Raw genomic sequence first — 57,285 nt, 5'->3', positions numbered from 1 at the left:
TCTCGTCGTGCGCCACGCCCGCTGGCTGGCGCTGCTCGGCGATGTCGGCTATCGCGCGGCGCTTGCCTCCAACATCTGGCTCAACTGGATCCGTAGCCGGTTCGGGTTTGCCTATTGGTCGTTCTCGTCCTGGGCGAAGCTGCGGGTCAAGAATGCGGTCAATCACATCGGCCGCTTCGAGGAGGTGCTGTCGTCGGAAGCAGCGCGCCACGATGCGCAGGGCGTGATCTGCGGCCACATCCACCACGCGGCGATGCATGACGAGTTCGGTATTCGCTACATCAACACCGGCGACTGGGTGGAATCCTGCACCGGCGTCGTGGAGCACCATGACGGCCGGTTCGAGATCATCCGCTGGGCCGAGGCGCGGCCGCAGCAGATGTCGAGCGTGGTGCCGTTCGCACGGGCGGTCGCATGATGCGCGTGCTGGTGGCAACTGACGCCTGGCGCCCACAGGTCAACGGCGTGGTGCGCTCGCTCGAATATCTCGCCCGCGAAGCGCCGTCGTTCGGCGCCGATATCGGCTTCCTCACGCCGGACGATTTTCGCTCGGTGCCGCTGCCTGGCTACCGGGAGATCCGCCTTGCGCTGCCCTCGGTGGGACGGGTCGAACGCGCGATCAAAAGCATCGGCCCGGATTCCGTCCACATCGCGACCGAGGGGCCGATCGGGTGGATCACGCGCTATGTCTGCCAGACCCGCGGCTATCCGTTCACGACGAGCTACCACACCCGCTTTCCCGAATATCTGGCGGCGCGGCTGCCGGTGCCGCTGAGGTGGAGCTATGCGGCGTTGCGCCGTTTCCACAACGGCGGCGATGGCACCATGGTCGGCTCGCCGATGCTGGAGCAGGCGTTGAAGGCGCACGGCTTCCGCAACCTGATGCCGTGGTCGCGCGGCGTCGATGCCGAGCTGTTTCGTCCCCGCAGCGTGCGGCCGCTCGCCTTTCCGGGGCCGGTGTTCCTGTATGTCGGCCGCATCGCGGTCGAGAAGAACCTCGAAGCCTTCCTGGCTCTGGACCTGCCGGGCTCGAAGGTCGTGGTCGGGGATGGGCCGTTGCGGGCCAGCCTGCAGGCGCGGTTTCCGCAGGTCGATTTTCTGGGCATGCGGACCGGGCAAGCGCTCGCCGACGTCTACGCGTCGGCCGATGTCTTCGTCTTTCCGAGCCTGACCGATACGTTCGGGATGGTGATCTTGGAAGCGCTGGCGTGTGGCCTGCCGGTCGCGGCCTTCCCGGTGATGGGGCCGCTCGACGTGATCGGCAGGTCCGGCTGCGGCTGTCTCGACGCCGACCTGCGCCGCGCGGCACTCGCCGCCTTGCAGGTGCCGCGCGAAAAATGCCGGACCTATGCCTTGACCTTCACATGGCGGGAAAGCGTGCGGCAGTTTCTCGACAACGTCAAACGGGCGCATGGCATGCCGGCGGACGCCGCGCTCCATCCGGGCTACGTCCTCACGTCAGCACCTTCACCCCGCCAAACGACGTCACCCGCCCCTGCTTCAGCATCACGATCTGCGTCGCCAGTTGCCGCAACTCCGCGACGTCGTGGCTGACATAGACCATGGGAACGTTGGCCTCGTCGCGCAGACGGACCAGATAGGGCAAGATCTCGAGCTTGCGGCCCTCGTCGAGCGCGCCAAGCGGCTCGTCGAGCAGCAGCAGGCGCGGCTTCGACAGCAGCGCGCGTCCAAGCGCGACGCGCTGGCGTTCGCCGCCGGAGAGTTTTCCGGGGCGGCGATCGAGGAGTGCGCCGATGTCGAGCAGCTCGACGACGCGCTTGTGCTGGGCCGGATCGGACGCAAGGCTGTTCATCCGCCTTCCGTAGTCGAGGTTCTGCGCGACATTGAGATGCGGAAACAGCCGCGCGTCCTGAAAGACATAGCCGATGCGGCGACGATATGTCGGCACGTGAATGCCGGCCGCGGTGTCGTCGACGGTCTCGCCGTCGATCACGATGGTGCCGCGGTCGGGCCGCAGCAGGCCGGCGATCATGTTGACCAGCGAGCTCTTGCCGGCTCCGGAGGCGCCGAACAGGCCGATGACGCGGCCTTCGCTGCTGAAGGACGCGTGGAGCGAGAATTCGCCGAGCTGTTTTTCGATGTCGACGCGCAGCATGGTCAGTTCCCGTGCAGGCGTTGCGTGGCGCGGCGGGCGAACCATTCGGCGGCGATCAGCGCGCCGATCGCCAGCACGATCGAGACGATCACCAGCCGCCCCGCAGCCCTGTCGCCATCGGGCGTCTGGATCAGCGAATAGATCGCGGAAGAAATCGTCTGGGTCTCGCCGGGGATGTTGGAGACGAACGTGATGGTGGCGCCGAACTCGCCGATTGCCTTGGCAAAGCCCAGCACCATGCCGGCGAGCACGCCGGGCAGCGCCAGTGGCAGCGTCACCGTGAAGAAGACCTTCCACGGGGCGGCACCGAGCGTTTCGGCGGCCTGTTCGAGCCGCCGGTCGATCGCCTCGATCGAGAGCCGCATCGGGCGCACCAGCAGCGGAAACGACATGATGCCGCAGGCGAGCGCAGCGCCGGTCCAGCGGAACGCGAAGACGATGCCGAGATGATCGGCGAGGAAGGCGCCGACGAGGCCGCGGCGGCCGAAGGTGAGCAGCAGGAGATAGCCGGTGACGACCGGCGGCAGCACCAGCGGCAGGTGCACGACGGCGTCGAGCATCGACTTGCCCCAAAAATCCTTGCGGGCGAGCAGCCACGCCAGCGCAATGCCGAACGGCGTTGCGACCAGCGTGGCAATGACGGCGACCCTGAGCGAGAGCAGGATCGCAGTCCATTCGGCGGGAGAGATGTCGAGCACGAAAGATCGGGTGCAAGAATCAAGTCGATGGGCTGATCAGGAACTTGAAGCCGTATTTTTCCAGAATTGTCTTGGCCGCGGTCGAGCGCAGGAAAGCGAGATAGTCGTTGGTCTCGCCCTTCGCGGTCGTGGTCGCGGCCACGGGATAAATGATCGCGGGATGCGAATCCGCCGGGAACGTGCCGACGATCTTGACGCCGGGCTCGACCTTGGCGTCGGTCGAATAGACGATGCCGAGATTGGCTTCGCCGCGCGCCACCAGCGTCAGTGCGGCGCGCACGCTCTCGGCCATCGCGAATTTCGGCTCCGCGGCGGTCCAGGCGCCCAGCTTCTCCAGCGCAGCCTTGGCGTATTTTCCGACAGGTACCGACTTGACGTCGCCGGTCGCGATCTTGCCGTCGCCGGCGAGCTTTGCGAGGTCGAAACCCTGGGCGATGGTGACGTTGTCGATTTTGGAATCCTTCGGGGCGATCAGCACGATGCTGTTGCCGAGCAGATTGACCCGCGTCGGCTCGTTGATGGTCTTCTTGGAGATCGCGTAGTCCATCCAGTCGGTATCGGCGGAGACGAACACGTCGGCCGGCGCGCCCTGCTCGATCTGTTTTGCCAGAACCGAGCTTGCGGCATAGCTGACGCTGAACTTGATGCCGGTCTTGGCGGTGTAGGCGGCATCGACCTCGTCGAGCGCGTTCTTCATCGACGCTGCTGCGAACACGGTGATGGTCTTGTCCTCGGCCATGGCAGGCGAGAGGCCCGCGCCCGCGAGGATGACGAAGGCGGTGAAAAGTCCGGCGATACGAATCATGGATGCGCTCCGTGCGAGGTCGCGCGCACAAAGGCACGCGCAAATCTGGCGTTGGGTTAAATCAGGTCGCGACGGGCGGAAGCGCTGTTCCACGGGGCCTTGCAGCGGCTTACGGCCGGCAGGGCTATCGCACCTGCGAAGATAGCAGGCCGGGGCCCCAGGTCAAAGGCGACCGTTTGTCTAACCTGATGGGCCTATTGGGCCGGCAGGATCGCAATCGACAGCGAATTGTCCTTGGCGCCGCTGATCTGGAGCACGAAGGGCTGGGCTGACAGCTCGTATTTCATGGTCTTGCGGATGCCGTCGCAATCAGTGGCGCCGCTGAAGGCCACGGGCTTGAGCAAATGCCCGTCCTGGACCACGTCGACCCAGGCCCCCGAAGACAGGCTGACCGTGTAGAGCCCGGCCTTGGGCGCCTTGATGCCAGTGAAGCCGGCAAAAGTGCCGTCCTTCGGCGCCCGCTCCGGCGGCGTCGGCAGCTTTGCCTCCGCCGGTGCGACCAGTCCCAGCGTGATGGCCGACGAGGGTAGGGCCGCCTGCTCGCTCCCCGACGCGAGCTTGGCACGATCCGGCGCCGTGAGCGCAGCGCGCTCGCGCTCGATCGGCCATTTGAACTTGTCGCAGCCGCTCGGCTCTTCGGCGGCGAGAGCGGAGGTCGCACTGAGCAGGAGCGCAGCGAGGAAGGTGAGGACGCGCATGTCAAATCTCATCGTTGGCCACGCGAGGGACGCGGCTTGCGGTCAGGATGTTGAAGGGATGCGCATCCCCAAATGAAGCGGGCTTACGGCCCGGCGGCGAGGCGATCCTAGCGCATTTCAGAGCGCAGCGACCACCCGGTTGACGAACTTGTTACGGCTTCGCGTCGCCCGCATGCAGCACGACTTTGCAGGCCGCCGGCATCTGGGCCAGCGTCATCGGCGGCTTTGGCTTCGGCGGCTCCGGCGGCGGCTTCGGGTGCAGCACGCCGTCGCTGAACCAGTAGGCGAGGTCGGACGGCTTGCAGCCCTCGTCCTCGGATTGCGAGGGCTGTCCCTCGCATTCGCCCGCGCCCGCCGGGCAGCGCATGCGGATGTGGAAGTGATAGTCGTGACCCCACCACGGCCTGATCTTCGACAGCCAGGAGCGGTCGCCCTTGGCCTCGCGGCACAGCGCCTTCTTGATCGCGGCATTGACGAAGATGCGCTGTACCGCCGGCTCCTGCGCGGCATCGCGCAGCACCAGCACATGGCTCGGCGTGAACACTTTCGGGTCGATGTCGAGCCGGTCCTGCCGCACCATCATCACCGCTGACATGTCCTCGCGCTCCTCGCGGGAGAGGCGATGATCCGGCATCGGCGTCAGCCAGATGTCGGCATCGAGTCCGATCTGGTGGCTGGCGTGGCCTGACAGCGCCGGCCCGCCGCGCGGCTGGCCGATGTCGCCGACCAGGATGCCGGGCCAGCCCGCATCCTTGTGCGCCTTGGCCGCGAGCCGCTTGATCAGCGCGATCATGTCGGGATGGCCGTAATTGCGATTGCGCGACAGCCGCATCACCTGCCAATTGTCGCCGTTGAGCGGCATCTGCATGGCGCCGCCGATGCAGCCCTTGGTGTAGGAGCCGATGACATGCGCGGGCCCCGTCGAGGGCAACAGCTTTCGCGCGAACAGCTCCTTCGCACCGATGTGGGGATCGTTGGGGTTGGCAAGCGGCGGCAGCGGCTTTGGGTTCACGCTGCCCTTGTCCTGGGCCAGCGCGTCGCCGGCGGCCAAGAGCGCCATCAGGAGCGTCATGACGAGCAGGACAGGGGCGATGCGGCGGGGACTCATGCTGACAACCTTATAGCCCAACACCGCGTCAGGGTTAAGAATGAGGCGTCCGGCCGCGCGCGATCTCACGGTGTCTTTACGCTGCCGCCCCGCAGCGACAGCGCGCCCGACACGACGGTCCATAGGCCCGACGGGGTCATCCGAAGTCGCAGTTTTCTTGCGTCGACCGGCGCATTCTTAACGGGACGATAACCCTATGTCGCGTTGACCAAAATTGGTGCTCCGCGTGAGCAATCGCCGCCGCCCGCATGCAATCGCCCGCGATCCTGGAACTGATTCAAGCGAACGCGCAATTTTGCGCCATCGCGCCCTCTCATCGCGACGGCGAAACAGGTTTGCTGCGCCCATCGGGGTTCTTGCGCCTCGCAAACAGGCATAAATGCCTGACACACGAGGGCCACGGCGCCGTCCGTCGCGCGACCCGACCGGCGAAGATTACTTTTTTTTCAGACACTTGCCTCAAGACTTCGCTCTCAAGACTTGCGGCCGCCGGGCGCGATTGGGACATGTGAAGTTGAGTTTGGGGTCTCGAAAACCAGGAAAGCGAAAGCGCAACGTGCTTGTTGCGGCTGGCCGCCGGCCGCGCAAGCCGCGATTCGCGCGCGCGCCGCATCCGCCCGTTGACCACGACGGGCTCGTGCAGAGCCGCGCCGAAGCCGAAGCGGCCATCACCGAGGCGCGCAAATCGCATGAGCGGCTGCGCCAGGCCGTCGATTTGCTGCCGCAGGGCATCGTGATCCTCGACCCGGAAGGCCGCTACGTCCTCTGGAACAAGCAATATTCCGAAATCTACAGCAAGACCGCCGATCTGTTCGCCGAAGGCGCGCGGCTGGAAGACACGCTGCGCGTCGGCGTTGCCCGCGGCGATTATCCCGAGGCCGCCGGCCACGAGGAAGAATGGATCGCCCAGCGGCTGAAGAAGCTGCACGAGCCCGGCAAGCGCCACGAGCAGACGCTGTCGGATGGCCGCGTCATCCTGATCGAGGAACGCCGCACCGATGACGGCGGCGTGGTCGGCCTGCGCGTCGACATCACCGAATTGAAGCAGCGCGAGGCCTCGTTCCGCCTGCTGTTCGACGGCAATCCCGTCCCCATGATCGTCTGCGCGCTGGACGACGAACGCATCCTCGGCGTCAACGATGCCGCGATTGCGCATTACGGCTACAGCCGTGCCGAGTTCGAGAAGCTGAAGATCCGCAGCCTTCAGGCCTTCGAGAGCGAGCCACCCTGGACCACGGATCGCTCCAGCGAGGAGCAGGCCGGGCGCACCTGGAAGCACGTCAAGGCCGATGGCGCGCTGATCGATCTTGCGATCTATTCCCGCGAGCTGACCTATGCCGAGCGGCCTGCGGTGCTGCTCGCGCTGATGGACATCACCGAGCGCAAGCGCGCCGAGGCGCGGCTTGCCTTCATGGCCCAGCATGATGGCCTGACCGGCCTGCCGAACCGCAATCTGCTGCGCCAGCAGGTTGACGAGATGCTGCTGCACGGCCGGCGCAGCTCCGACAAGGTCGCGCTGCTGATGCTGGGGCTCGATAATTTCAAGTCGGTCAACGACACGCTGGGACACGCCGTCGGCGACAAGCTCCTGCGTGGCGTCGCCAAGCGGCTGCGCTCGACCTTGCGCGAGGACGACGCGCTGGCGCGGCTCAATTCGGACGAGTTCGCCATCGTGCAGAGCGGCCTGACGCGCCCCGAGGACGCGGTGCTGCTGGCAAAACGCCTGCTGGAAGCCATCGCAGATCCCTATCTGCTCGACGGCCATTCCGTGGTGATCGGCGCCTCCATCGGCATCGCGATGGCGCCGGGCGATGGCGATGATTCCGAAAAGCTGCTCAAGAGCGCCGACATGGCGCTGTCGCGCGCCAAGCTGGATGCGCGCGGCACTTTTGCGTTTTTCGAGGCCGCGCTCGATGCGAAAGCACAGAGCCGGCGCAAGATCGAGGTCGAGCTGCGCGACGCCATTCAGAACGACGTGTTGCGGCCCTATTACCAGCCGCTGGTCGACCTCCAGAGCGGCCGCATCACCGGCTTCGAGGCGCTGGTGCGCTGGCCGCATGCCGAGCGCGGCATGGTCTCGCCGGCCGAGTTCATTCCGGTCGCCGAGGAAACCGGCCTGATCAATCCGCTCGGCGGGCTGATGCTGCGCCGGGCGTGTCTCGACGCCGCGACCTGGCCCGACGACGTCCGCGTCGCCGTCAATCTGTCGCCGCTCCAGTTCCGCAGCGGCAATCTGCTCTCGGTGGTGACCGACGCGCTGAGACATTCCGGCCTGCCGGCGCGGCGGCTCGAGCTCGAGATCACCGAGACGTTGCTGCTGGAGAAGAGCGCCCAGGTGCTGGCGACGCTGCATGCGCTGCGCGCGCTCGGCGTCCGGATCTCGATGGACGATTTCGGCACCGGCTATTCCAGCCTCAGCTATCTCAGAAGCTTCCCGTTCGACAAGATCAAGATCGACCAGTCCTTCGTGCGCGATCTCGGCGCCAACCGCGAGGCCCAGGCGATCATCCGCTCTATCGTCAGCCTCGGCAAAGGCCTCGGCGTCATCATCACCGCCGAGGGCGTCGAGACCGAGGCCGAGCTCAGCTGCCTTCGCGCCGAGGGCTGCGACGAAGGCCAGGGCTTTCTGTTCAGCAAGGCCCGGCCCAATGCCGAGATCATCAGCCTGCTGGCGGCGCAACGCGGGATCGATGCGGACGAAGAAGACGCCGCCTTGGTGGCGTGAGGCTGATTTCGCCGCAGAGGCGGTGCGCTCCCTCGCCCCGTTCTTACGGGCAGAGGTCAAGACACTCTAAGCCGCCCGCAACCCCGCCAAAAACGTGTCCACGCTCTGCCGCAGCGCCGAGGCGTGCTGGCCGAGCTCACCCGAGGCCACCATCACATCGCCTGCCAGCGCCCGCGACTGGTCCGCGGCCTGGCTGGCGCCGGCGACATTAGCCGAGACCTCGGTCGTTCCGGTTGACGCCTGCTGCACGCTGCGGGCGATCTCGCGCGTTGCCGAGCCCTGCTCTTCGACGGCGGCGGCAATCGTGGTGGCGATGCCGCTGATCTCGCGGATGGTGTCGCTGATGCCGGAGATGGCGGTGACGCAATTTCCTGTCGCGGCCTGGATCGCCGAGACCTGGCTCGCGATTTCGTCGGTCGCCTTCGCGGTCTGGCTCGCCAGTCCCTTCACTTCTGCCGCAACCACGGCAAAGCCGCGGCCGGCGTCGCCCGCGCGCGCCGCCTCGATCGTGGCGTTGAGCGCCAGCAGATTGGTCTGGCTCGCGATCTCGCTGATCAAACGCAGCACGTCGCCGATGCGCTCGGCGGAGGCCGCAAGGCTCGTGACCATCTCGGTCGTCTCGGCGGCCTTCACGACGGCGCCGCTCGCGACCTGGCTGGAATGGGTGACCTGACGGCCGATCTCGCTGACCGATGAGGCCAACTCCTCGGTCGCGGCGGCAACGGCGTTGACGCTGGTCGAGGCTTCCTCGGACGCCGTCGCTGCGGCGGATGCGCGCTGCGAGGTGCCGTTGACGCTGGTGGTGATCTCGCCGGCGACGCTCTGCATGCCCTCGGTCGCCTTGGCGACCGCGGCCACCACGCCCTTGACGTCGGCCTCGAACCGATCGGCCATCTGGCGCTGCATCGCCTGCTTCTCGACCTCGGCCCTGGCCTTGTCGGCTTCCTGCGCCTCGCGCAGCGCGCCTGTCTCCAGCATGCCCTGGCGGAACATTTCGACCGCCTTGGCCATGGTGCCGAGCTCGTCCGGACGTTCGCTGCCGGGAATGGTGACGCTGGTGTCGCCGCTCGACAGCCGGTTCATGATGGCGGTGATCGCGATGAGCGGCCGCGACAGGCCGCGTCCGAGCAGGAACGCCAGCAGGATGGCGGCGGCGAGGATCGCGACCGTGCCGAGGATCAGATTGCGCTCCGCGGCAGAGAAAGCGGCCTCGTATTCCGTGGTGTCCTTGATGATCTCGAGCACGCCGACCGGGGCGCCGGCATAGTTCTTGATCGGCCCGGCATAGACCGCGACCGGGTGGCCGTCGAGCTCGGCCTCGCGCAGCAGCGGCGCGCCGTCGATCGCGGCCCTCAACTCGTCGGGCTTGGCGACCGCGTTCTCGCCGAAGGTCGAGGACAGCTTGTTCAAATTGTTACCGTCGACGGAGTAAACGGCAAGGTCGATGCCAAAGCGCTTCTTGGCGCGGTCGACGAACTCCTTGCCGAAGGCGACGCCGACATCGACCAGGGCGAGGTTCTTGCCGTCGCGCACGATCGGGGTCATGCCGAAGATGCCGAGCGCTTCGCGGCCCGGCTCGACTCCGACGATCTGCCGTCCGGTCTTGAGCGCCTCGACCACGGTGGCGCGGCGGCCCGAGACGTCGTCGCCGAAGACCTTCGGCGTGTGGACGCGGTAAAACGCCAGCGCAGGCGGCAGTTGGAAGGTGATCAGCGGGATGCCCTGCGTCTTAAGCGCCTTGTTGGCGTCGCCGAGCAGAACACCGAGCGCGTCACGGTCGCCCTTGGCGATGGCGTCCCCGACCGGAGGAAGTGCTGCAACGACGGACGAGACGGCGAGCGCCGCGCGTCCCTCGTAGTCGATCGCCGCGATCACGCTCTCATATTGCAGCTTGAGCTGCTGATCCAGCGCCATCCGTGTCAATGCCCGCTGCTGCGTGATCGAGAAGCCGGAGAGGATGGCGCAGGCTACCGCGACGGTGAGCGCGATGGCGAGAATCAGGCGGGCGGCAATCGACTTGATCTTGAACATCAAAAATTCCCAGGCATTTCCAAATCTTGAACTTTGCGGAAGAGTCCCAGAAATTGCTTAACAACAAGCCCGACGCGGTCTCCTTGATTCGACGGGGCCCTTGTCATCCTTTTGCATGACTCAATGCCGCGGGCGCATGGCGAGCGTGGTTGTTCGTCGCAGTGGAGACAAAGCGCAGCAGTTTCGCGCGGCGAGGACTATCGATTTTCGGCGAGGATCATCTTACCGACGTCTTCGTAATGCGTGTCGCGCGCCTGGATCTGCTGCGCGATGGCGTGCATGTCGCGGAACCGGCGCTCGAACGGATGCTTTCGGAACACCGCGGTCGCGCCGGCCATGTGATAGGCGGCGTCGACCACTTTTGCCGATTGATGGATGGTCCAGGTCGCGGCGAGCCTGACTGCGCTCCGATGCGCCGCGGTGAATTCTCCGGTCGCCACGAGGTCGCGCCACATCGCATTCGCGGTCGCATAGAGATAGGCGCGCGCGGCGCGTAAATCGGCCTCGGTGCGGCCGATCAGGCCCTGAACCGATTGGTTGTCGCGCATGGCGCCGGCGGCGAGCGACTGATGTTTTCCGCGCGCCAGTGTGATGGCGGCATCCAGCGTGGCGCGCGCCACGCCGAGCGAGACCGCGGCAAAGCCGAGGCTGAAGGTCGAGCCGGTGCCTATTCTGTAGAGCGGGCCCTTCTCAACCAGCGCATGCGGGACATCGCGGAACGCGGTGAAGCGCTCGGGGATGAAGAGGTCGGCGACCTCATACGAATCCGTGCCGGTGCCGGCGAGCCCGATCGCCTGCCAGACGTCGTGCAGCACGGCGCTCGCGGCCGGAAACAGGATGGTGCGCACCTCCGCCGATCCGTCGGCATTTTTGCGCGGCGTGCCGTCGGCATTGACGATGCGCACATGCGCCCCCAGCCAGTTCGCCTGCCGCGAGCCCGAGGCAAAATCCCACCGCGCCGTGACGCGATAGCCGCCCTCGACGGCGCGCGCCTCATGCGCGATCGCGCCCCAGGCGAGGATGCCGGGCGCGGTGTTGAAGATCTCCTGCGCGGCGTCGCGGTCGAGGGAGGCGGCGATCATGGCGCAGACGCTGCATTGGCCGAGACACCAGGCCGTGGAGGCATCGGCCTTGGCGATCTCCTCCAGCATCTGCATGAAGTGTTCCGGCGCGGCCTCGGCGCCGCCAAGGCTCTGTGGCAGCAGCGCGCGATAGAGACCGTTCTCGAGCAGCGCGGTCACGACCACAGGCGTCAGCCGCCGCATCCGCTCGATCTCGTCCGCCTCGCCCGCAATCAGCGGCGCGATGGCACAGGCCCGCTCGACCAGGCCAGGTTCGGGAGTTGCGTTCATGCGCGTTTCCTCGCCCATTCTTGCCGTGAGCGGTGAGGGCGCGATGGTGGGCTATTTGGCGGAGAGGATCAAGATCGCAACAGGGCTATGGACTATTCACCGAGCAACCGCTCCATGATGATCGTGCGTTCGTCACCATGATAGCTGTCGCGCACGGCCTTGAATCCGAGCTTTGCGTAGAAGGTCTCGGCGGTGACCGACGAAGGCACGGTCAACGCAAGGATGTTCCGCTCGCGCGCCGTCCGCTCGATCGCGGCCATCAGCAGCTTGCCGATCCCGCGGGCCTGGATATCGGGAGCCACGAAGACCGTCCGCACGACGCTTCCGTCGAGGCTCGCCGTTCCAACGACGCGGCGGCCAAGGGTGGCGACGAAAACGGTGCGTTTCCCGATCAGCTGGCGCACCGCGTCGGGACTGAAGCTGCGCTCGACCCTCTCGATGATCTCGTCCGTATAGTCCTTTGCGTTGGTTTCGCGCAGCGCACGCAGGATGACGCCGCTGATATCGGCAGCGTCATCGGCAAGCGCAGGCCGGATGGTGCAGTCCATCGGTCGCTCCCGAGCGGCTTGTCGTACGATCGGTAGAAATGCTACGTTTCGTAGCACATATTCATCCACGAGGCACGCGATGAAGACGCCAACCGGCCGCGCTGCGGCGTCGCCCGAGCTGAGGCTCGAGGACGCGCCCATGAGCGACATCATCGATGCGTTGGCGAGCGGGCATGTCACCGCCACGGCGCTGACCAGGGCCTATCTCGCGCGCATCGCGGCCTACGACCGCGGCGGGCCGGCGCTGAATTCCGTGCGCGCGCTCAATCCCGACGCGCTTACGATCGCGGGCAAGCTCGATGGCACCAAACCGTCGGCCAAACAGCCGCTGGCTGGCGTGCCGATCCTGGTGAAGGATAACATCGCGACCTCGGACAAGCAGCCGACCACGGCGGGCTCGCTGGCGCTGGAGGGCGCGCGCGCGAGGCGCGACGCGACCGTCGTCAGGCTGCTGCGCAACGCCGGCGCGGTGATCCTCGGCAAGGCGAACCTGACCGAGTTCGCCAACATCCTCGCGGTCGACATGCCTTCGGGCTATTCGTCGCTCGGCGGCCAGGTGAAGAACCCCTACGTGCCGGCGCTGATGGGTGATCACGGCATCCCGATCGTAGACCCGGGCGGCTCGAGCTCGGGTTCGGCGGTCGCCGTGGCGGCAGGCCTCTGCGCCGCCTCGATCGGCACCGAGACGTCGGGCTCGCTGCTGCATCCGGCAAGCCGGAATGGCCTCGTCACCGTGAAGCCGACGGTCGGACTGATCAGCCGTGCGGGCATCGTGCCGATCTCGCACAGCCAGGACACGGCCGGGCCCATGACGCGCACCGTGCGCGACGCGGCCATGCTGCTGAACGTGCTGGCCGCAAAGGACCCGCGCGATCCCGTGACGGAGCGGCAGCGCAGGCCGGCCGATTACACGGCCGATCTCGCGCGGGACGCGTTGAAGGGTGCGCGCATCGGTGTGCCGAGCGACCCCGCCGACCCGCTGAACGATTGCTACTACGGCAAGATGCCACCCGACCGGACCAAGCTGATGGCCGAGGTGTTCAAGGTGCTGGAGGATCTCGGCGCGGTCATCGTGCGTGCCAACATGCCGACGCGTGGCTGGATTGCCGGCCCCGGCACCGGCATGGCCGTGCTCAACCGCAATCCGCTGAGCAGCAACAAAGGTAACCCCACGGGCTCGCCTATCGTCTTCCTCTACGAGCTGAAATACGGCCTCAATCTCTACCTCAAGGATTGGGCGGCCAACACCGACATCCGGACCATGGCCGACATCATCGCTTTCAATACGGCGAACGCGAGCAAGGCGCTGCGCTTCGGCCAGGACCTGTTTCTCGCCTCCGACCTCACCAAAGGCGATCTGAGTGAGCGCGAATACAAATCGGCGCGCGCCATGGACCTGCTCGCCGCCAGGACGCACGGCATGGACACCTACATGACAGAGCACAAGCTGGACGCCATCCTGTTTCCGGGCGCGACCGGCGCAGCGATTGCGGCCAAGGCGGGCTATCCCAGCGTCATGGTGCCCGGCGGCTTCGTCTCGGGCGCCGACGGGAAGGACACGCCCGACTATCCGCTCGGCGTCACCTTCGCAGGGAAGGCCTGGAGCGAGCATAAACTGTTGCGTCTCGCCTACGCCTACGAGCAGGCGACCAACATGCGCAAGCCGCCGCCCGGTTTGCCGGCGCTCTAGATTTCAAAACTTCCCGATCGCCATCGGCGGATGCTCATCCGTTCGGCAGCCACCCGAAGATCGCAACGGCGAGGCAAGCCGCCAAGCACACGGCCTGATGGCCCATTTCCATCCAGTACCGGACCGGCGCGGTGTCCCTCTGGAAAACCTGCCGCGACCAGTCCAGCAGCCAGACCACGAGATCGGGACTGAAGGCCCTGATTTCCCGCTCGGTATAGCCATCCCGCAGCATGCGGCCGCAATCGACGCACAGATAGATCGCGACAATTCGGGCGACGATTTCGCAAAGGAAGAAACGCATGCAATGACGCCCGTCAGGCCGGCGCCTTTCGGCCGATCAAGCCGAACAGAATCATGACAAGGCTGATGCCGCCGACGGCGCCGGAAACCTCTCCGACTGTCCGCATCAGGCTGGCGGGATCATTGGACCACGGCGTCGAGTCCCGCATGGTCAGGAAGAACAGGGCGGCGAGCACCAGCAGCACCGCGCCGACCACAACCAATCGCCAGTTTCGCTCTCGCATGACGGACGTTCCCGTATTGCCCATGGATGGGCGAAGCCGCTCACCAGGCAAGGGGATAGTGTCGCCGAACTCGGATCGGGTTCAATCGGAACGGGACATGGCCAGCTCTGGCGTCTTGGTCTACGATCCGGTCGAACATTTGTGGAGCCGCCGGGATGCAAACCATTGGCCTGATTGGGGGCATGAGCTGGGAGAGCACGGCGCTCTACTACAAGCTCATCAACGAGCGCGTCCGCGACCGCATGGGCAAGCTGCATTCGGCCCCGCTGCTGATGTATTCCTACGATTTTCAGGCGATCAAGGAGATGCAATATGCCGGCCGCTGGGACGAGGCGGCGGCCAGCCTCGCGGAAATCGCGCGGCGTCTCGAAAGCGCCGGCGCGCGCGCGATCGTGCTCTGCACCAACACGATGCACAAGCTGGCGCCCGACATCGTGTCGAATGTGACCATCCCCCTCATTCACATCGGCGACGCAACGGCAGAGCGCATTCGGTCCAAAGGCTATCGGCGCGTCGGGCTGCTCGGCACCAAATTCACGATGGAGGAAGATTTCTACATCGACCGGCTGCGCGCGCATGATCTCGACGTCCTGGTTCCTCCTCCAGAGGCCCGGGCCGACGTGAATCGCATCATCTACGATGAGCTGTGCCTTGGAATTGTCGCGGCCCCCTCGCGCAGCCGCTATCAGGACGTGATGGCCGCGCTCGTCGCTGCCGGTGCGGAGTGCATCATCCTTGGCTGCACCGAGATCACGATGCTGGTCGGCGCGGGCGATACTTCGGTCGAGACGTTTGATACGACGGCGATTCACGCGGAGACGGCGGCGGATTTCGCGATCGGGTGAGAGTGATCTGACTCGACGCTAGACGCTCGCCATCGGGAGCAATTCCAGGGTCGCGGATGATTTCTCCAGCAGCCGGGCGTGCGCCGTCCGTCGCGGATCGTTCCGGTAATTCTGAAAGTCAGCTTCGGACGCAAAGCTGACGATGTGCATCTCGACGGTGCCGTCCGGACTGCGAAGGCGCCGCTCCAGACACCCGTTGAACTCAGGCAACAGCGGCACGACGGCATCCTCGTAGGCGCGAAAGTCCGCGATGCCCTCCGGAGGTATTCGGGCTACGAGCACAAACGTCACGGGGTTGTTTTTTTGATGGGACATCATCGCAATTCCAGCTCGTAGGATGGGTACAGCGACTTGTCCGCCGTAGCTCGAAGAGCGAAGGCGGAAGCGAACACCATCAAACTTCATCCTCACAATGGGATGGAACTGAGAAAAATAACCAGACACGCGTCCGCCCGTCGGAGCGATGGGTTTCGCGAGGGCTCAACCCATCCTACGAGCTGGGCGCCCGCTGGCATCGTCTACCCGTCATGATAGCATGTCTCTCGTCACGGGCCTGCAAGGTTGTTCTCATAAGCGCACACACAGGAACGTGTGAGGAGGCAAGTTCAATGGAATGGGGAGCACTTTGCAGGCCACGCGGTTGCCGCAGGCTTTTCACGCCTGTCATTTTCGCCGCCGCGGTCTCGGCACCACTCGCATGCGCACAGGACGGCCGAAGCTCTCCCCGCGAGCCGGGGCCGGTCTTTTCGGACAGCGGCCCCGATGCCGAACTCTACGGCGCGGCCTCCGGCTATCCGGTCGGCACGCGCGGGACCACCACCCAGCTTGACAAGCTCGTCGGGGTCTACAGCCATTTCGGCGAGATCTATCCCTCGCGCGCGGTCGGTCGCGCGACGGCGCCCTGGCAATTCAAACGCGCCCCAGAGCCATCAATCACGTACAGCTTTGGCGCCGAACGGCTGAGCATCGCGGACTACCTCAAGCGTAACCCGGTAACGGGACTCCTGATCGCCAGGGACGACACCATCCTGTACGAGCACTATCAATATTCGCGCACCGACCATGATCGCTTGCTCTCGCAGTCCATGGCGAAGACGCTGGTGGCCATGCTGGTCGGGGTCGCGGTCTCGGAGGGACGGATCAAGTCGATCGACGACCTCGTCTCAACCTACGTCCCCGGCCTTGCAGGAACGGAATATGGAAACACATCCATCCGGGCCTTGCTGAACATGTCTTCGGGCGTCGAATTCTCGGAAGTCTATGATGGGCACGACGACATCGCCCGGCTCGGGCGGGCCCTGTTCGTCGATGAGCCAAAAGATCCCGCCGCCATCGTCGCGCAATTCAATACCCGAACCGCACCGCAGGGGACCAGATGGCACTATGCAAGCGTTGAAACCGAGATACTCGGCCTGGTCCTGCGCTCCGCCACGGCCACTCCGCTTGCCGACTATCTCCGCGATCGGATCTGGGACGCCATCGGCGCCGAAGCGGATGCGTCGTGGGCGATAGACGGCAGCGGACAAGAGATTGCCTTTTGCTGCTTCAACGCAATCTTGCGCGACTATGCGCGCCTGGCCCGATTGCTAGCGAACAACGGCGCCTGGGAAGGTCGTCAATTGATCCCCCGGCAGTGGCTGCTCGATGCCACCACCGTCAGACCAGGCGATGGCCATCTCGCTCCGGGCGTGGCCACATCGTATTTCGGCTATGGCTATCAGGTGTGGCTCCTCCCTGGCGAGCGGCGCAGATTTGCGCTGCTTGGCATCCGCGGTCAGGTCATCCTGGTCGATCCAGCCTCCAAGCTCGTCATGGTGCACACCGCCGTTCACCAAAAGCCGTCCGAGCCGGGCGGCCTCAGGGAGCCGCTCGCATTGTGGTTCGCCGTGCTTCAGCAGCTCGGACAATGATGGTTTGACGGCGCCCTGAATTCCAGATTTTACGACCCGGCCATGTCGGGGCCGACGGGTTTCGATCGTCCTTCGTTTACAATGCCCGGAAGTGCCGCGGATGGCCCGGCGCACGGGAAGTGATTTCGTCACCTCGACAAGAATTGAACTGGAGCAATGCCCATGAGGATCACCGTCGAAACCAGCGTAGCAGCCCCCATCGATCAGGTCTGGCATGCCTATACGACGCCTGCCGACATCGTGAAGTGGAATACGGCGTCCGACGACTGGCATACGACCAAAGCGACGGTCGACCTGCGGGAAGGCGGCGCCTTCTCGTCCCGGATGGAAGCCAAGGACGGCAGCATGGGCTTTGACTTCGCCGGCACCTACACGAAGATCGTGGAACACAAGCGGATCGAGTACGCGTTCGGCGATCGAAAGGCCGAGGTCGAGTTCGTGCCCGCCCCAAAGGGCATTGTCGTCCGCGTCGTCTTCGATAGCGAAGCGACGCACTCGGTTGAGCAGCAGCAAGGCGGCTGGCAGGCGATCCTCGACAGTTTCGCGCGGTACGTCGAGGCGAAGCAGAAGTCGTGATCGATCAGGGATCGGACATGGGCGCCTGCATCACACACCCTGCGATGCTGCCACCATACCCCTGTTTTGCCCGACGGGTCAAGCAAATTTCGTAAAATCGGAAAAGCACAATGCCGCCAAGGGGGCGGCTACTGTGCATGGGGTTGTTTTCGCAGTTTTTGTTTTCGGGCGAGGCCGGCGTCGCGTGAGGGACGCCGGCGACAGGCGGCGGCAGCCTCAGCTGTCCACCTTCAGTGCGGCAATGAAAGCTTCCTGCGGTATGTCGACCTTGCCGAACTGCCGCATCTTCTTCTTGCCTTCCTTCTGCTTCTCCAGAAGTTTGCGCTTACGGGTGATGTCGCCGCCGTAGCATTTTGCGGTGACGTCCTTGCGCAGGGCGCGGACGGTTTCACGCGCGATCACCTTGCCGCCGATCGCCGCCTGGATCGGGATCTGGAACATGTGCGGCGGGATCAGCTCCTTCATCTTCTCGACCATGGCGCGGCCGCGCCCCTCCGCACGGGTGCGATGGACCAGCATCGAGAGCGCGTCGACCGGCTCGTTGTTCACGAGGATCTGCATCTTCACCAGATCGGCCGGTTTGTAGTCGGTGAGATGATAGTCGAACGAGGCGTAGCCCTTGGAGACCGACTTGAGGCGGTCGTAGAAGTCGAACACGACCTCGTTGAGCGGCAGATCGTATTTCACCATCGCGCGCGAGCCGACGTAGGTCAGCTCCTTTTGCGAGCCGCGGCGGTCCTGGCACAGCTTCAGCACGCTGCCGAGATATTCGTCGGGGGTGAGGATCGTGGCCTCGATCCAGGGCTCCTGGATCTCGGCGATCTTGACCACGTCGGGCATGTCGACGGGATTGTGAATCGAGATTTCCTGACCGTCGGTCAGAGCCATCTTGTAGATCACGCTTGGCGCGGTCGCGATCAGATTGAGATCGAACTCGCGCGACAGACGTTCCTGGATGATCTCGAGGTGCAACAGCCCGAGGAAGCCGCAGCGGAAGCCGAAGCCGAGCGCGGCCGAGGTCTCCATCTCGTAGGAGAAGCTGGCATCGTTGAGGCGCAGCTTGCCCATCGCCGCGCGCAAGGTCTCGAAGTCATCGGCGTCCGCGGGGAACAGGCCGCAGAACACCACGGGGATCGCCGGCTTGAAGCCCGCCAGCATCTCGGTGACAGGCTTCCTGTCGTCGGTGATGGTATCGCCGACGCGGGTGTCGGCGACTTCCTTGATCGCCGCGGTGATGAAGCCGATCTCGCCGGGGCCGAGTTCGTCGACCTGCGTCATCTTCGGCGTGAAGAAGCCGACGCGTTCGACGTCATAGGCGGCGCCCGTTCCCATCATGCGGATGCGGCTGCCCTTCTTCATCGCGCCGTCGACGACGCGGATCAGCACGACGACGCCGAGATAGACGTCGTACCAGCTGTCGACCAGCAGCGCCTTCAGCGTCGCGTCACGATCGCCCTTCGGCGGTGGCAGGCGGGTGACGATGGCTTCGAGCACGTCGGGAACGCCGAGGCCGGTCTTGGCCGAGATCATCACGGCGTCCGACGCATCGATGCCGATCACGTCCTCGATCTGCTGCCTGATCTTCTCGGGCTCGGCCGCGGGCAGGTCGACCTTGTTCAGGACCGGCACGATCTCGTGACCGGCGTCGAGCGCGTGGTAGACGTTGGCAAGCGTCTGCGCTTCCACGCCCTGGCTGGCGTCGACCACCAGCAGGGAACCTTCGCAGGCCGCCAGCGAGCGCGAGACTTCGTAGGCGAAGTCGACGTGGCCCGGCGTGTCCATCAGGTTGAAGATGTAATCCTTGCCGTCCTTGGCGCGGTACTTCAGCCGAACCGTCTGCGCCTTGATGGTGATGCCGCGCTCGCGCTCGATGTCCATGGAATCGAGCACCTGCTCCTTGCCCGCCATTTCGCGGTCGGAGAGGCCGCCGGTCATCTGGATCAGACGGTCGGCCAGCGTCGATTTGCCATGGTCGATATGGGCGACGATGGAGAAATTGCGGATGTTCGAAATGGGGACGGTCGTCATGGGCGCGGGATACCACTCACATCCCCGTGCGGCAACCATATTGCTGTATTTTCAGGGCCTTTCTTCACGCCAAGCTGATTCCACGAGGGCCCGAAACGCGCTACGCAACGCCCCATGTCCAGGCCCTTGTCGACCACTTCGATCCGCTCTGCCCGAACACGCGTAAAAGCCCGGGTGAGCTTTGGCCGCTTCCGGGCCTGGCTGGTTGCCAGTGCGACCCGGCCGGAGGCGCGCCTCTGGCTGGTGATCCAGCTCGCGATCCTGCATGCGGTGCTCTGGACCTTCATCCTGATCAATCTCAAGGCGGCGCAGGACGTTCACATGGACGTCGCAGAAGCCTGGGGCTGGGGCCAGAAATTCCTGTGGGGCTACGGCAAGCACCCGCCGCTGTCGGGCTGGGTCGCCGGCCTCTGGTTCACAGTATTCCCGGCAACGGACTGGGCGACCTATGCGCTGGCAATGGCGACGGTCGGCGTCGGTATGGTGATCTGCTGGCTGGTGAGCTTGCGCGTCGTGGATGCGCGGCGCGCCTTTCTGGTCGTGGTGATGGTCGCGCTCTACCCGATCTTCAATTTCAAGGGTTTCAAGTACAACCCGGACCTGCTCCAGCTGGTCACGCTGCCGCTGCTCGTGCTCGCCTATCTCAACGCGTTCGAGAAACGGACCTGGCAATCCGGAGTCTTGCTCGGCCTCGCCGGCGCGCTGGCGCTGATGACCAAATACTGGGTGCTGACCATGATCGGCGCCGTCGGTCTTGCCGCGCTGATCCATCCGGAGCGGATGCAATTCCTGCTGTCGCCGGCGCCGTGGCTGGCGATCGCGACGATGGCGGTGGCGATGGTCCCGCACATCGTCTGGCTGGCGGACGTGCATTTCGTGCCGCTGACCTATGCCGGCGACACCTACAGCCTCGAGGACGCCGGCTTCGTGCATCAGCTCGTGGCCGGCTACTTCCTGCACAATATCGCGCTACTGGCGCTGCCGGTGGCGCTCGCTGCACTCGCGATGGCGCTGGTGCCGCCTTGGTTCACGCTGCTGTTGCGCGCGCCGGTGCGCATCGTCACGCGAGCCTGGGCGCGTGGGGTCAATTCAGGCGTCAATGTCTCGCAGGCGCTAAATGTCTGGATCATCCAGATCATCGTCGCGGTCGGCCCGCCGCTCGGTGCGCTGGTGTTCAACATCTACATGAAGACGGATTGGGGTATCTCGCTGTTCTTCCTGGTGCCGCTGGCGCTGGTCGCGATCCCCGCGCTGCGGGTGCAGAGCGCGGTCCTGTTCAACATCGTCGCGATCTGGCTCCTGCTCAGCGTTGCGACGCTCATAGCCTCGCCCTGGATTGCCGCGCGCGAGATGGCGGCGAATGCGGGCAACACCGCGACCTATGGCGCGCGATCGGAGCTCGCACACGAGCTGACGCAGGCCTGGCACGCGCGCTTTGCCTCGCGCTGGGCGGTCGTCGCCGGCACGATGGAGTCGATCCAGCCGATGGTGTTCTACAGCCCGGATCATCCGGCTGCGCTCGTGCCGATCGAAGCCTGGGATTCCGGCCTGACCTCGCGCGACGACGCCAAAAAATATGGCTTCATCGGCGTGTTCGATCCGACCGATGGCCGTCTGCCGGCCTTCGAGAAATGGGTGTCGGAGACCGCTCCGAACGCCGAGCGCATCGTGATGACCACGCGCCGCTTCACCCACGGCAAGGCCGGCCCGGCGATGAGCTGGAACATCTACATCGCGCCGCCGGCGAAGTGATCGAAGACTAAATCCCTTCCTCGTTGAACTTGCTTTCAACGAGTTCGGTGATCGCCGCGAGCGCCGCATCGGCATCATCGCCGGCAGCAGCGACCGTGATCGTCGTGCCCGGTCCTGCGGCGAGCATCATCAGGCCCATGATCGAGGTGCCGCCGACGGTCTCGCCCCCACGTGTCACCCAGATCTGCGCATTGAAGCGCTCGACCATCTGGACGAATTTGGCCGAGGCGCGCGCGTGCAGGCCGCGCTTGTTGATGATCAGGAGGTCTTTTGAGATCGCGCCCGCGGGCACGCCGGGCCCGGCTTGTGGCGCGTCGTCGCTCATTTGCCGGCGAGCACGCGGCTGGCGATGGTGACGTATTTGCGGCCCGCTTCCTGGGCCATCGCGATCGCGTCCGGCAACGCGCGCTCCTCGCGCACCTTGGCGAGCTTCACCAGCATGGGAAGGTTGATGCCCGCGAGCACCTCGACCTTCGGCCGGCTCATGCAGGATATTGCAAGGTTCGACGGGGTGCCGCCGAACATGTCGGTGAGGATCGCAACCCCATCGCCGGAATCGACGCGGTTAACCGCTTCGATGATGTCGCTTCGGCAGAGATCGGAATCGTCTTCGGCACCGATCGTGATCGCTTCGATTTGCTTTTGTGGGCCCATCACATGCTCAAGCGCTGCCTTGAACTCGTCGGCAAGGCGCCCGTGGGTCACAAGTACTAGACCAATCATCGGAAAAACTCCTCGCGGGCGCTTTTGGTGCACCGCACGAACGCGCCACTTTGACCATCCAGAGCCCCCGCGCAAGAGGGGATGTTGCGTATCTCCCTGAATCTAGACGGATGGATGAGGGGAGCTGCGCCGGTCTATTCGGTCGCGATAGTGGGCTTCATATGGTTACCATTTCCCTTCAAACAATCGCCTGAAGGGTTAAGGGAAGATGAACTCTTGGTAGTGGTCAAGGCCGCGACAACCAGTGGGAGGGGCGAATAGTCGCGGCTAACAGGGATTCGCGGTATTTCGACACCTAAAATGCATGTTTTCAGGGATTCGGCCGGCGGCAGCCGTTCGGCGTCCGCGGCGTCCAGATCGACCACGAGACCGACGGTCGCATGCTCCGCAAAGTCGCAGCGGCGGATTCCGAGGCCGCGAATCTCGATCAGGCCGGCCAACACGGGCGCAGGGCGGACCTCAATTTCATCGCCGACTGTCGCCAGATGGACACGGTCGTCACCAACCAGAACGGCCCTTTCGACCATTCCTGACCGCCCCGCCATGATCAAATCGAAGGCAAGACGCGACTTGCCGGAGCCCGAGGGACCGCGGATCAGCACTGCGATTTGTCCGACCTTGACCGCGGAGGCGTGCACACTGGGCCCGCCGTCGTTCAAGCTGCCTTCGTTCAGGCTGCTTTGGCTCATAGCGCCGGCAGCCTCACCACGAAGCGCGCGCCTGATACCGTCGGGACGCCCTCGTCGTCCGGGGGCCCAGCGCGGTTCTCGGCCCAGATGCGGCCGCCATGGGCATCGACGATCTGCTTGGAGATTGAAAGCCCGAGGCCGGAGTTCTGGCCAAAGCCCTGATGCGGACGGTCGGTGTAGAAGCGCTCGAAGATGCGATCCAGCGCGTCATCGCGGATCCCGGGACCGTCGTCGTCGACCACGATCTCGATTTCTCCGCGCACGCGGCGGCAGACGAGGCGCACCTTGCTGCCGGCTTCCGAGAAGGATTGCGCGTTGGAAAGCAGGTTGGAGACCACCTGTCCCAACCGTGAATCGTGACCGGTCACGGCGAACGCGTCGGTCGCCCCGCGCCCCTCGAAGCGCGCCTCCACCGCGACGTCGTGGCCGAGCTTGGTCTCGTTCGCGACCGAGACCAACGTGCCCAGCAGGCGGCGCAGATCGACCGGGACGGCGTCCTGCCGTTGCAGCTCGGCATCGAGCCGGCTCGCGTCGGAGATGTCCGTGATCAGCCGGTCGAGCCGCTTGACGTCGTGCTCGATCACTTCGAGCAGGCGCGCGCGGCTGTTCTCGTTGCGCGCCAGCGGCAAGGTCTCGACCGCGGAGCGCAGCGAGGTCAGCGGGTTCTTCAGCTCGTGGGCAACGTCGGCGGCGAACATCTCGATCGCCTCGATGCGGCTGTAGAGCGCATTGGTCATGTCGCGCAGCGCGCCGGACAGATGCCCGATCTCGTCGCGGCGGCGGGTGAAGTCGGGGATCTCGACGCGGGTCTTGATGCGGCGGCGGACGCGCTCGGCGCTGTCGGCGAGCCGTCGCACCGGACCCGCGATCGTGCTTGCAAGCAGCAGCGACAGCATGATCATGACCGCGGCGGCGACGCCGCCGACCTTCAGGATGGCGAGGCGCTCTGCCGTCACCATCTGGTCGATTTCGTCGCCCTGGGTCGACAGCATCAATGCGCCGCGGATGGCGCGCGAGCGCAGCACGGGGACCGCGACGGAGACGATCACCTCACCGCGTGAATTGACCCGCACCATCGAGCGCTTCTGGCCCTGGAGCGCATCGCCCACTTCCGCATAGCCGTTGCCGTTCTCGCGCCCGAGCTCGCGATAGAGCGGCAGATCGCCGCGGTTCAGCCAGGTGCGGACCGCGACCAGGCCGCGCTCGACAAAGCCCGGCTTCAGCGACGGCGGCGGCAGCGGGAAAGTCAGCACGTTGTCGAGGTCGCGGCTGTCGAGCAGCAGCGTCCCGTTGGGATCGAAGATCCGCGCGCGGGTCTTGGTCGGCGAGATCAGCGTGCGCAGCACCGGCGCCACGCGCTCCGGATTGATCGGGAAATCGAGCGAATCGTCCGTCCCGCCATAGCTGTCGCCGGTCTTGAGGTCGAGCAGGCGGTCGGGGTCGATGGTGATCGCGTTGGTCTGCACGGTCGCGGAGGCCGCGATCGCGCCCGCGATGATCTCGGCCTGCACCAGCAGGCTCTGCGCGCGCGCGTCGATCAGGCCGGCGCGGAACTGCGACAGATACAGGATGCTCGCGACCAGTGCGACCAGGCCCGCGAGGTTGAGCGAGACGATGCGGCGGGTCAGGCTCGAGAAGGACAGCGCGAAGAAGAACTGCCCGGCGCGCTTGAGCCAGTTCAGCGGCTTCCAGCCTTGCTTGACCGGCTTGTCCTCATGATCCGATGCGCCGTGGGAGGCATTGTCCTCGGCGTTCTCGTTCTCGTCAGGCTGCGTTCGGTCAAGCAATGCTCACGCCCGCGTTAGGACAGCTCGTGCGAAAGGGTCCCCGCATCCTAAAGCATGATCCGGAAAAATGTGCAGCGGTTTTCCGAAAAGATCATGCTCAAACAATCATCCAAAGCGCGATGACGATCGTGCTTTGGAGCCATCCCGGTCGTGATGGAATCAGAACCGGCGATGCTCTCAGTCTTTCGTGAAGGCGACTTTCGCGAAGGCGCCTCAGGCTTCCTTGAAGCGGTAGCCGACGCCGTAGAGCGTCTCGATCATCTCGAACTCGTTGTCCGTCACCTTGAACTTCTTGCGCAGCCGCTTGATGTGGCTGTCGATGGTGCGGTCGTCGACATAGACCTGGTCGTCATAGGCGGCGTCCATCAGCGCGTTGCGGCTCTTCACCACGCCGGGCCGGGTCGCCAGCGCCTGCAGGATCAGGAATTCGGTGACGGTCAGGGTGACAGGCTCGTTCTTCCAGGTGCAGGTATGGCGTTCCGGATCCATGCGCAGCAGGCCGCGGTCGAGCGCCTTGGCGTCGTTCTCCTTCGGTGTAACGGTCGGGTCCTTCGGCGCCGAGCGGCGCAGCACGGCCTTGACGCGCTCGACCAGCAGGCGCTGCGAGAACGGTTTGCGGATGAAATCGTCGGCGCCCATCTTGAGGCCGAACAGCTCGTCGATCTCTTCATCCTTGGAGGTCAGGAAGATCACCGGCAGATCGGACTTCTGCCTGAGACGGCGCAGCGTTTCCATGCCGTCCATGCGCGGCATCTTGATGTCGAGGATGGCGAGATCGGGCTGGGTGGTGCGGAAACCGTCAAGCGCGGAGGCGCCGTCGGTGTAGGTCATGATGCGATAGCCTTCGGCTTCCAGCGCGATCGAGACGGATGTGAGAATGTTGCGGTCGTCGTCGACCAAAGCGATTGTGGGCATGAGCCTGCTTTCTGCTTTCCGTTTGGATCGTGGCTTAAACGGCGAGCAATCCAGTGATGCGCCGCATACATGGGTGCCGAATTGGCGTTCGAACCTTGTCACCGAGCAATGCAAGCTGGGCTGAAGTGTGACCAAGTTCCACGAAAGGCAGCAGATTCGCCGCATCTCGACCCATAACCAGACCCCCGTTTACCCGAAATAAGGCCCCTCTTGCAACCACCTGAACCGAGAAAGCCGATGCAACCGATCCCCGATTTCGATCCCGGAAAGCTCGCCAAATCGCTGCTGCGGCGGTCGCGGCAGGGCGCTCTCGCAACATTGATGGCAGGCTCCGGCGATCCCTATTGTTCCCTGGTCAATCTGGCCAGCCACCCGGATGGCTCGCCCATCCTGCTCATTTCAGGGCTGGCCGTGCACACCAGGAATATCCTGGCGGATAGCCGGGTCTCCCTGATGCTGGACGAGCGCGCCGCCGGCGACCCGCTGGAAGGCGCCCGGATCATGCTGTCTGGCCGGGCGGAACAGGCCGACGCCGAGAAAGATCTGCTCCAACGGAGGTATCTCAATGCCCATCCGTCGGCGGAAGCCTTTGTTTCATTTAAGGATTTTTCGTTCTTCAGGATCCGGCCCACGGGAACCCATCTGGTCGCGGGTTTCGGCCGCATCGTCGATCTCAAGCCCGGGCAGTTCCTGACCGACCTTGCCGGTGCCGAGGACCTGCTGGCGGCCGAGGAGGGGGCCGTGGAGCACATGAATGCCGACCACCGCGATGCCATGGGCCTCTACGCAACCAGGCTGCTCGGCGCGGCCGTAGGCGACTGGCGCTGCACCGGCTGCGACCCGGAGGGCATCGACATGCAGGACGGCCAGACCGCGCTGCGGCTGGACTTTCCGGAGCGGGTGACCGACGGCACGACGCTGCGCAAGATGCTGGTTCGCCTCGTGGGCGAGGCGCGTGCGAAGGTGGAGTAAAGCGCGATGAGATTGGGATGAATCGTCATCGCGCTTTAGGTTGTTGTTTGCGCATGATCTTTTCGGAAAACCGCTTCGCACTTTTCCGGATCATGCTTTAGCGCGCAACAATTTGAACGCTGCTCCCCATCGCTGCGACCCAACACCGTAATGGTTCGAGGTTGGCAGCGAGAGGGTTCATGACACGCCGTTGCTTGATGCTGGTTGCGGGTTTGGCGCTCGCGATCACCGTATCGCTTGCCACCCCCGGTCTTGCCCAGAAAGGTCTTGCTCAGAAAGGTCTTGCCGCGGAAAGCGCGCGGATCGACGCGCTCATGAGTGCCGGCAAGTATTCGGAAGCGCTTCCGCTCGCACAGGCGATGGTCGCGAATCTGGAGAAGGACAACGGCCGCGAACTTGCCGCCGCGCTCAACAACCTCGGTCAGGTCTATGCCGGTCAGGGCCGCGACGATCTGGCCGAGCCGCTCTACAAGCGCGCCATCGCGCTGATGGAGAAATCGTTCGGTCTCGAAACGCCGCTGATTTCGGCCGAACTGACCAATCTCGCCGCGCTCTATCAGCGGCAGGGCCGCCTCACTGAAGCCGAGCCGCTGTTCAAGCGTGCGCTGGCCGTGAGCGAAAAGGGCCTGTCGCGCGAGCATCCCGATGTCGGCCGGGCCCTCAACAATCTCGCCACGCTCTACGTCAAGCAGGAACGGCAGGCCGAGGCCGAACCGCTGTTCCAGCGCGCGCTGGCGATCTATCAGAAGGCCGGCGGGCCCGAGCATCCCGCGGTCGCCACGGTCCTCAACAACATCGGGCAGGTCGACCGCGACCTCAACCGCGATGCGGATGCCGAGGCACCGATCAGGCGCTCGCTCGCCATCCGCGAAAAGGTGCTGGGGCCGGATCATCCCGATGTCGCGCGCTCGCTGAACAATCTCGCCGGGCTCTACGAGCACCAGCAGCGCTATGCCGATGCCGAGCCGCTCTATCGCCGAGCTCTCGCGATCCGTGAGCGTGCGCTTGGGCCGGATCATCCTGACGTGATGACCTCGACCAGCAATCTCGCCTATTTCCTCTTCGTCTCCGGGCGCACGGCCGATGCGCTGCCGCTGGCGGAACGGACGCTTCGCAGCGATCGCACGCAATTACGTGTGGTGCTGCCGATTTTGTTCTCCGCGCGGCAGCAGCATCTTCTGCCCGACGACAAGGCACTCGACGAAGCGCTGGCCGCGATCCAGCGGGGCACGCAATCTTCCGCTGCGTCCGCCGTGAACAAGCTCGCCGTGCGGCTTGCGGCCGGCAGCGACAGGCTCGCCGAGCTCGTGCGCAAGGACCAGGATCTCGCGGCCGAGGCCGAGGCGCTCGACAAGGCGATCATCACGGCGGTGTCGAAGCAGGCCGCGCAGCGCGACGTCGCGGCCGAGCAGCGCAGCCGCACGCGGATCGCGGCAATCGCAAGCGAGCGCGCCGGCCTGCAGAAGACGCTCGCGGTCGAGTTTCCCGACTATGCCTCGCTCTCCAACCCGTTGCCGCTGGCGGTGAAGGACATCCAGCCGCTGTTGTCGGCCGATGAAGCGATGACGATCTATTCCGTCGTCGACAAGCGGAGCTATGTCATCGCGATCACGCGCGACGGCGTCGACTGGAAGGAGATTCCACTCGGCGCGGACGCGCTGGCGCAGAAGGTGACTGCGTTCCGCAAAGGGCTCGACGTCGGCAAGGCCCGCGATGCCTCCGGCAAATCGGGCTTGTTCGACCTTGCGCTCGCCAACGAGCTCTATATCGCGCTGCTGGGCCCGGTCGAGGCGCTGACAAAGGATAAGCGCAGCCTTTTGGTGATGCCGTCGGCCGCGCTGACCGCATTGCCGTTTCATCTGCTCGTCACGGAGACGCCGCAAGCTGCGATCCCGGACAAGCTCGAAGGCTATCGCAACGCGGCCTGGTTGCTGCGGCGTCACGCCGTCTCGGTGCTGCCGTCGGTGATCAGCCTGAAATCGCTGCGTGCCTTTGCGCGCAGGGATCAAGGCGTCAAGCCGATGACCGGCTTTGGCGATCCCGTGTTCAACCCCGCGGCCGAAGGGCCTGCCGATCGTCGTGTCGCGAGCGGCAAGGTCGCTGCACGCAGCATCGCGACGATTGCCTATACCGACTTCTGGCGCGGTGCCGGCGTCGATCGCGCGCAGCTTGCCAAAGCTCTGCCGCAATTGCCTGACACCGCGGACGAGCTGAACGCGGTGGCCAAGGACGTCGGTGCGGGCGAGGCCGACATCCATCTCGGCCGCGATGCCAGCGAAACGACGCTCAAGCGTGCAGCGCTTGCTCAATACGGCATCATTTACTTTGCCACCCACGGTCTCGTGGCAGGCGACGTCAAGGGACTGGGCGAGCCATCGCTTGCGCTCTCCATTCCCGATCAGCCCACTGAGCTTGACGACGGCCTCTTGACCGCGAGCGAAGTCGCCCAGCTCAAGCTCAATGCGGATTGGGTTGTGCTGTCGGCCTGCAACACCATCGCCGGTGACAAGCCCGGGGCCGAAGCGCTGTCGGGGCTGGCGCGCGCGTTCTTCTACGCCGGCGCCCGCGCGCTGCTGGTCTCGCATTGGGCGGTGGATTCGGAAGCTGCCACCCGCTTGACCATTTCGACTTTCGCCTTGCTCAAAAACGAACCAGGAATCGGTCGTGCCGAAGCGTTGCGCCGCGCGATGTTAACCTATGTTGACGACACCTCGTCACCGCGCAACGCCTATCCTGCGATGTGGGGGCCGTTCGCGCTCATTGGCGAGGGCGAGGTACGATAAGCCGCCTGAAGGATTGTGCGTCGCAGCAACCTCTGGAGTCGAAGTAACCTTGGGAAACGCTGAATCACGCATTTGGTTGCGCGACCATCCGCGATTTTTTGATGCACCTGCTCAGGGCTGACATGCGCGACGTTTGGCGTGGTCCTTGAATAAACCAAATCCTAAGGGATCAGCTTGGCAACGTCGGCGTTCACCGATATTAGGTCGTCCAGCCGAGGCCGGACGGCCTGTAATTCACGGTGACCGCGATGGCGCCAAGGTTAGGTCGCGCTGAGTGTCGCGGGTTCTAGGAGGATTTTTCGTGCAAGAGACGGGCGTGCGCAACGGTGCCTTCGGCGCCGACAAATTCGGCTTAAAGAATCTCAAGCAGGTTCACTGGAATCTGGGTGCGCCGCAACTCTATCAATACTCGCTCGCAGCGGGCGAGGCGGTGTTGTCCGCCGATGGCGCGCTCTGCGCCGACACCGGCGAGTTCACCGGCCGCAGCCCCAAGGACAAGTTCACGGTGCGTGATGCCACCACCGACAAGAAGATGTGGTGGGCCGGCAACCAGTCGATCACCGCCGAGCAGTTCGAGACGCTCTACCAGGACTTCCTCAAGCACGCCGAAGGCAAGAGCCTGTTCGCGCAGGATCTCTATGGCGGCGCCGATCCGGCCTACCGGATCAAGACCCGCGTCTTCACCGAGCTCGCCTGGCATTCGCTGTTCATCCGCACGCTTCTGATCCGCCCCGAGGCGGTCGAGCTGTCGAGCTTCACGCCCGAGCTCACCATCATCGACATGCCGAGCTTCCGCGCCGATCCGAAGCGCCACGGCTGCAAGTCGGAGAACGTCGTCGCGATCGACTTCGCCCGCAAGATCGTGCTGATCGCCGGCTCCTATTATGCCGGTGAGATGAAGAAGTCGGTCTTCACCACGCTCAACTATTATCTGCCCGAGCGCGGCGTGATGCCGATGCACTGCTCGGCCAATGTCGGTGCCAAGGGCGACGCGGCGATCTTCTTTGGCCTGTCCGGCACCGGCAAGACCACGCTGTCCGCCGATCCCAACCGCACGCTGATCGGCGACGACGAGCATGGCTGGGGCCCGAACGGCGTGTTCAATTTCGAAGGCGGCTGCTACGCCAAGTGCATCAAGCTCTCGCAGGAAGCCGAGCCCGAGATTTACGCCGCCTCGACCCGCTTCGGCGCGGTGCTCGAGAACTGCGTGCTCGACGAAGACACCCGCATCGTTGATTTCGACGACGGCTCCAAGACCGAGAACACGCGTTCTGCATACCCGCTCGAGTTCATCCCGAACGCTTCGCGCACCGGCCGCGCGCCGCAGCCGAAGAACGTGGTGATGCTCGCCGCCGACGCCTTTGGCGTGCTGCCGCCGATTGCAAAACTCTCGCCGGCGCAGGCGATGTATCACTTCCTCTCCGGCTACACCGCCAAGGTCGCCGGCACTGAGCGCGGTCTCGGCAACGAGCCGCAGCCGGAATTCTCGACCTGCTTCGGCTCGCCCTTCCTGCCGCTCGACCCCTCCGTCTACGGCAATATGCTGCGTGACCTCATTGCCCAGCACAATGTCGATTGCTGGCTGGTCAACACCGGCTGGACCGGCGGCAAATACGGCACGGGTTCACGCATGCCGATCAAGGTGACGCGCGCGCTCCTCACCGCGGCGCTCGACGGCAGCTTGCGCAATGTCGAATTCCGCACCGACAAATATTTCGGCTTCGCGGTTCCGACCGCGCTGCCGGGCGTGCCGGCCGAGATCCTCAACCCGGTCAACACCTGGAAGGACAAGGACGAGTTCGACAAGACCGCCCGGGCGCTGGTCGGCATGTTCCAGAAGAACTTCGCCAAGTTCGAAGCCCAGGTCGACGCCGAAGTCCGCGCGGCCGCGCCGGACGTGAAACTCGCGGCGGAGTAATCGTTCTGAATTGAGAAGCAAAAGGGCGGCCGTGAGGCCGCCCTTTTTGTTTATGCGATGCGGAAGCAGGCTACGCCTTGAAATACGCGATCTGCGTACTCGTCGCGAGCAGTCGTCCGTTCGGCGACCATAGCTCGGCGTTCTGGTCGGCGTAGCTCTTGTGCATGATCTTCGAATCGGCCGTCGCGAGCACACGCGTGATATCCTCGGCCGCGAGCTCGTCGCTGTCGGTATGAAAATAGGTCGTCAGCGATACCGTGCCGAACGGCACCAGCTCGCGTCGGGCGTGGAAGATGCGGCCGAAGAAGGCGTCCGACATCGACATCAGTGACAGCATGTCGAGCTTGCGCGGCTCACGATCGCTGATCCAGATTTTCGAATAGGTGGCGGCGAGCTCGGCTTGTGGCGGGCCGATACGCATCTCGCCCTCGACGAAGCGGAATTCGTATTGGTTGGCCCAGGACGCAGCGATCTTCGGGAACGGCAGCGTCGCTTCGAACGGCTTTGCATCCGGATATTGCGCCACCCTGTGCTCCCAGGACGGCCGGCGCTCGGCGAACACCGCCGTGGCGAGCGTGGCGACCTCGCCGCCGCCCTGCGACAGTTCGACGCTCCAGTGCTGGCTGGAGCGGTTGGCTTTCACCAGCCGTATGTCGAGATCGAACGGGCCTTTCGCGATCGGCGCACAGTAATTGACGGTGAGCGCCAGCGGCTCGCCGGCGGCTTGCGGATGCTCGATCAGCGCGCGCAAAATGGTCGCGGCCGTGATGCCGCCGAACGGGCCGACGAAGGCCCAGTAATCGTCGCTGGTGTGCCCCTGCCAGCTGGAGTCACCCGCGGTGATGCGGGTGGCGTCGTCGAACGGGTGCGGGAGCCTGGCGTGCATTGTTGTTTCCGGCTTTCAATGACGGACGTCATATCACGTCCGCCGCCGGCTTGCGCAATTACCTATGGCGTAACGCCGATTTCACGCGGCGGAAAATCAGCCCGCGATGTCGCGCAAATTCGGCAGCAGCGGCGTGGTTGGATTCACCGGCACGCTCCAGATCTCCTCGGCGTATTCGCGGATGGTGCGATCCGAGGAGAACCATGCCATGCGCGCGACGTTGAGGATGGAGGCGCGGGTCCAGGCCGGGGCGACCTGCCAGCGCGCGTCGACGCTGCGCTGCGCCTCGTAATAGGAATCGAAATCGGCGCTGACCATGTAATGGTCGAGATAGCGCAGTGCGTGCGCGATGGATTCGAAACGGCCGGGATCGCCGGGCGAGAACTCGCCGCCGCCGATCGCATTGATGGCGCGCTGGAGCTTTGGCGAATTGCGGATCACGTCGGAGGCGTCCAGGCCCTGCTTGCGCCGGATCATCACGTCGCCGGCTTCCATGCCGAAGATCGCGATGTTCTCGTTGCCGACATGGTCGCGGATCTCGATATTGGCGCCATCCAGCGTGCCGATGGTGAGGGCGCCGTTCAGCGACAGCTTCATGTTGCCGGTGCCGGAGGCCTCCATGCCGGCGGTCGAGATCTGCTCGGACAGATCGGCCGCGGGAATGATGATCTCGGCGAGGCTGACATTGTAGTCGGGCAGGAACACCACTTTCAGCTTGCCGCCGATCGCGGGATCGTTGTTGACGATCTCGGCGACGTCGTTGATCAGCTTGATGATCAGCTTTGCGTATTTGTAGCTCGCCGCTGCCTTGCCGGCGAAGATCTTGACCCGCGGCACCCAATTGCCGTTGGGATCGTCCTTGATCGCCTGGTACAGCGCGACGGTCTCGATGACGTTGAGCAGCTGGCGCTTGTATTCGTGGATGCGCTTGATCTGCACGTCGAACAGCGCATTTGGGTCGACCTTGATGCCGAGCCGTTCGCCGATCAGGCGCGCCAGCGCCGTCTTGTTGTGAAGCTTGACGGCGCGGAATCTCTTCTGGAATTCGACGTCGCTGGCGCGCGCCTCGATCAGCGAGAGCTGGGTGGGATCGTCAAGCACAACGTCGCCGCAGACCTCGCGCAACAAATCCGTCAGCTTCGGGTTCGCCAGCATCAGCCAGCGGCGGAAGGTGATGCCGTTGGTCTTGTTGATGATGCGGCCGGGATAGAGATGGTTGAGATCGTGGAACACGGTCTCGCGCATCAAATCCGAATGCATCGCCGAGACGCCGTTGATGCGGTGCGATCCGACAAAGGCGAGCTGGCCCATGCGCACGCGGCGGCCGCTCCTCTCGTCGATCAGCGAGACCGAGGCGCGGAAATCGATGTCGCCGGGCGCGCGGGCTTCGGCAAGCGCGAGATGCTGGACGTTGATGCGGTAGATGATCTCGAGATGGCGCGGCAGCAGCCGCTCGAACAGCTCGACCGGCCAGGTCTCCAGCGCTTCCGGCAGCAGCGTGTGGTTGGTGTAGGAGAGGGTGGCGACCGTAATCTTCCAGGCTTCGTCCCAGCGGAAATTGTGGTCGTCGATCAGGATCCGCATCAACTCGGTGACGGCGAGGCTCGGATGGGTGTCGTTGAGCTGCACCGCGACCTTGGACGACAGGCTGCGGAGCTGCCCGTCGGACGAAAGATGGCGCTTGATGAGATCCTGGAGCGAGGCCGAGACGAAGAAATATTCCTGGCGCAGGCGCAGTTCGCGTCCCGCGGGGCTCTCGTCGTTCGGATAGAGAAATTTGCAGATGGCTTCGGCGCGCGACTGCTCGGCGCTGGCGCTGACATAGTCGCCCTTGTTGAAGGCGTCGAGCTTCAACGGATCGGGCGAGCGCGCCGACCACAGCCGCAGCGCATTGACGTGCTGGCCGCGCCAGCCGACGATCGGCGTGTCATAGGCCATCGCCTGCACGGTCTCGGACGGATGCCAGATCGCGCGGTCGCGGCCTTTGTCGTCGACATGCTCGACGCCGCCGCCAAAATTGATGTCGTAGATCACTTCGGGCCGCTGCAATTCCCAGGGATTGCCGAAGCCGAGCCATTCGTCGGGATATTCCTGCTGCCAGCCCTGATTGATGATCTGCCGGAACAGGCCGTAATCGTAGCGGATGCCGTAGCCGATCGCGGGGATCGACAGCGTCGCCATGCTCTCCATGAAGCAGGCCGCGAGCCGGCCGAGGCCGCCATTGCCGAGCGCCGCATCCGGCTCGCATTTGCGGAGCTCGGGCAGCGACACGCCGAGATCGCCGAGCGCGACCTCGAAGATCTTCAGCAGTCCCATGTTGTTCAGCGCGTCGGTGAAGAGGCGGCCGATCAAAAATTCGAGCGAGAGATAATAGACGCGCTTGCGCCCGGCGTCGTAGCTGTGCTTCTCGGCCGTGAGCCAGCGATGCACGATGCGGTCGCGCAGCGCCAGCGCTGCGGCCTGGTACCAGTCGTGCTTGGTTGCCATGCCTGCGTCCTTGCCGATGGCAAGGCGCAGCTTCGCCAGGATCGCGCCCTTGATCTCAGCCAGCGCGAGTTCGTCGATCGGCTGATTGGCAGCGGGCGGATTTGGCTGGAACGATTGATCTTGCAAGGCCGTCACTTCCTGGTCGCGAGAACACCACTAAACCTACGCGTCTTGTAATCCCAAGCGTCTTGTAACTCTAAGCGTCTTGTAACTCTAAGCGTCTTGTAACTCTAAGCGTCATGCCACTGTACCGGAACCATCGCTGGCGCGGCCGTGCACTGCGCTGGCGTAAAATTATGCAAGGAACGGGCCGGTTTGGGAACCCGGATGAGCACGGGGAATGCTGAATTCGGTGCTAGATTGCGGACAGATTCAGCCATCAGTGTGGAGGACCATCCATGAGACTGCTGATCGAAATCGCCGCCGCAGCCCTGCTCGTCATCTGCATCGCCACCTCAAGCGCGGCTTTTGCTGCGGGCAAGATGGGCCGCAGCGCCGAGGGCCTCAGCTGCAGCTTTTCTGTCCCGCAAAATGCGTCGCCCGCGGCCCGCTGCGCCGCGATCAAGCGCCAATGCGGCGGCAAGTTCTACGCGAATGCGTGCGGAGACAGGCTGGTGGCGAATTGAGGCGCCGCCCGACGGTTCGCTAGCTCAGGCCGCCTTCGCCTGCACGTTCTCGCAAAACTCGGCGAGACGATCCGCAAGCCGCAGCGTCGCGGAGCTCGCGTTGGGAGCCGCCATCAGCGCCACCTCGGTCCGGTTGATCGGCGCAAAGCCGTCCTTGGCCGTCAGCACGCGGTGGTCGGACTGGATCGACATCTCCGAGAGGATGCTGAGGCCCATCCCGGCGGCAACCGCGGCCTGGATGCCCGCAAGGCTCGATGACGAATACGACATGTGCCAGGCGCGGCCAGCGCTTTCCAGCGCGTGGATGGCGCCGGCGCGGTAGAGGCAGCCGAGCGGAAAGCCGATCAGCGGCACCGACGACACGTTGACGTCGACAGGATGGCTTTTGCTGGTGACCCAATGCACCTCTTCGGGCCAGATCGCGATCGCACTCTTGCCGCCGGCCTCGCGCTTGTAGAGGGCCATGTCGAGTTCGCCGCGTTCGAGATCGCGCGCGAGGTTCTTGCTCTGGTCGGCGCGCACATCGAGCCGCAGGCCCGGATGCGAGCGCGAGAACGCCCCCAGCAGTTTTGCCAGACGATACGCCGCAAAATCCTCGGGAATGCCGAGCCGGATCGCGCCTTCGCTGTCGGGCTCGCGCAGCACGTCGCGTGCTTCTTCCGCAAGCGACAGCAGCCGTCGCGCATAGGATAGCAGCCGCTCGCCGGCCTCGGTCGGGCGCACGTCCTTGCCGTCGCGGTGCAGCAGCACCTGGCCGACATCTTCCTCCAGCCGCTTGATCTGCTGGCTCACGGTCGATTGCGTGCGGTGGACCCGCTCGCCGGCGCGGGTGAAGCCGCCGGCTTCGACCACCGAGACGAAGCTGCGCAGCAGCTCGAGATCGAGCATATCCGCCTCCATTCGAAAATCAACTGATCGGAAGTTAATCATTTAATTTCCAAATGGCAAGCCGGCTCCCTAGATCGGGGGCAGAACAAAACATCCGAGAATGCCCTCATGTCGGTCGCCACCTCGCTTCCCGCAGCCCCCAGCCGCTTCAACACGCTGCCGCTCGCCATCGGTCTGTTTTGCCTGCTCTGGAGCTATGCCTTCGTCGCCGGCAAGATCGGCGTCACCCATTGCCCGCCGCTGATCCTGCTCGCCGCGCGCTTCTCGCTCGCCGGCATTTTGATTCTGGGGGCCACGACGGTCCGCGGCGACTGGTCGCTCTCGTGGCGCGATGCCGCGATCTTTGCCGTGCTCGGCATTGCCAACAACGCGCTCTATCTCGGGCTCGGCTACACCGGCCTGCAATCGGTCTCCGCCGGTCTTGGCGGCCTGATCGTCTCGGCCAATCCGGTATTCACCGCCGCGTTGGCAGCGCTGCTGCTTGGCGAAGACATGACCTGGCGCAAGGCGAGTGGCCTCCTGCTCGGCATCATCGGCGTCACGGCGATCGTCTGGCATCGCCTCGCGGTCGGCACCGACAGCATGCACGGCATCGTCTTCACGCTGGCCTCGCTCGCCTCCATCGTCGCCGGCACGATCCTGTTCAAGCTGCTCGCGCCCAAGGGAAGCCTGTGGATCGGCAACGGCGTGCAGAATCTCGTGGCCGGCATCGTGCTGACGCCGGTCGCGCTCACCTTTGCCGATTTTCACGCGATCGACTTTACGCCGGGCCTGATCGGCGCCTTCGCGTTCCTCGTGCTCGGCGGCTCGATCCTCGCCTACTGGCTCTGGTTTCATCTCCTGAAAGTGTGTGGCGCGACCGCGGCCAGCGCCTATCATTTCCTGATGCCGCCACTCGGCATGCTGTTCGCCTTTCTCGTGCTCGGCGAGCATGTCGAGGCGCGTGACCTGCTCGGGATCATTCCGGTGGCGCTCGGCATCTATCTGGTGACGCGGCCCGCCAAGTCCGCTCGTTAAGGAAGGTTCATCATGCCCATTTCCATCACGCTGATCGGCGGCCCCACCGCGCTGATCGAGATCGACGGCTTCCGCCTGCTCACCGACCCGACCTTTGACGACGCGAACACCGCCTATCAGCTGCCGCACGTGAAGCTGGAGAAGACCATCGGTCCCGCGATGAAGGCCGACGCGATCGGCCCGATCGATGCAGTGCTGCTCAGCCACGACCAGCATTCGGACAATCTCGACAATGCGGGCCGTGAGTATCTCAAGCACGCGAAGCGCGTGCTCACCACCGAGGCCGGTGCAAAACGCCTCGGCGGGCATGTCGAGGGTCTGGCGCCCTGGGTGAATTCGCATCTGGAAGACCGTGACGGCAATGTGCTGACGATCACGGCGACACCGGCGCGCCACGGCCCCGCCGGCATCGAGCCGCTGTCGGGCGACGTCATCGGCTTCGTGGTGTCCTCGAGCCGCAAGGACACCACCTCGGTCTATATCAGCGGCGACACCACCTGGTTCGACGGCGTCGCCGAGGTCGCGCGCCGCTTCAAATGCGGCGTGGTGCTGCCCTTCGCCGGTGCTGCGCAAACGCGCGGGCCGTTCCATCTCACCATGGACACCAACGACGCCATCGAGACCGCGCGCGCCTTTCCCGATGCGGTGATCGTGCCTGTTCATACCGAAGGCTGGGCGCATTTCCGCCAGAACAGCGAGGATTTGCGCAAGACTTTTGACGTGCTCGGGTTCGGGACGCGGCTGCGATTGCTTGAGCCGGGCGTGCCGACGGTGGTTGAGGCGCCGTAGGCGTCTTCAGTCCTTCCGAAAAACAACCGACGCCATCCATCCCGTCATCAGCGCCATCGCCGCCGTGACGAGACCGTAGACCAGCCCGTTCTGCCGCGCGGTCGTTGCGACGAACTGCTCGAAGCCGACCTTGACGATCTCGAAGGCGGTCTCGGTCTTGCCGATGAACGCGCCGTTCGCAAACAGCTTGATCTCGACTTCATAAGTGCCGATCGGCACCTCGGCCGGCAGCGGAATGCCGGTGCGGAACAGCGTCGGCGTCAAAAACGTCACCGCGCTCGCATCCTCGCGGTAGAGGCCGCGCTGGGTGCGCAGGCGAATGAAGGCGGAGCGGAACGCGTCGTTCGGCACCACGTCGGCATAATCGCCGCTGACGCGCTGGGTCAGGAGCACGTTGTTCAGTCCGATCTGCTGCCGGCGCGCGATCTCGGGCGAGGTGATGAATTCGAACGGGCGATTGGCGAACAGCGCGAGATAGCTCGGCACTTGCAGGAACTGCCGGTAATCCGTGTTGATCCAGATGCCGAAGGTGCGCTCCTTGCGCCGCGTCACCATGTCGGCGCGCGGGCCCATCACGGTGACGACGAGATCGTAGGTGGTGCGGTCGGCAGGCGTCGAGGCGTCCTTCTCGACCGAGCCGAACAGCACCAGCTCCTCACCCGAATAATTCGGCGTCACCGTGACACGGTGGTTGGAGACCGACACGATCAGCCGCTCGGCATGCGCGACCGAGCCGGGCAGCAGGACGAGCAGGGCTGCGAGAAGCGTGCGCTTCATCCGCTCACCCCGAGCTCACGGATGGTGAAGAGATCCTCGGGCCGGATCACCAGCTCGATCGCGAAGCGGACGCCGACCGAGAGGATCAGAAGACCCAGCAGCAGCCGCAACTGCTCGCCGCGGATCTTCTGGCCGGCACGGGCGCCGAACTGCGCGCCGGTGACGCCGCCGACCATCAGGATCAGCGCCAGCACGGCGTCGACGAGATGATTGGTCACCGCGTGCAGCATGGTCGCGAACAGCATCGTGACCAGTGTCAGGACCATCGACGTGCCAATCACCGTCGAAGTCGGTACTCTGAGCAGATAGATCATGATCGGCACGAGAATAAAACCGCCGCCGATGCCCATGACGGCTCCGATGAAGCCGATCACGATGCCGACGATCACAATGGGGATGACGGAGAGATAGATCTTCGAGCGCTTGAACCGCATTTTCAGCGGCAGGCCGTGGATCCAGTTGTGGGTGCGGCGCGGCGGCACGGTGCCGCGGCGTGTCCGCATCAGCGCGCGCAGTCCCTCGGAGAACATCAGGCTGCCGACGGTGGTGAGCAGCACGACGTAGGACAGCGCGATCATCAGGTCGAGCTGGCCGAGTGCGCGAAGCTGCGTGAAGGTCCATACCCCGAGCGCGGTCCCGGTCACGCCGCCGCAGAGCAGGACGCCTGCCAGCGCCGGATCGATGGCGCGCCGCCGCCAATAGGCGAGTGCGCCGGAGAAGGAGGAGGCCGCGATGTGGCTCGCGACGGAAGCGACCGCGACCGCCGGCGTGATGCCGATGAAGATCAAAAGCGGCGTCATCAGAAAACCGCCGCCGATCCCGAACATGCCGGACACGAAGCCGACCGCCGCGCCCATCGCCAGCACCAGGAAAACATTGACCGGAAGATCGGCGATCGGGAGATAGAGCTGCATTGAACCTGCGCACCGGCGAGACGGATCGACTAGCGCGGAATGATCGCGGGAAGGTCGGAACGATTGCCGCGTCTTTCAATAGCGGAATTCGCTGTCAGGCGGGGCAGGAATTTTGGGCGTGGTGAATGGGGCGCGATAGAGCGTGATGAGACTGGATCAATCGCTGCCAGGACAAAGGTGTGCTCCCTCCCCGCTTGCGGGGGAGGGTTGGGGAGAGGGTGCCTCCGCAGTGAGACTCCCCAAGAGGAGATAACCTTCACCCGGCGCGCGGGACGATGCTTCGCATTCGCCCGGGACGCGCCGACCTCTCCCGCAAGCGGGAGAGGTGTACCGAGCCTGCGGCCCGATTAATCGCTAACGTAATGCCATTCGGCTTATCGCACCGCCGACGCCGACTTCTTGGTCGCGACCGGCTTCGGCGCAGGCTTTGCGCTCGCCTGCGGCGCGCTGTCCCAGCCGCCGTTGGGAGCCGGAACGTTGACGGCATCGTCGGGCTGCGGCTCGGCGCTGAACGTCTGGATCGCGAGCTTGGCGGCGGCGAGCGATTGCGGGTCGAGACGCTTGGCGACGTCGTCACGCTTGGTTGCTGCGTCCGCATCGCCTTGCCCGGCTGCAAGGGTGAACCATTTGTAGGATTCGGCGAGGTTCTGCTCCACGCCGATGCCGCGGGCATAGAGGATACCGAGATTGAACTGGCTGTCGGCAACGCCGCGATCGGCGGCTTTGCGGAACCACTGCGCCGCGCTCTTGTAATTGGCGCCGCGTCCGCCGCCGTCGGCATCGAGCACCGCGAGATTGTGCATGGCCTTGGCGTTGCCGCGCTCGGCGGCCTGGGTGTAGTAGCGGCGGGCGATGTCGGCGTCTTTCTTCACGCCGAGGCCCTTTTCGTAGAGCGTGCCGAGGCGGAAGGTTGCGGGCACCACGCCGGCCTGCGCCGCGCGGTCATACCATTTCGCGGCTTCGTCGTAATTCGCAGCGATGCCCTTACCCTCGGCAAAGCGCACGCCGACTTCATAGGCCGCGGTCGCGTCGCCCTTCATCGCGGCGGTGCGCAGGCCGGGGCCGCCGATACCGTCGGGCAGCTTCTCGCTGGGCGGCACCTGGATCATGCTGAGCTTGGCGCGGCTGGTGCCCGTGAGCGCGCCGGTGACGTCGCTGGACGCAGGCGGCGGCGCGACTGGGGCCGGCGGAATTTCAACCGAAGCCGAGCTGCCGGAGTTCGCGGGCAGCGCCGGCGCAGCATTGTTCTGCGATTGCTTGCCGATCGGCGTCGGTGAGGTCATCGACGGCGTGATCTGCTCGGGGGTAGCAGGCTTGGTCTCGACCGGCGGAGCCTGCGGTGCGGGCGCGGGCGAGGAATTCTCCATGGCCTGCGGTGCCGGCGGCGGGCTGCCGCCATCGAGCAGGTTCATCGCCATCTTGAAGGTGCCGAGCACGATCACGACCACGCTCGCGCCGACCAGCAGCGAGCGGATCTTTGAGGTGATGGTCGAGGCGCCTTCCTGACTTGTGCTTTGGCCCTTGTCCTTGGCGCGGGCGATTGCAGCCTTGGCGCCGCGGGCGGGCTTTTCCGGCGGCTGCGCCGCGGCAGCCTGCGCGGCGCGACGTGCGGCGGCGATGAAGCTCGACGACGACACCGGCTCCTTCGGCGCGGCGGGGATTTCGCTGATCGCGCTTTCCGACGCAGCGATACGCTCCGACGGCGTGGCAACGCGCCCGCCCGGCCGAGTGCCCGGCTCGAGCGGATGATCCGGCGGCAATTCTGGCGCGATCGCAGCGCGCGCGGGCGCCGCATGCGGCTCCAGGATCTCGCTGATCGCGCGCGGCGGCAAGGGTGGTGTGGCTTGCGACGCCATCGGCGCTGGCGGCGGCGCGGCGGCGTGGAATTCGCGCGGCGCGGCGACGTAGGCGGACTGCGCGTGTTGTGCGGCAGCCGGGTTGGGAAGCTCGGGCTTCGGATCGTATTTCGGCTGCTGGTACTGCTGCTGGGCTTGCTGCCGCGGCTCACGCGCCATCGGCGCGGGCTCCATGGACGCGGCCGTCGGCATCGTCGTGGGCATCGGCTGCGGCGCAGGAGCAGGCGGCGTGCTGCGCACCGCGCGCAGATCGCCCTCGATCATCGAGAGGCGGTCGACCACATGGCCGAGCGCGCTGTGGACGGCGTCGAGCGAGTCCTGGGTGCTGCGGTTGGTCTCGGCGTGGCTGAAGCGGATGTCGGAGAGCTCGCGCTTGACGAGATCGGCCATTCCGGAATCGGCAGGCGGGGCGGAACTGCGGCTCTCGGCGAGTGCCGAATAGGTCGCCTGCTGCCGTTCCAGGTGCCTGAGGATGTCGTGCAGCCCGTCCTCGACGCGGCTCAAATTGCCGTTGCGCGGATCGGCGGCGGCCTCGATCCGCTCCAGCAGATACGAGACCCGCTGTTCGAGATGCGCGAATGTCGAGGCGGAATCGTTGCCGACCTGCATGCGGTCGAAACGGTCCGACAGCGCGCGGATCGCGGCTTCCAGATGTTCGCTGCTCTCGGACGGCTGCGGCCGCTCGCGCGTTTCCAGTGCGGCAGTGAGCGCCGCGATGCGCTGCTCCAGCACCGCAAAACTGTCGCCGGGGCCTGTCGAACGGGTGACCTGGTCGACCTTGGACGACAACAGCTGCACGTCGTCCGAAAGCCGTGCCAGCGCTTCGTTGGAGGCGACGTTGGAGACGATGCCGCGCAGCGCGGCGATCGCGCCTTCGAGCTGGCGCACCGTCGAGGGATCGTCATTGGCGCGCAGGATCAGGTCGAGCTTGGCGCCGAGATTGCGGATCGCCTCGTCATAGCCGGTGAGCTGCTCGGCCGGCGTCAGCGTGCGCAGCACCTGCTTGATATCGGACAGTGCGTGCTCGATGCCGGACAGAACCTGACCGTCGGTGCCGGACGAGCGGGTCTCGTCGATGCGACGGTGCAGCGAGCGGATCTCGTTCTCGATCGACTCGATCGCGCGCCGTGGCATCGCTTCGGTGATGGCGTTGCGGATCTCGGCGAGCTCGGAACGGAAGCCGTTGACCGCCTGCTCGGTATTATCCGGGCGCTGGAGCGACTCGATCTGGCTCGTGATCTTGAGCAGATGCCGTTCGAGCGACGAGAAATCCGGCCCTGCTTGCGGTGGCGGCGGAGCATAGGCAGGCGCGGGTGGCGCCATCGGAGGCGCGTAAGGAGCGGGCCAGGGAGCAGCACTGGGCGCAATCGAGGGCGCAGCACGCGGCGGCACCTGGCGCGGCGCGAAGCCGTCGAGCTCGCTCTGGCGCGCCGTGATCTCGGCGACGGCGACATCGAACGAAGCAGGGCTCAGGGGTGGTGAGCTGCGATAGACTTGGGCTGCCGCGCGCTCGACCGCATCGGCCTGGCGCTGGCGTGTTTCAACGGGTGCCGGTGCCGGCCGCGGGGCCTGAGGCTGTTGCGGTTGCGGCGGCTTTGAGATTTGCGACAGGCGCGCATCGAGCCGCGAGATCGCGTCGTTGAGCTGGCGTGCGACGCCCTGCTCACGCGAGGCGTCTTGTCGTGCAGCATCCTGACGTGAACCGTCCTGACGTGGCGCGGGCTTTGAAATCCGTTCGATCTGCTGGGTGATCGCGTCGAGCCGCTGATGGATGTCCGCGACTTCGCGACTTTCCTGGCTCGGTCCTTGGCTCGGCATGTGTTGCGGACGCGGATCGGGACGTTGGTCCTGACGCTGATCCTGGCGTTGGTCATAAGGTCCGCGAAAGTTTGGCGGGGCAGTCTCGCCGAGCGTGGAGTTCAGCCAATCGTTGAGTGACATGCCGGCACGACGCGCAGCAGCTTCGGCCCGCTCCCTGACGGATGGATCGATGCCGTCAACACTCCACGATACGCGCGAATTCATGACTCTGTCCGGTTCCGACTTCGGCGCCCCACCCGGCACCTCCAGCCTTCCCTCGCGTGCCGGTTGCAAAGACAATCGGATTTGGCGCGGGTCGTCTGCCTCGAAAACCGACTTTTGTCTGTTACGGTAAATAACGAGTTAAGGAACCCGTTGACGGTGTCTTAAAGTTGGGCGCCGGGAACCGGGGGAGCGTACACGGCGAAGGCCGGTGGCCCGGGTGAACGCCTCAAGCAGGGCTTAGCGCCCGGGTGGATGCAACCGGGTGTCCAGGGCAAACGGCTCCTGGGATTTCATCTTGTACGAACCAGCGGCATTGGAGGCGGTGAAGATCAAGTTCCAGCTCGCCGTCGAAACCACACTCGGGATCACAACAAACTTGTGGTTTGTAAGCAGCTCATCCCCGAATGCCTGCTGGCCGGCGCTCGGTATCCCCGGCCTCAGCCAGTTGGGATTTGGCACACTGCCGGATTCGACGACGAAGACACCAGCCGGATCGATCGTTGCCGCCGTGATCACGTGAGGCACGGTGTCCAGCGCGCGAAATCCCTTATGGACGGCGACTTCCAGAATCGCCGTCGCGGGATCAATCGAACAGTACACCGCGCGGACGCCTCTGCTGTTCCAGCGGCCGCCGACGAGAAACGCGCCCTCGCCGGTGTCCCAAGTCGTTGCGTATTTGGATTGATCAAGACGCCACGCCACCAGCTCGGAGCCCCCGAGCGATGCCGGAAGTGGCGTCACGCGTAAACGCCATACTCGAGGCGTGCGAGAAAGTCCTCGACGAGTTCGACACCGGCAGGGGTGGCCAACAGATCAATTGGCTTGCGTTGATCGAGGCCTACAGCCGGGCGCTCCAGCCATTGCTCTGCCTCTGCCTGCGAGCCGAAGACCGACGTCGCTTTCACCAATATCTCAGCCAATTTCCACGCGCGACCGCTCTGCTCGGAACTTAGCTGTCCAGTATTTTCGGCGGTATGGCGCTGATAGGTCCGGTGGCTCATCCCGATCGCCCTGGCGAACGAATCGTCCCAGCGGAGGAAGTCGAGATGCTCGATGAGGTGTAGCAGCGCCCTGGACGGAAGGCCGTTCAGGAGAATTTCGTGAGCCTCCAATGGGCTCTGCGGCATCTTGCGGAGCGTCGCGGTCCCTCCGAGAAGACGCGCGACTGCCGTCAGCCGGATAACTTCAGGTAAGACCGCGCCGACAAAAAGAGTGCCCTGGTCATACATCTGCACAGCCTTTGCCATGTGTCGTTTCTGATATGACAGGTGTCGCGATGACTTTCAAGTACTAACCCGCCGGCGCCTAACTCTTCCCCTCGCGCTTGCCGTCCTCGATCGGCACCACCGCGCCCTTGCCGCTCATCGCCGACAGCGCCTCGAGCGCCTCCTCGCAAAAGTCCGCCACCAGCTGCTCGTGGCGGGCGCCGAGCTGAAGCAGCAACAGATTACCGAGGTCGAGCACATCAGACGCGGTCCCTTCCGGAAAACGCTTCTTCAGGATGCGCTCGTAATTGCCGTGGCGGTCGCGGTGGTGCTCCAGCCGGGCCATCAAATCGGCCCGCATCGGCTCGATGTCGATGCTGTCGAGCGCATGCAGGCGGACCAGGAGGTCGTCCTTGATCGAGGGGGGCGTGCTTGGCCGCGCGGCCCAGTGCCGCAGCGCTGTTCGCCCTTCCGGAGTGAGCGTATAGATGAGCTTATTGGGTTTGCCTGATTGCACGACCTCGCGGCCCTGGATGTAGCCGCGGTCGCGCAGCTTGGAGAGTTCGCGGTAGATCTGCTGGTGGTCGGCCTTCCAGAAGAAGCCGATCGAGGAGTCGAACGTCTTGGCGAGCTCGTAGCCCGTCATCGGACGTTCCGTCAGGCATGCGAGGATTGCGTCGCCCAGCGCCATGGCACCAGCTCCCTTTAGAAGTCTCGACCAATTGACTTGACTTTATGCGCATTGGTGCATATGCGTCAATGTGCATATGAAGAGGCCGAGGTCGGGGCAAAAGACCCGATCCGAAAGCCCAGCGGAATCAACCTTCTCGCTACTGTGCATGGGGTTGTTTTCGCATTTTTTGCCAAAGCCTTTGATTTGATCCACGGGAGGCACCCTGACCATGACCGGCCTCGATTCCTGGTACGCCTTCATGAAGTCGCATGACAGCAAAGCGCTCTGGGACTTGCTGCATCCTGACGCCATCTTTGAAAGCCCCGTCGTGCATTCGCCGCAGCGTGGCCGCGACATCACCTTCAAATATCTCGCGAGCGCCGAGAAGGTGCTCGGCGGTCCCGGCTTCACCTATGTCGGCGAGTGGAAGAGCGCCAATGGCGTTGTGCTCGAATTCAAGACCATCATCGATGGCATCGAGATCAACGGCGTCGACATCATCACCTTCGATGCCGAGGGACGCATCACCTATTTCAAGGTGATGGTGCGTCCGCTCAAGGCGGTCAACATGCTGCATCGCCTGATGGCGGAGCAGCTCGCCGCCCAATCATAGAGAATTCCAACACTTCAAGATGTATGCCGGGAGACCACCATGCCGATCTACAAAGCCCCCGTCGAAGACGTGAACTTCCTGCTCAACGAAGTCTTCCAGATCGACCGTTACGACAATCTGGCCGGCTTCTCCGACGCGTCGAGCGACGTGCGCGAAGCGATCCTTGGCGAAGCCGCCAAGCTCTCGGAAGAAGTGCTCCAGCCGCTCAATCGCGTCGGCGATCTCGAAGGCTGCAAGCGCGCCGATGACGGCAGCGTCACCACGCCGAAGGGATTTAAGGACGCATTCAAGCAGGTCGCCGAGGGCGGCTGGCTTGGTCTGTCGGCTCCGACCGAGTTCGGCGGCCAGGGCCTGCCGGTAACGCTGAGCCAGGCGGTCAACGAATTCCAGTGCTCCGCCAACATGGCGTTCTCGATGTATGGCGGCCTCACCATGGGCGCGACCGCCGCGCTGATCGTGCACGGCACCCCCGAGCAGAAGCAGACCTACGTGCCGAAGATGGTCGCGGGCGAATGGACCGGCACCATGAACCTGACCGAGCCGCAATGCGGCACCGATCTTGGCATGCTCCGCACCAAGGCGGTGCGCCAGTCGGACGGCAGCTTCAAGATCACGGGTACAAAAATCTTCATCTCGGCCGGCGAGCATGATCTCGCCCCCAACATCATCCACCTTGTGCTCGCCCGCATCGAGGGTGCGCCCGCCGGCATCAAGGGCGTGTCGCTGTTCGTGGTGCCGAAATTCCTGGTCAATGCCGATGGCTCGGTAGGGCAGCGCAACGGCGTCGTCTGCGGCTCGATCGAGCACAAGATGGGTATCCATGGCAATTCCACCTGCGTGATGAACTACGACAACGCCACCGGCTGGCTGATCGGCGAAGAGAACAAGGGCATGCAGGGCATGTTCGTGATGATGAACGAGGCCCGCCTCGGCGTCGCCGTGCAGGGCCTCGCGCAGTCTGAAGTGGCCTACCAGAACGCGGTCGCCTATGCCCGCGACCGCATCCAGGGCCGCTCGCTCACCGGCGTGAAGGCGCCGGACAAGCAGGCTGACCCGATCATCGTGCATCCCGACGTCCGCCGCACGCTGCTCTCGATCCGCGCCTTCAACGAAGCCGCGCGTGCCTTCGTGATGTGGACCGCGCTGAAGAGCGACGTTGCCCACCGTTCCGAGGATCCCAAGGACCGCCAGGCCGCCGACGATCACATGGGTCTGATGACGCCGGTGCTGAAAGGCTTCCTCACCGAGTACGGTTTCGCCAACGCGGTGCAGGCGCAGCAGATGTATGGCGGCCACGGCTACATCGCCGAACAGGGCATGGAGCAGTTCGTGCGCGATGCGCGTATTGCGATGATCTATGAAGGCGCCAACGGCATCCAGGCGCTCGACCTCGTCGGCCGCAAGCTGCCGCGCGACGGCGGCCGCGCCATCATGGCGTTCTTCGGCGAGGTCGGCGCGTTTGCCAAGGAGAATGGCGGCGACGAGGCGATGAAGCCGTTCGTCACCCCGCTCTCGACGGCGCTCGGCCATCTCCAGCAGGCCACCACGTGGCTGATGCAGAACGCAATGATGAAGCCGGACAACGCGGGCGCTGCCGCAACCGATTTCCTGCATCTCTTCGGATTCGTCGCGCTCGGCTACATGTGGGCAAAGATGGCGAAGGTCACCCAAGCCAAGATTGCCGAGGGCGGGGCGACGCCCTATCTCTCCACCAAGCTCGTCACGGGCCGTTTCTTCATGGAACGCATGCTGCCGGAAACCGCGGCCAACCTCGCCCGCATCCAGGCCGGCTCCGCCACCATCATGGAATTGCCGGCGGAAGCGTTCTGAAAATTGACGCGCGACCGATGATTCCGGCCGCGCGACGGTCATGACAAAATAACTGCAATCAGGAGGCTCCCATGGCAGATGCCTATATCTACGACCACGTCCGAACCCCGCGCGGCCGCGGCAAGGCTGACGGCGCGCTGCATGAAGTGACGGCGCTTGCGCTTGCGACCGTGCCGCTGAAGGCGCTGAAGGATCGCAACAATCTTCCCGAAGATTCCGTCGACGACGTCATTCTCGGCGTGGTCGATCCGGTCGGCGAAGCCGGCTCCGACATCGCGCGCTTCGCCGCGCTCAAGGCGGGCCTGGGCGAGGCCGTGCCCGGCGTGCAGATCAGCCGCTTCTGTGCTTCCGGCCTCGACGCTGTGAACTTTGCTGCCGCGCAGGTGATGAGCGGCCAGCACGAGCTGGTGATCGGCGGCGGCGCCGAATCCATGAGCCGCGTCGGCATCGGTGCCTCCGGTGGCGCCTGGCCGATGGACCCGTCGATGGCGGTGCCCTCTTATTTCATGCCGCAGGGCGTCTCGGCCGATCTGATCGCCACCAAATACGGCTTCTCGCGCGACGACGTCGACGCTTACGCGGTGCAGAGCCAGCAGCGCGCGGCGAAGTCCTGGGAAGAGGGACGCTTCAACAAGTCGATCGTGCCGGTGAAGGACATCAACGGCCTCACCATCCTCGCCAAGGACGAGCATATGCGTCCCTCGACGACGATGCAGTCGCTGGCGCAACTGCAGCCGTCATTCACGATGATGGCGCAGATGGGCGGCTTTGACGGCGTTGCCGTGCAGTCGCATCCCGAGATCGAGCGCGTCAATTACGTGCACCACGCCGGCAACTCCTCCGGCATCGTCGACGGTGCCGGCGCGGTGCTGCTCGGCAGCAAGGAAGCGGCCAGCAAGTACGGTCTCAAGCCGCGCGCAAAGATCCGCGCGTTTGCCAATGTCGGCTCGGAGCCCGCGATGATGCTGACCGGTCCGGTCGACGTCACCGAAAAGCTGTTCGCGCGTTCGGGCATGAAGAAGTCGGACATCGACCTGTTCGAGCTCAACGAGGCCTTCGCCTCCGTCGTGCTGCGCTACATCCAGGCTTTCGACATCGACAATGCCAAGATCAACGTCAATGGCGGCGCGATCGCACTGGGTCATCCGCTCGGCGCAACCGGCGCGATGATCCTTGGCACCGTGCTCGACGAGCTCGAGCGCACCAACAAGTCGACGGCGCTGGTGACGCTGTGCATCGGTGGCGGCATGGGCACCGCCACAATCATCGAGCGGGTGTAACGAGCTGCCGTAGGGTGGGCAAAGCGAAGCGTGCCCACCACTGATATCTCCGCGAATGATGGTGGGCACGGCGCAAGGGCGCCTTTGCCCACCCTACGAGATCACCGTCAACCGCCGCGCCTGGAATCGGCTGCGGCACCGAGGAGCAACCAACATGGCTTACAAGAACTTCAAGGTTGAGACCGATTCCGATGGTATCGCGCTCGTCACCTGGGACATCCCGGGCCGCTCGATGAACGTGCTCGACGAGACCTCGACCAGCGAGCTCGACGCGATCGTCAAGGACACCACGGCTGATGCCGCGGTGAAGGGCGTTGTCATCACCTCCGCCAAGGAAGCGTTTTGTGCCGGCGCGGATTTGTCGATGCTCGAAGGCATGAACCAGGCCTACGCCAAGGTGCTGAAGGAGCAGGACGAGACCGCGGCAAACCAGATGCTGTTCGACCAGGCCCGGCGCTTCTCGCTGGTGCTGCGCTCGATCGAAACATCAGGCAAGCCGTGGGCGGCCGCGATCAACGGCCTCGCGCTCGGCGGCGGCTTCGAGATCACGCTGTGCTGCCACTATCGCGTGGCGGCCGAAAATCCCAAGACCCGCCTCGGTCTGCCCGAGGTCAAGGTCGGCCTGTTCCCCGGCGCGGGCGGCACGCAGCGCGTGCCACGCCTGGTGCCGCCGCAGGACGCGATGACGATCCTGCTCAAGGGCGATCCTGTCACGGTCGAGAAGGCCAAGGCGCTGAATCTGATCCACGCAATCGTTCCTGCTGCCGATCTCATCAAGGCGGCGAAGGACTGGATCAAGGGCGGCGGCAAGGCCGTCGCGCCCTGGGACGAGAAAGGCTTCAAGCTCCCGGGCGGCCCGGTGTTCTCCAAGGCCGGCATGATGATGTTCCCGGCCGGCAATGCGATCTATCGCCGCGAGACCTATGACAACTACCCGGCCGCGCGCGCGATCATGAGCTGCGTCTATGAAGGCCTGCAGTTGCCGATCGATGCCGCGCTTCGCGTCGAGTCGCGTTACTTCACCTCGGTGCTGCGCTCGAAGGAAGCGGCCGCGATGATCCGCAGCCTGTTCTTGTCGATGCAGGAGCTCAACAAGGGCGCGCGTCGTCCGAAGGACGTGCCCGCGACCAAGGTCAAGAAGATCGCCGTGATCGGCGCCGGCTTCATGGGCGCCAGCGTCGGCTACGTCTCGGCCCGTGCCGGCCTCGACGTCATCCTGATCGACCGCGACCAGGAGAGCGCCGACAAGGGCAAGGCGCATGCGCAGAAGGTGATCGAGGAGCAGATCAAGAAGGGCCGCGCCAAGCCTGGTGACGCCGAAGCGCTGCTCGCGCGCATCACGCCGACCGCGGACTACGCCGCGCTGAAGGACGTCGACCTCGTCATCGAGGCCGTGTTCGAGGACCGCAAGGTCAAGGCTGACACCTTCGCCAAGGCGCAGGAGCATATGAAGCCGGACGTGATCTTCGCGTCGAACACCTCGACGCTGCCGATCACCTCGCTGGCCGAGGGCTTCAAGGACCAGGGCAAGTTCGTCGGCATCCACTTCTTCTCGCCGGTCGAGAAGATGATGCTGGTCGAGATCATCAAGGGCAAGAACACCGGCGATGTCGCGCTCGCGACCGCGCTCGACTACGTCCGGCAGATCGGCAAGACGCCGATCGTGGTGAATGACTCCCGCGGCTTCTTTGCCAATCGCTGCGTCGGCCGCTATGTCGCCGAAGGCAACGAGATGTTCCTCGAAGGGGTGCCGCCGGCGATGATCGAGAACTGCGCCAAGATGGCCGGCATGCCGGTCGGCCCGCTCTCGCTCTCCGACGAAGTCGCGCTCGACCTCGGCCTGAAGATCATGAAGGCGACGGAAGCCGATCTCGGCCCCAACGCCATCAACCCCGACCAGAAGAAGCTGATGGTGGAGCTGGTCGAGAAACAGGGCCGGCTCGGCCGCAAGAACAGCAAGGGCTTCTATGACTATCCCGAGAAGGGCAAGGGTCAGAAGAGCCTGTGGCCGGGTCTCTCCGCACTGCAGCCGAAGCAGCTCGACCCTGATACGCTCGACATCGAGGAGCTGAAGCAGCGCTTCCTGGTGGTGCAGGCGGTGGAAGCCGCGCGCACGGTCGAGGATCACGTCATCACCGATCCGCGCGAGGCGGATGTCGGCTCCATCCTTGGCTTCGGCTTCGCGCCGTTCACCGGCGGCACGCTGTCCTACATCGACTTCATGGGGACGAAGAAGTTTGTCGAGCTCTGCCACAAGCTCGAGGCGAAGTACGGCTCGCGCTTCACCCCGCCGAAGCTGCTCGAGGAGATGGCGGCAAAGGGCGAAACCTTCTACGGCCGCTTCGCGCCGAAGAAGGCGGCGGCCTGAACCTGATTCGAAACACCTCAGGCATTCGAACAAGAAGGCCGGATCATCGATCCGGCCTTTCCTTATTGCTGACGGCAGATATTCCGCGCGTTCCCATGCCACACGACGGCCGCCTCGGCTCCCCGCCGGGACCACAGGAGCTCCGCACTGGCACCGCTCTTGCTAACCAATCCACAGAACGATGATTGGCATTGAAGGTGTTCCAGAATGATCTCCCCGGTGTTTCAAAGTGACGTTGCAGGTGTCGCGCTGAGATATTCGCCGGTGCTGCCGGGTCGGCTGCCGCTACTCTCCAGAGTCCTGCGCCTGCGCAGAAAAATTCCCTCATGGGCGGGTCTGGCGCTACTCGTTCTCGCCGCCAATGCCATGTTGGCCATCGTGGCCTGGAGCGCCGTCGCTATCGTCCTGGGCTAGGATGCCGCCGTTGTGCCGCTGGAACGCGCTGACCAGAAAAGCCAGCTGGCACGCCGTCAGGCAGCCGATGATGACCGGAATGCCGGCCCAAAATCCGAAGCCGTAGGTCTGCAGGACGATTGCGGCAAGGACTGCGATTGCCGGCGAGACCAGCAGTAGCGACCAGACCCGGAACAACAATCCCGTCGCCAATCCAGCGAGCGTGCTCGCGAACAGAAGAACAAGTGCGGTCGTCACGTTCGTATTCCAACTTTGCGGACCCGCTGCCGTCGATAGGTTGCGCGAACTGGACTGCTCTCACAAGGAGTGTGGCACTGCCTCCTACGACAAGGCGGGGTTATTATTAACTCCGACAATGCTCCTAAAATTTGCCCGCGAGTTTTCGATCCCGAGTTCCGTGAGCGGGCACAAATGGGCGCCAAGAGAAAGAGCCGGATCATTGATCCGGCTCTTCGTCGTTTCATCTGGCGTCGTCCGGCCTCACTTCGCCTGCACCAGCCCTTCCTTCTTCAACGCCTCTTGCACCTGCGGCCGCGCGGCGACCCGGGCCTTGTAGGCGGTCAGGTTCGGCATCGCCGAGAGGTCGAACTTCATCCGGTCGCCCCAGGTCAGCATCGTGAACAGGTAGCCGTCGGCCACCGTGAACTGCTTGCCCATCAGGTAATCGCGGCCGGCGAGCTGGCTGTCGATGTATTTCAGCTTGCCCATGACACGATCCCTGAAGAACGCCTTGGCCTCGTCGTTCAGCGCTGGCGCGAACATCGGGCCGAAGCTCTTGTGCACCTCCGAAGTCAGGAAGTTCAGCCATTCGAGCAGCTTGTAACGCTCGGAGCTGCCATGGGCCGGCGCCAGGGCCTTGGCTGCGGCCTGGTCGGCGATCATCTGGACAATGACCGGGCCTTCGGTCACGATCTCACCGCTATCGAGGCCCAGCGCGGGGACTTGGCCCTTGGGGTTCAGCTTCAGATAATCCTCACCATTTTCGAGCTTCTTGGCCCGGATATCGACCTTGACCAGTTCGTAGGGCAGGCCGGCTTCCAGGAGCGCGATGTGCGGGGACAGGGAGCAGGCGCCGGGTGAGTAATAGAGTTTCATGGAATTTCCTCCTCTTGATGCTTGGTTGTGGCGAAAGAACGCCTACATGCACCTGCATGAATTAGCAAGATTGATGCAGGTGCATCGAGTGGGGTAAGAGACGGGCGACGAGCGTGAGCGGGACCATGAAACGCAAACCATCTACCGAGGCCACTTCCGCCTGGATCCGCCTGATGCGGGTACAGAGCCGCGTGCTCGATTGCGTCGAGCAGGATCTCAAGAAGGCGGGGTTCCCGCCACTGGCATGGTACGACGCCCTGCTCGAATTGGCGCGGGCGCCCTCGGGCGAGCTGCGGCCGGTGGAACTCGAGCGGCAGATGCTGATCCCGCAATATTCCACCTCGCGCCTGATCGATCGCCTGGTCGACGAGGGCCTCGCCGGACGGCGCGAATGCAAGATCGACAAGCGCGGCCAGTTCGTGGAGATCACGGAGGCTGGCCGCGAATTGCAGAAGCGGATGTGGGGCGCCTATTCGGCCGCAATCGAGAAATATGTCGGCTCGAAACTGTCGGATGCGGATGCCGTCAAGCTCAGCGGCCTGCTCGACCGCCTCGGCTGCTCGTGCGGCGAGATGAAGCTGCCGCCCATCGTCCACGCCAACGAAACCACGCCGTCGCGATGATCGCGCGGCACACCAGTTCGTCCGTGCGCCCGGTGGGTTCGCGGACAATTCCCGTCACCCGCGCGCCTTCGATCGAAGCGCCCCTTTTGATTAGAGTTTGATATGGCGCGAGACCAGATCGATATGACGCCGCTGCAATCACGCGACGAGCTCGTCGCGTGGTTCGAGGCCGGCTGCAAGGACCCGTCCGAATTCCGCATGGGCACCGAGCACGAGAAGACGCCGTTCACGCTCGAAGGCCACCGTCCGGTGCCTTACGAAGGCCCGCGCGGCATCGGTGCGCTGCTCGAAGGCATGAAGCTCCTGCTCGGCTGGGAGCCGATCATGGAGAAGGGTAACATCATCGGCCTCTACGACGTCACCGGCGGCGGGGCGATCTCGCTTGAGCCCGGCGGACAGTTCGAGCTCTCCGGTGCGCCGGTCGAGAACGTGCACCAGACCCAGAGCGAGCTGATGGCGCATCTCGCGCAGGTGCGCGAGATCGCAACCCCGCTCGGCATCGGCTTCCTCGGCCTCGGCATGACGCCGTCCTGGTCGCGCGCCGACATCCCGGTGATGCCCAAGGGCCGCTACAAGATCATGACCAATTACATGCCGAAGGTCGGCCAATACGGCCTCGACATGATGTACCGGACCTGCACGGTGCAGACCAATCTCGACTTCTCCTCCGAAGCCGACATGGTCAAGAAGCTGCGCGTCTCGCTCGCGCTCCAGCCGGTCGCGACTGCACTGTTTGCGAATTCGCCTTTCACCGAAGGCAAGCCGAACGGCTTCCTGTCCTTCCGCTCCGAGATCTGGCGCGACACCGACAATGCGCGTGCCGGCATGATGCCGTGGGCGTTCGAGGACGGCATGGGTTTTGAACGCTATGTCGACTACGCGCTCGACGTGCCCATGTATTTCGTCAAGCGCGACGAGGATTACATCGACGTCTCGGGCTCCTCGTTCCGTGCCTTCTTCGACGGCCGCAACAACAATTTGCCCGGCGAGCGTCCGACGCTGTCGGACTGGGCCAACCATCTCTCGACGATCTTCCCCGAGGTGCGGCTCAAGCGTTATCTCGAGATGCGCGGCTCCGACGGTGGCCCGTGGGGCCGTCTGCCCGCGCTGTCGGCGTTCTGGGCCGGTCTGCTCTATGACGACGTGTCGCTCGATGCGGCCTGGGACCTGGTGAAGCACTGGAGCGCGCATGAGCGCCAGTCGCTGCGCGACGACGTGCCGCGCTTCGGCTTCAAGTCGCGGATCAAGGATCGCTATCTGTTCGAGATCGCCAAGGAATGCCTCGTTCTGGCACATGCCGGCCTGCGCCGGCGCGGCCGGATCGACCAGCTCGGCCGCGATGAGACGCGATATCTGGAGCCGCTCGATCACATCATCGATTCCGGCCGGACACCGGCCGAGGAAATGCTTGAGAAGTTCAACGGCCCCTGGAACGGCTCCGTGGAACCGGCCTACGCGGAATACGCGTTCTAGAGCCACTTCCGGTCCGATGAATCGGAACGGGCTCTAGATTCTCATTTTGACGCGTTTTCTTTACGCGAACCGGTACCCATATCGCTCGAAACGCTCTAGTTCGAGAGACCATCACGTAGGACTTCAGCCGTTCATCGCCCGTACAGGTTTGCGGCGATCAAATGACCGGCTGAAAAACCTGAGCGTCGTCAATAACTCGAAAGCTGTTCCGATGGGGAAGGGCCGCCTGCCTGGGGCGATCATGGCGAGCGTCGTGGCTTGTGCTGCGCTGCTGTCGCTCGTGTTTGCGAGCGGGCCTGTGCGCGCCCAGACGGCGTTCGACCGGCCCGGCGGCGACTATTTCAATCAGCCGATCACGTCCGGCGATCCCGAGGATTGCGCGCTGCTCTGCGAGCGCGATCGCAAGTGCCGCTCCTGGAGCTTCAGCTATCCCGACATCGAAGGCGGCTCGGCGATATGCTGGCTGAAGAACGCCGTGCCGCCGCGCGTCCCGGGCAGCTGCTGCATCTCCGGTGTGCGGGGTGCCGGCGTGATCGAGCCGCGCGTCGAAGGCGTCGAGACGTCGATCGACCGCCCCGGCGGGGACTTGCGCAATTTCGAGCTCAAGGACGGCGAGGGCGAGGAAATCTGCAAGGCCGCCTGCACTGCCGACAACAAGTGCCGCGCCTTCACCTATGCCCGCCCCGGCTATACCGGCCGTGAAGCGCGCTGCTTCCTGAAAAAGGACATCAAGCCGCCGCGCCGCAAGGCGGGGTTCACGTCGGGCGTGGTGCGGTAGGGTTCGATCACACCCGGACCGGCCCCAGCGCCTCAAAGTGCCCGCGCTTCTGCAGCCAGACCAGCAAGATCAGGCTCGGGATCGCCACCAGCACGCAGATCACGAAGAACAGCGTCCAGCCGGTCGTATCAGCCACGAAGCCCGCACCTGACGAGAGATAGGTCCGCCCCACCGCCGCAAGCGCGGTGAGCAGCGCATATTGCGTCGCCGTGTGCAGCGGGTTCTGGCACAGGGCCGAGAGATAGGCGACGAAGATCACGGTGCCGATGGCGCTGGTGAAATTCTCGGCGCAGATGGCGAGCGCCAGCGCCCATTGATTGGTGCCGACCACGGCAAGCCAGGAGAAGGTGAGGTTGGCCAGCGCCTGCAACACGCCGCCGATCCACAGCGATGTCGCCAGCGGATAGCGCCGCGCGACAAAACCGCCGGCGAAGCCGCCGATCAGCGTTGCCGCCAGGCCAACGCCCTTCACGATCGCCGCATAGTCGTTGCGGGTGAAGCCGAGGTCGATCACGAACGGCGCCGTCATCGTGCCGGAGAAGGCATCGGTGAATTTGAACAGCACGACGAAGGCGAGCGCGGCGATGGCGTCCTTGCGCGACAGGAATTCGGAGAAGGCGCCGATCGCCGCGTTCAGCACGCGCGTGAACGCGGTCTCGGTTTGCGTCGAAGCTTCCGCCCGCACCAACTGCTCGGGCTCGGTCGCGGCCAGTGCGGTGATCGTCCCGATCAGCACCATCGCCGCCATCACCACATAGCCCCACATCCAGGCCGATGTGCGCGTGATGCCGGTGCTCTCGAAGCCGGAGACGACGAACAATGCGCCGGCGGTCGAGACCAGCATGCCGATGCGGTAGGCCGCGACGTAAGCCGCCATGCCGGCGGCCTGCTCGCTCTCGGGCAAGCTCTCGACGCGGAAGGCATCGACCACGATGTCCTGCGTCGACGACGTCGTCGCCACCAGCAGCGCGCCGAGCGCGACGTAGAACGGCGAGCGCGCCGGATCGGTCATCGCCAGCAGCAGGATCGCGACGATCAGCAGGGCTTGCGAGAACAGCAGCCAGCCGCGCCGCCGCCCGAAGGCGCGGGTGAACAGCGGGACATGCAGCGCATCCACCAGCGGCGCCCACAAAAATTTCAGCGTGTAGGGCGTGCCGACCAGCGCAAACAGCCCGATGGTCTTGAGATCGACGCCGGCTTCCCGCATCCACACCAGCAGCGTCGACCCCGACAGCGCCAGCGGCAGCCCCGAGGAGAAGCCGAGAAACAGCACGATCAGCACCCGCGGTTGCAGGTAAACAGCAAGGCCGTCGCGCCAGGAGGTGGCGGGGGCGGAAGTAGCGGCGGGGGAGGTGGCGTCGGGTGCAGTCATGGGGAGCGTGTTAGCAGATTCTGGGGGCGCTGCCTCTTCTCCCTCTCCCCGTTCTTACGGGGAGAGGGAGGGGTGAGGAGCCTCTCTCCGCAGATGAAATGGT

General features: G+C 64.6%; 50 protein-coding genes (1 of these 50 running past the window's edge). 21 read left to right on the top strand and 29 right to left on the bottom strand.

Features of this window, described 5'->3' with window-relative positions; all coding sequences use genetic code 11:
- Nucleotides 1-418 carry the final stretch of a UDP-2,3-diacylglucosamine diphosphatase gene (locus tag IVB29_RS33060; protein ID WP_247507591.1) on the top strand. It extends 443 nt beyond the left edge of the window, so the window shows 418 of its 861 coding nt (coding positions 444-861); its start codon lies beyond the left edge, outside the window; the stop codon is at nt 416-418.
- Complete coding sequence (locus IVB29_RS33055) at nt 418-1,554, top strand: glycosyltransferase family 1 protein (RefSeq protein ID WP_276576876.1); 1,137 nt, start codon at nt 418-420, stop codon at nt 1,552-1,554. Before IVB29_RS33060 ends, IVB29_RS33055 begins: the two co-directional genes overlap by 1 nt.
- Here IVB29_RS33055 and modC read toward each other — a convergent pair.
- The 5 genes from modC to mepA all read right to left on the bottom strand — a co-directional run bounded on the left by modC (nt 1,454) and on the right by mepA (nt 5,425).
- Nucleotides 1,454-2,116, bottom strand: a complete 663-nt coding sequence (gene modC, locus IVB29_RS33050) for a molybdenum ABC transporter ATP-binding protein (protein WP_247507589.1) — start codon at nt 2,114-2,116, stop codon at nt 1,454-1,456. The two genes, IVB29_RS33055 and modC, sit on opposite strands and share 101 nt — an antisense overlap.
- Before the next feature lie 2 nt (nt 2,117-2,118).
- Nucleotides 2,119-2,814 (bottom strand): molybdate ABC transporter permease subunit, encoded by a 696-nt coding sequence (gene modB, locus IVB29_RS33045; RefSeq protein ID WP_247507588.1) that lies wholly within the window; start codon nt 2,812-2,814, stop codon nt 2,119-2,121.
- A 19-nt stretch (nt 2,815-2,833) separates the two neighbouring features.
- Entirely contained in the window at nt 2,834-3,619 is a 786-nt protein-coding gene (gene modA, locus IVB29_RS33040; protein WP_247507587.1) for a molybdate ABC transporter substrate-binding protein, read from the bottom strand.
- Nucleotides 3,620-3,813: 194 nt separating this feature from the next.
- A complete protein-coding gene (locus tag IVB29_RS33035; RefSeq protein WP_247507586.1) occupies nt 3,814-4,317 on the bottom strand; it encodes a hypothetical protein in 504 nt (167 codons plus the stop codon).
- A gap of 151 nt (nt 4,318-4,468) precedes the next feature.
- A complete protein-coding gene (mepA, locus tag IVB29_RS33030; protein ID WP_247507585.1) occupies nt 4,469-5,425 on the bottom strand; it encodes a penicillin-insensitive murein endopeptidase in 957 nt (318 codons plus the stop codon).
- Between the two features lie 556 nt (nt 5,426-5,981).
- On the opposite strand from mepA, the gene IVB29_RS33025 reads away from it, so the two are divergent.
- Nucleotides 5,982-8,150 carry an EAL domain-containing protein gene (locus IVB29_RS33025; RefSeq protein WP_247507584.1) on the top strand — a complete coding sequence of 723 codons (2,169 nt, stop codon included), beginning with the start codon at nt 5,982-5,984 and terminating at the stop codon, nt 8,148-8,150.
- A gap of 66 nt (nt 8,151-8,216) precedes the next feature.
- Here IVB29_RS33025 and IVB29_RS33020 read toward each other — a convergent pair whose 3' ends face one another.
- The 3 genes from IVB29_RS33020 to IVB29_RS33010 form a co-directional block, all read right to left on the bottom strand.
- Nucleotides 8,217-10,181, bottom strand: coding sequence for a methyl-accepting chemotaxis protein (locus IVB29_RS33020; RefSeq protein ID WP_247507583.1), 1,965 nt, complete (start codon nt 10,179-10,181; stop codon nt 8,217-8,219).
- Nucleotides 10,182-10,378: 197 nt separating this feature from the next.
- Entirely contained in the window at nt 10,379-11,533 is a 1,155-nt protein-coding gene (locus tag IVB29_RS33015) for an acyl-CoA dehydrogenase family protein (protein ID WP_247507582.1), read from the bottom strand.
- Nucleotides 11,534-11,625: 92 nt separating this feature from the next.
- Nucleotides 11,626-12,081: a GNAT family N-acetyltransferase gene (locus IVB29_RS33010; RefSeq protein WP_247507581.1), complete on the bottom strand. Its 456-nt coding sequence runs from the start codon at nt 12,079-12,081 to the stop codon at nt 11,626-11,628.
- A gap of 79 nt (nt 12,082-12,160) precedes the next feature.
- On the opposite strand from IVB29_RS33010, the gene IVB29_RS33005 reads away from it, so the two are divergent.
- Nucleotides 12,161-13,771 (top strand): amidase family protein, encoded by a 1,611-nt coding sequence (locus tag IVB29_RS33005; RefSeq protein ID WP_247507580.1) that lies wholly within the window; start codon nt 12,161-12,163, stop codon nt 13,769-13,771.
- Between the two features lie 34 nt (nt 13,772-13,805).
- On the opposite strand, the gene IVB29_RS33000 is transcribed toward IVB29_RS33005, so the two are convergent.
- The gene (locus IVB29_RS33000) at nt 13,806-14,072 is read right to left on the bottom strand and encodes a hypothetical protein (RefSeq protein ID WP_247507579.1); all 267 of its coding nucleotides are present in this window, start codon (nt 14,070-14,072) and stop codon (nt 13,806-13,808) included.
- Nucleotides 14,073-14,085: 13 nt separating this feature from the next.
- A complete protein-coding gene (locus IVB29_RS32995; protein ID WP_247507578.1) occupies nt 14,086-14,295 on the bottom strand; it encodes a hypothetical protein in 210 nt (69 codons plus the stop codon).
- Nucleotides 14,296-14,450: 155 nt separating this feature from the next.
- On the opposite strand from IVB29_RS32995, the gene IVB29_RS32990 reads away from it, so the two are divergent.
- The gene (locus IVB29_RS32990) at nt 14,451-15,140 is read left to right on the top strand and encodes an aspartate/glutamate racemase family protein (protein ID WP_247507577.1); all 690 of its coding nucleotides are present in this window, start codon (nt 14,451-14,453) and stop codon (nt 15,138-15,140) included.
- An 18-nt stretch (nt 15,141-15,158) separates the two neighbouring features.
- On the opposite strand, the gene IVB29_RS32985 is transcribed toward IVB29_RS32990, so the two are convergent.
- Nucleotides 15,159-15,458, bottom strand: a complete 300-nt coding sequence (locus IVB29_RS32985; RefSeq protein ID WP_247507576.1) for an antibiotic biosynthesis monooxygenase — start codon at nt 15,456-15,458, stop codon at nt 15,159-15,161.
- 290 nt (nt 15,459-15,748) lie between these two features.
- Here IVB29_RS32985 and IVB29_RS32980 point away from each other — a divergent pair, with 290 nt between their 5' ends.
- Both IVB29_RS32980 and IVB29_RS32975 read left to right on the top strand, forming a co-directional pair.
- Complete coding sequence (locus tag IVB29_RS32980) at nt 15,749-17,050, top strand: serine hydrolase (RefSeq protein ID WP_247507575.1); 1,302 nt, start codon at nt 15,749-15,751, stop codon at nt 17,048-17,050.
- Nucleotides 17,051-17,212: 162 nt separating this feature from the next.
- On the top strand, nt 17,213-17,626 hold the full coding sequence (locus IVB29_RS32975; protein WP_247507574.1) for an SRPBCC family protein: 414 nt from the start codon (nt 17,213-17,215) through the stop codon (nt 17,624-17,626).
- Between the two features lie 216 nt (nt 17,627-17,842).
- On the opposite strand, the gene lepA is transcribed toward IVB29_RS32975, so the two are convergent.
- Nucleotides 17,843-19,654, bottom strand: coding sequence for a translation elongation factor 4 (lepA, locus tag IVB29_RS32970; RefSeq protein WP_247507573.1), 1,812 nt, complete (start codon nt 19,652-19,654; stop codon nt 17,843-17,845).
- A gap of 114 nt (nt 19,655-19,768) precedes the next feature.
- On the opposite strand from lepA, the gene IVB29_RS32965 reads away from it, so the two are divergent.
- A complete protein-coding gene (locus IVB29_RS32965; RefSeq protein ID WP_247507572.1) occupies nt 19,769-21,406 on the top strand; it encodes a glycosyltransferase family 39 protein in 1,638 nt (545 codons plus the stop codon).
- A gap of 7 nt (nt 21,407-21,413) precedes the next feature.
- Here the strand turns inward: IVB29_RS32965 and IVB29_RS32960 are convergent, their stop codons facing one another.
- The 5 genes from IVB29_RS32960 to IVB29_RS32940 all read right to left on the bottom strand — a co-directional run bounded on the left by IVB29_RS32960 (nt 21,414) and on the right by IVB29_RS32940 (nt 25,520).
- Nucleotides 21,414-21,731: an HPr family phosphocarrier protein gene (locus IVB29_RS32960; RefSeq protein WP_247507571.1), complete on the bottom strand. Its 318-nt coding sequence runs from the start codon at nt 21,729-21,731 to the stop codon at nt 21,414-21,416.
- On the bottom strand, nt 21,728-22,129 hold the full coding sequence (locus IVB29_RS32955) for a PTS sugar transporter subunit IIA (protein WP_011090868.1): 402 nt from the start codon (nt 22,127-22,129) through the stop codon (nt 21,728-21,730). The genes IVB29_RS32960 and IVB29_RS32955 overlap by 4 nt, the downstream gene beginning before the upstream one ends.
- Nucleotides 22,130-22,263: 134 nt before the next feature.
- Nucleotides 22,264-22,788: an HPr kinase/phosphatase C-terminal domain-containing protein gene (locus tag IVB29_RS32950; RefSeq protein ID WP_247507695.1), complete on the bottom strand. Its 525-nt coding sequence runs from the start codon at nt 22,786-22,788 to the stop codon at nt 22,264-22,266.
- Between the two features lie 26 nt (nt 22,789-22,814).
- Nucleotides 22,815-24,605: a sensor histidine kinase gene (locus IVB29_RS32945; RefSeq protein ID WP_247507570.1), complete on the bottom strand. Its 1,791-nt coding sequence runs from the start codon at nt 24,603-24,605 to the stop codon at nt 22,815-22,817.
- Between the two features lie 213 nt (nt 24,606-24,818).
- On the bottom strand, nt 24,819-25,520 hold the full coding sequence (locus IVB29_RS32940; RefSeq protein ID WP_247507569.1) for a response regulator transcription factor: 702 nt from the start codon (nt 25,518-25,520) through the stop codon (nt 24,819-24,821).
- Nucleotides 25,521-25,757: 237 nt separating this feature from the next.
- Between IVB29_RS32940 and IVB29_RS32935 the strand changes: the two genes are divergently transcribed.
- The 3 genes from IVB29_RS32935 (at nt 25,758) to IVB29_RS32925 (ending at nt 31,193) form a co-directional block, all read left to right on the top strand.
- A complete protein-coding gene (locus IVB29_RS32935) occupies nt 25,758-26,492 on the top strand; it encodes a DUF2470 domain-containing protein (RefSeq protein WP_247507568.1) in 735 nt (244 codons plus the stop codon).
- Nucleotides 26,493-26,671: 179 nt separating this feature from the next.
- Complete coding sequence (locus IVB29_RS32930; protein WP_247507567.1) at nt 26,672-29,275, top strand: CHAT domain-containing tetratricopeptide repeat protein; 2,604 nt, start codon at nt 26,672-26,674, stop codon at nt 29,273-29,275.
- Between the two features lie 301 nt (nt 29,276-29,576).
- Entirely contained in the window at nt 29,577-31,193 is a 1,617-nt protein-coding gene (locus IVB29_RS32925; RefSeq protein WP_247507566.1) for a phosphoenolpyruvate carboxykinase, read from the top strand.
- A 70-nt stretch (nt 31,194-31,263) separates the two neighbouring features.
- Here the strand turns inward: IVB29_RS32925 and IVB29_RS32920 are convergent, their stop codons facing one another.
- Both IVB29_RS32920 and IVB29_RS32915 read right to left on the bottom strand, forming a co-directional pair.
- A complete protein-coding gene (locus tag IVB29_RS32920) occupies nt 31,264-32,079 on the bottom strand; it encodes a thioesterase family protein (protein ID WP_247507565.1) in 816 nt (271 codons plus the stop codon).
- 96 nt (nt 32,080-32,175) lie between these two features.
- On the bottom strand, nt 32,176-34,692 hold the full coding sequence (locus IVB29_RS32915) for a glycogen/starch/alpha-glucan phosphorylase (protein ID WP_247507564.1): 2,517 nt from the start codon (nt 34,690-34,692) through the stop codon (nt 32,176-32,178).
- Between the two features lie 272 nt (nt 34,693-34,964).
- Between IVB29_RS32915 and IVB29_RS32910 the strand changes: the two genes are divergently transcribed.
- Nucleotides 34,965-35,192, top strand: coding sequence for a hypothetical protein (locus IVB29_RS32910; RefSeq protein ID WP_247507563.1), 228 nt, complete (start codon nt 34,965-34,967; stop codon nt 35,190-35,192).
- A 24-nt stretch (nt 35,193-35,216) separates the two neighbouring features.
- Here the strand turns inward: IVB29_RS32910 and IVB29_RS32905 are convergent, their stop codons facing one another.
- A complete protein-coding gene (locus IVB29_RS32905) occupies nt 35,217-36,080 on the bottom strand; it encodes a LysR substrate-binding domain-containing protein (protein WP_247507562.1) in 864 nt (287 codons plus the stop codon).
- A 108-nt stretch (nt 36,081-36,188) separates the two neighbouring features.
- On the opposite strand from IVB29_RS32905, the gene IVB29_RS32900 reads away from it, so the two are divergent.
- Nucleotides 36,189-37,097, top strand: a complete 909-nt coding sequence (locus IVB29_RS32900; RefSeq protein WP_247507561.1) for a DMT family transporter — start codon at nt 36,189-36,191, stop codon at nt 37,095-37,097.
- A gap of 12 nt (nt 37,098-37,109) precedes the next feature.
- Complete coding sequence (locus tag IVB29_RS32895) at nt 37,110-37,886, top strand: MBL fold metallo-hydrolase (RefSeq protein ID WP_247507560.1); 777 nt, start codon at nt 37,110-37,112, stop codon at nt 37,884-37,886.
- A gap of 6 nt (nt 37,887-37,892) precedes the next feature.
- Here IVB29_RS32895 and IVB29_RS32890 read toward each other — a convergent pair whose 3' ends face one another.
- The 6 genes from IVB29_RS32890 to IVB29_RS32865 form a co-directional block, all read right to left on the bottom strand.
- Nucleotides 37,893-38,663, bottom strand: coding sequence for a TIGR02186 family protein (locus IVB29_RS32890; RefSeq protein WP_247507559.1), 771 nt, complete (start codon nt 38,661-38,663; stop codon nt 37,893-37,895).
- The gene (locus tag IVB29_RS32885; protein ID WP_247507558.1) at nt 38,660-39,577 is read right to left on the bottom strand and encodes a sulfite exporter TauE/SafE family protein; all 918 of its coding nucleotides are present in this window, start codon (nt 39,575-39,577) and stop codon (nt 38,660-38,662) included. Before IVB29_RS32885 ends, IVB29_RS32890 begins: the two co-directional genes overlap by 4 nt.
- 374 nt (nt 39,578-39,951) lie before the next feature.
- Nucleotides 39,952-43,458, bottom strand: a complete 3,507-nt coding sequence (locus IVB29_RS32880; protein WP_247507557.1) for a tetratricopeptide repeat protein — start codon at nt 43,456-43,458, stop codon at nt 39,952-39,954.
- A 237-nt stretch (nt 43,459-43,695) separates the two neighbouring features.
- Entirely contained in the window at nt 43,696-44,199 is a 504-nt protein-coding gene (locus tag IVB29_RS32875; RefSeq protein ID WP_247507556.1) for an RES domain-containing protein, read from the bottom strand.
- Nucleotides 44,196-44,705: an antitoxin Xre/MbcA/ParS toxin-binding domain-containing protein gene (locus tag IVB29_RS32870; RefSeq protein WP_247507555.1), complete on the bottom strand. Its 510-nt coding sequence runs from the start codon at nt 44,703-44,705 to the stop codon at nt 44,196-44,198. Before IVB29_RS32870 ends, IVB29_RS32875 begins: the two co-directional genes overlap by 4 nt.
- 58 nt (nt 44,706-44,763) lie before the next feature.
- The gene (locus IVB29_RS32865) at nt 44,764-45,354 is read right to left on the bottom strand and encodes a PadR family transcriptional regulator (RefSeq protein ID WP_247507554.1); all 591 of its coding nucleotides are present in this window, start codon (nt 45,352-45,354) and stop codon (nt 44,764-44,766) included.
- A gap of 211 nt (nt 45,355-45,565) precedes the next feature.
- On the opposite strand from IVB29_RS32865, the gene IVB29_RS32860 reads away from it, so the two are divergent.
- From IVB29_RS32860 to IVB29_RS32845, 4 genes are all read left to right on the top strand, one after another.
- Nucleotides 45,566-45,949 carry a nuclear transport factor 2 family protein gene (locus tag IVB29_RS32860; RefSeq protein ID WP_247507553.1) on the top strand — a complete coding sequence of 128 codons (384 nt, stop codon included), beginning with the start codon at nt 45,566-45,568 and terminating at the stop codon, nt 45,947-45,949.
- A 39-nt stretch (nt 45,950-45,988) separates the two neighbouring features.
- Nucleotides 45,989-47,779 carry an acyl-CoA dehydrogenase C-terminal domain-containing protein gene (locus IVB29_RS32855; RefSeq protein ID WP_247507552.1) on the top strand — a complete coding sequence of 597 codons (1,791 nt, stop codon included), beginning with the start codon at nt 45,989-45,991 and terminating at the stop codon, nt 47,777-47,779.
- 71 nt (nt 47,780-47,850) lie between these two features.
- Entirely contained in the window at nt 47,851-49,059 is a 1,209-nt protein-coding gene (locus tag IVB29_RS32850; protein ID WP_247507551.1) for an acetyl-CoA C-acetyltransferase, read from the top strand.
- 154 nt (nt 49,060-49,213) lie between these two features.
- Nucleotides 49,214-51,427, top strand: coding sequence for an FAD-dependent oxidoreductase (locus IVB29_RS32845; RefSeq protein ID WP_247507550.1), 2,214 nt, complete (start codon nt 49,214-49,216; stop codon nt 51,425-51,427).
- Between the two features lie 342 nt (nt 51,428-51,769).
- Here IVB29_RS32845 and IVB29_RS32840 read toward each other — a convergent pair whose 3' ends face one another.
- Nucleotides 51,770-52,078 carry a hypothetical protein gene (locus tag IVB29_RS32840; RefSeq protein ID WP_247507549.1) on the bottom strand — a complete coding sequence of 103 codons (309 nt, stop codon included), beginning with the start codon at nt 52,076-52,078 and terminating at the stop codon, nt 51,770-51,772.
- Nucleotides 52,079-52,321: 243 nt separating this feature from the next.
- Nucleotides 52,322-52,936 (bottom strand): glutathione transferase GstA, encoded by a 615-nt coding sequence (gene gstA, locus IVB29_RS32835; protein WP_247507548.1) that lies wholly within the window; start codon nt 52,934-52,936, stop codon nt 52,322-52,324.
- Nucleotides 52,937-53,061: 125 nt separating this feature from the next.
- Here gstA and IVB29_RS32830 point away from each other — a divergent pair, with 125 nt between their 5' ends.
- The 3 genes from IVB29_RS32830 (at nt 53,062) to IVB29_RS32820 (ending at nt 55,810) form a co-directional block, all read left to right on the top strand.
- Complete coding sequence (locus IVB29_RS32830; protein ID WP_247507547.1) at nt 53,062-53,559, top strand: MarR family winged helix-turn-helix transcriptional regulator; 498 nt, start codon at nt 53,062-53,064, stop codon at nt 53,557-53,559.
- A gap of 102 nt (nt 53,560-53,661) precedes the next feature.
- Nucleotides 53,662-55,032: a glutamate--cysteine ligase gene (locus tag IVB29_RS32825; RefSeq protein WP_247507546.1), complete on the top strand. Its 1,371-nt coding sequence runs from the start codon at nt 53,662-53,664 to the stop codon at nt 55,030-55,032.
- Between the two features lie 211 nt (nt 55,033-55,243).
- Nucleotides 55,244-55,810, top strand: a complete 567-nt coding sequence (locus tag IVB29_RS32820; RefSeq protein WP_247507545.1) for a PAN domain-containing protein — start codon at nt 55,244-55,246, stop codon at nt 55,808-55,810.
- Between the two features lie 7 nt (nt 55,811-55,817).
- Here the strand turns inward: IVB29_RS32820 and IVB29_RS32815 are convergent, their stop codons facing one another.
- Nucleotides 55,818-57,182 (bottom strand): MFS transporter, encoded by a 1,365-nt coding sequence (locus tag IVB29_RS32815; RefSeq protein WP_247507544.1) that lies wholly within the window; start codon nt 57,180-57,182, stop codon nt 55,818-55,820.
- Nucleotides 57,183-57,285 lie beyond the last annotated feature (103 nt).

The sequence above is a fragment of the Bradyrhizobium sp. 1 genome (assembly GCF_023073315.1).
GTDB lineage: Bacteria > Pseudomonadota > Alphaproteobacteria > Rhizobiales > Xanthobacteraceae > Bradyrhizobium.
Note: the sequence above shows the minus strand (reverse complement) of the source record. Positions and strands in the feature narration are given on the sequence as shown.

Bases quoted from the DNA above. Each gene is read 5' to 3' on its own strand.
- IVB29_RS33055 (WP_276576876.1), top strand. From the start codon at position 418: ATGCGCGTGCTGGTGGCAACTGACGCCTGGCGCCCACAGGTCAACGGC.
- modC (WP_247507589.1), bottom strand. From the start codon at position 2,116: ATGCTGCGCGTCGACATCGAAAAACAGCTCGGCGAATTCTCGCTCCAC.
- modA (WP_247507587.1), bottom strand. From the start codon at position 3,619: ATGATTCGTATCGCCGGACTTTTCACCGCCTTCGTCATCCTCGCGGGC.
- IVB29_RS33035 (WP_247507586.1), bottom strand. From the start codon at position 4,317: ATGCGCGTCCTCACCTTCCTCGCTGCGCTCCTGCTCAGTGCGACCTCC.
- mepA (WP_247507585.1), bottom strand. From the start codon at position 5,425: ATGAGTCCCCGCCGCATCGCCCCTGTCCTGCTCGTCATGACGCTCCTG.
- IVB29_RS33020 (WP_247507583.1), bottom strand. From the start codon at position 10,181: ATGTTCAAGATCAAGTCGATTGCCGCCCGCCTGATTCTCGCCATCGCG.
- IVB29_RS33015 (WP_247507582.1), bottom strand. From the start codon at position 11,533: ATGAACGCAACTCCCGAACCTGGCCTGGTCGAGCGGGCCTGTGCCATC.
- IVB29_RS33010 (WP_247507581.1), bottom strand. From the start codon at position 12,081: ATGGACTGCACCATCCGGCCTGCGCTTGCCGATGACGCTGCCGATATC.
- IVB29_RS33005 (WP_247507580.1), top strand. From the start codon at position 12,161: ATGAAGACGCCAACCGGCCGCGCTGCGGCGTCGCCCGAGCTGAGGCTC.
- IVB29_RS33000 (WP_247507579.1), bottom strand. From the start codon at position 14,072: ATGCGTTTCTTCCTTTGCGAAATCGTCGCCCGAATTGTCGCGATCTAT.
- IVB29_RS32995 (WP_247507578.1), bottom strand. From the start codon at position 14,295: ATGCGAGAGCGAAACTGGCGATTGGTTGTGGTCGGCGCGGTGCTGCTG.
- IVB29_RS32990 (WP_247507577.1), top strand. From the start codon at position 14,451: ATGCAAACCATTGGCCTGATTGGGGGCATGAGCTGGGAGAGCACGGCG.
- IVB29_RS32985 (WP_247507576.1), bottom strand. From the start codon at position 15,458: ATGATGTCCCATCAAAAAAACAACCCCGTGACGTTTGTGCTCGTAGCC.
- IVB29_RS32980 (WP_247507575.1), top strand. From the start codon at position 15,749: ATGGAATGGGGAGCACTTTGCAGGCCACGCGGTTGCCGCAGGCTTTTC.
- IVB29_RS32975 (WP_247507574.1), top strand. From the start codon at position 17,213: ATGAGGATCACCGTCGAAACCAGCGTAGCAGCCCCCATCGATCAGGTC.
- lepA (WP_247507573.1), bottom strand. From the start codon at position 19,654: ATGACGACCGTCCCCATTTCGAACATCCGCAATTTCTCCATCGTCGCC.
- IVB29_RS32965 (WP_247507572.1), top strand. From the start codon at position 19,769: ATGTCCAGGCCCTTGTCGACCACTTCGATCCGCTCTGCCCGAACACGC.
- IVB29_RS32960 (WP_247507571.1), bottom strand. From the start codon at position 21,731: ATGAGCGACGACGCGCCACAAGCCGGGCCCGGCGTGCCCGCGGGCGCG.
- IVB29_RS32955 (WP_011090868.1), bottom strand. From the start codon at position 22,129: ATGATTGGTCTAGTACTTGTGACCCACGGGCGCCTTGCCGACGAGTTC.
- IVB29_RS32940 (WP_247507569.1), bottom strand. From the start codon at position 25,520: ATGCCCACAATCGCTTTGGTCGACGACGACCGCAACATTCTCACATCC.
- IVB29_RS32935 (WP_247507568.1), top strand. From the start codon at position 25,758: ATGCAACCGATCCCCGATTTCGATCCCGGAAAGCTCGCCAAATCGCTG.
- IVB29_RS32930 (WP_247507567.1), top strand. From the start codon at position 26,672: ATGACACGCCGTTGCTTGATGCTGGTTGCGGGTTTGGCGCTCGCGATC.
- IVB29_RS32920 (WP_247507565.1), bottom strand. From the start codon at position 32,079: ATGCACGCCAGGCTCCCGCACCCGTTCGACGACGCCACCCGCATCACC.
- IVB29_RS32910 (WP_247507563.1), top strand. From the start codon at position 34,965: ATGAGACTGCTGATCGAAATCGCCGCCGCAGCCCTGCTCGTCATCTGC.
- IVB29_RS32905 (WP_247507562.1), bottom strand. From the start codon at position 36,080: ATGCTCGATCTCGAGCTGCTGCGCAGCTTCGTCTCGGTGGTCGAAGCC.
- IVB29_RS32900 (WP_247507561.1), top strand. From the start codon at position 36,189: ATGTCGGTCGCCACCTCGCTTCCCGCAGCCCCCAGCCGCTTCAACACG.
- IVB29_RS32895 (WP_247507560.1), top strand. From the start codon at position 37,110: ATGCCCATTTCCATCACGCTGATCGGCGGCCCCACCGCGCTGATCGAG.
- IVB29_RS32890 (WP_247507559.1), bottom strand. From the start codon at position 38,663: ATGAAGCGCACGCTTCTCGCAGCCCTGCTCGTCCTGCTGCCCGGCTCG.
- IVB29_RS32885 (WP_247507558.1), bottom strand. From the start codon at position 39,577: ATGCAGCTCTATCTCCCGATCGCCGATCTTCCGGTCAATGTTTTCCTG.
- IVB29_RS32880 (WP_247507557.1), bottom strand. From the start codon at position 43,458: ATGAATTCGCGCGTATCGTGGAGTGTTGACGGCATCGATCCATCCGTC.
- IVB29_RS32870 (WP_247507555.1), bottom strand. From the start codon at position 44,705: ATGGCAAAGGCTGTGCAGATGTATGACCAGGGCACTCTTTTTGTCGGC.
- IVB29_RS32865 (WP_247507554.1), bottom strand. From the start codon at position 45,354: ATGGCGCTGGGCGACGCAATCCTCGCATGCCTGACGGAACGTCCGATG.
- IVB29_RS32860 (WP_247507553.1), top strand. From the start codon at position 45,566: ATGACCGGCCTCGATTCCTGGTACGCCTTCATGAAGTCGCATGACAGC.
- IVB29_RS32855 (WP_247507552.1), top strand. From the start codon at position 45,989: ATGCCGATCTACAAAGCCCCCGTCGAAGACGTGAACTTCCTGCTCAAC.
- IVB29_RS32850 (WP_247507551.1), top strand. From the start codon at position 47,851: ATGGCAGATGCCTATATCTACGACCACGTCCGAACCCCGCGCGGCCGC.
- IVB29_RS32845 (WP_247507550.1), top strand. From the start codon at position 49,214: ATGGCTTACAAGAACTTCAAGGTTGAGACCGATTCCGATGGTATCGCG.
- gstA (WP_247507548.1), bottom strand. From the start codon at position 52,936: ATGAAACTCTATTACTCACCCGGCGCCTGCTCCCTGTCCCCGCACATC.
- IVB29_RS32830 (WP_247507547.1), top strand. From the start codon at position 53,062: ATGAAACGCAAACCATCTACCGAGGCCACTTCCGCCTGGATCCGCCTG.
- IVB29_RS32825 (WP_247507546.1), top strand. From the start codon at position 53,662: ATGGCGCGAGACCAGATCGATATGACGCCGCTGCAATCACGCGACGAG.
- IVB29_RS32820 (WP_247507545.1), top strand. From the start codon at position 55,244: ATGGGGAAGGGCCGCCTGCCTGGGGCGATCATGGCGAGCGTCGTGGCT.
- IVB29_RS32815 (WP_247507544.1), bottom strand. From the start codon at position 57,182: ATGACTGCACCCGACGCCACCTCCCCCGCCGCTACTTCCGCCCCCGCC.